The sequence below is a fragment of the Rhodopseudomonas parapalustris genome (assembly GCF_053772255.1).
Window position 1 is genome coordinate 114563 of sequence record NZ_JAMKBZ010000006.1, and the last position, 57671, is coordinate 172233.

The 57671-nt window shown below is 64.9% G+C and carries 48 protein-coding genes and 1 pseudogene (2 of these 49 running past the window's edge); 24 read left to right on the plus strand and 25 right to left on the minus strand.

Features of this window, described 5'->3' with window-relative positions:
* From goxA to M9H71_RS07955, 9 genes are all read right to left on the minus strand, one after another.
* On the minus strand, nucleotides 1–1354 hold the 5' portion of the coding sequence (goxA, locus tag M9H71_RS07915) for a CTQ-dependent glycine oxidase GoxA (protein ID WP_455404502.1). Its footprint begins 611 nt before the window's first position; 1354 of the gene's 1965 nt are visible here — the first part of the coding sequence; it begins with the start codon at nucleotides 1352–1354; its stop codon lies beyond the left edge, outside the window.
* Nucleotides 1355–1517: 163 nt separating this feature from the next.
* Complete coding sequence (sufA, locus tag M9H71_RS07920) at nucleotides 1518–1889, minus strand: Fe-S cluster assembly scaffold SufA (protein ID WP_455404503.1); 372 nt, start codon at nucleotides 1887–1889, stop codon at nucleotides 1518–1520.
* 128 nt (nucleotides 1890–2017) lie between these two features.
* Nucleotides 2018–2434 carry a VOC family protein gene (locus tag M9H71_RS07925; protein WP_455404504.1) on the minus strand — a complete coding sequence of 139 codons (417 nt, stop codon included), beginning with the start codon at nucleotides 2432–2434 and terminating at the stop codon, nucleotides 2018–2020.
* A gap of 7 nt (nucleotides 2435–2441) precedes the next feature.
* On the minus strand, nucleotides 2442–2810 hold the full coding sequence (locus tag M9H71_RS07930) for an SUF system Fe-S cluster assembly protein (RefSeq protein WP_054163221.1): 369 nt from the start codon (nucleotides 2808–2810) through the stop codon (nucleotides 2442–2444).
* A complete protein-coding gene (locus M9H71_RS07935) occupies nucleotides 2807–4054 on the minus strand; it encodes a cysteine desulfurase (RefSeq protein WP_455404505.1) in 1248 nt (415 codons plus the stop codon). Before M9H71_RS07935 ends, M9H71_RS07930 begins: the two co-directional genes overlap by 4 nt.
* A complete protein-coding gene (sufD, locus tag M9H71_RS07940) occupies nucleotides 4051–5364 on the minus strand; it encodes a Fe-S cluster assembly protein SufD (protein WP_455404506.1) in 1314 nt (437 codons plus the stop codon). The genes M9H71_RS07935 and sufD overlap by 4 nt, the downstream gene beginning before the upstream one ends.
* A gap of 23 nt (nucleotides 5365–5387) precedes the next feature.
* On the minus strand, nucleotides 5388–6146 hold the full coding sequence (sufC, locus tag M9H71_RS07945; protein ID WP_455404507.1) for a Fe-S cluster assembly ATPase SufC: 759 nt from the start codon (nucleotides 6144–6146) through the stop codon (nucleotides 5388–5390).
* A gap of 134 nt (nucleotides 6147–6280) precedes the next feature.
* Complete coding sequence (gene sufB, locus M9H71_RS07950) at nucleotides 6281–7777, minus strand: Fe-S cluster assembly protein SufB (RefSeq protein WP_455404508.1); 1497 nt, start codon at nucleotides 7775–7777, stop codon at nucleotides 6281–6283.
* 83 nt (nucleotides 7778–7860) lie between these two features.
* Nucleotides 7861–9033, minus strand: coding sequence for a cysteine desulfurase family protein (locus M9H71_RS07955; RefSeq protein WP_455404509.1), 1173 nt, complete (start codon nucleotides 9031–9033; stop codon nucleotides 7861–7863).
* A 231-nt stretch (nucleotides 9034–9264) separates the two neighbouring features.
* Here M9H71_RS07955 and M9H71_RS07960 point away from each other — a divergent pair, with 231 nt between their 5' ends.
* Nucleotides 9265–9912 (plus strand): alpha/beta hydrolase, encoded by a 648-nt coding sequence (locus M9H71_RS07960; protein ID WP_455404510.1) that lies wholly within the window; start codon nucleotides 9265–9267, stop codon nucleotides 9910–9912.
* A 10-nt stretch (nucleotides 9913–9922) separates the two neighbouring features.
* Here M9H71_RS07960 and M9H71_RS07965 read toward each other — a convergent pair whose 3' ends face one another.
* The gene (locus tag M9H71_RS07965) at nucleotides 9923–11026 is read right to left on the minus strand and encodes an anhydro-N-acetylmuramic acid kinase (protein ID WP_455404511.1); all 1104 of its coding nucleotides are present in this window, start codon (nucleotides 11024–11026) and stop codon (nucleotides 9923–9925) included.
* Between the two features lie 157 nt (nucleotides 11027–11183).
* Here M9H71_RS07965 and tyrS point away from each other — a divergent pair, with 157 nt between their 5' ends.
* The 3 genes from tyrS (at nucleotide 11184) to M9H71_RS07980 (ending at nucleotide 14527) form a co-directional block, all read left to right on the plus strand.
* On the plus strand, nucleotides 11184–12440 hold the full coding sequence (gene tyrS / locus M9H71_RS07970; RefSeq protein WP_455404512.1) for a tyrosine--tRNA ligase: 1257 nt from the start codon (nucleotides 11184–11186) through the stop codon (nucleotides 12438–12440).
* 85 nt (nucleotides 12441–12525) lie between these two features.
* The gene (locus M9H71_RS07975) at nucleotides 12526–13743 is read left to right on the plus strand and encodes an MFS transporter (RefSeq protein ID WP_455404513.1); all 1218 of its coding nucleotides are present in this window, start codon (nucleotides 12526–12528) and stop codon (nucleotides 13741–13743) included.
* A gap of 223 nt (nucleotides 13744–13966) precedes the next feature.
* Complete coding sequence (locus M9H71_RS07980) at nucleotides 13967–14527, plus strand: cytochrome b (protein WP_455404514.1); 561 nt, start codon at nucleotides 13967–13969, stop codon at nucleotides 14525–14527.
* 36 nt (nucleotides 14528–14563) lie between these two features.
* Here the strand turns inward: M9H71_RS07980 and M9H71_RS07985 are convergent.
* A pseudogene (locus tag M9H71_RS07985) lies at nucleotides 14564–18243 on the minus strand (YhdP family protein).
* Nucleotides 18244–18462: 219 nt separating this feature from the next.
* On the opposite strand from M9H71_RS07985, the gene M9H71_RS07990 reads away from it, so the two are divergent.
* Together M9H71_RS07990 and M9H71_RS07995 are read left to right on the plus strand one after the other, a co-directional pair.
* Entirely contained in the window at nucleotides 18463–19065 is a 603-nt protein-coding gene (locus tag M9H71_RS07990; RefSeq protein WP_455404515.1) for a peroxiredoxin, read from the plus strand.
* Nucleotides 19066–19158: 93 nt separating this feature from the next.
* A complete protein-coding gene (locus M9H71_RS07995; RefSeq protein ID WP_455404516.1) occupies nucleotides 19159–20529 on the plus strand; it encodes a peptidoglycan DD-metalloendopeptidase family protein in 1371 nt (456 codons plus the stop codon).
* Here M9H71_RS07995 and M9H71_RS08000 read toward each other — a convergent pair.
* The 8 genes from M9H71_RS08000 to M9H71_RS08035 form a co-directional block, all read right to left on the minus strand.
* Nucleotides 20526–21452, minus strand: a complete 927-nt coding sequence (locus M9H71_RS08000; protein ID WP_455404517.1) for a DMT family transporter — start codon at nucleotides 21450–21452, stop codon at nucleotides 20526–20528. The two genes, M9H71_RS07995 and M9H71_RS08000, sit on opposite strands and share 4 nt — an antisense overlap.
* A gap of 198 nt (nucleotides 21453–21650) precedes the next feature.
* Nucleotides 21651–22301, minus strand: coding sequence for a glutathione S-transferase family protein (locus M9H71_RS08005; protein WP_455404518.1), 651 nt, complete (start codon nucleotides 22299–22301; stop codon nucleotides 21651–21653).
* 81 nt (nucleotides 22302–22382) lie between these two features.
* Nucleotides 22383–22685 carry an NAD-binding protein gene (locus M9H71_RS08010; protein WP_455404582.1) on the minus strand — a complete coding sequence of 101 codons (303 nt, stop codon included), beginning with the start codon at nucleotides 22683–22685 and terminating at the stop codon, nucleotides 22383–22385.
* A 52-nt stretch (nucleotides 22686–22737) separates the two neighbouring features.
* The gene (locus M9H71_RS08015; protein ID WP_455404519.1) at nucleotides 22738–24114 is read right to left on the minus strand and encodes a DUF4041 domain-containing protein; all 1377 of its coding nucleotides are present in this window, start codon (nucleotides 24112–24114) and stop codon (nucleotides 22738–22740) included.
* A gap of 153 nt (nucleotides 24115–24267) precedes the next feature.
* Nucleotides 24268–25158 carry an NAD(P)-dependent oxidoreductase gene (locus tag M9H71_RS08020; RefSeq protein ID WP_455404520.1) on the minus strand — a complete coding sequence of 297 codons (891 nt, stop codon included), beginning with the start codon at nucleotides 25156–25158 and terminating at the stop codon, nucleotides 24268–24270.
* 6 nt (nucleotides 25159–25164) lie between these two features.
* Nucleotides 25165–26296, minus strand: a protein-coding gene (prfB, locus tag M9H71_RS08025; RefSeq protein ID WP_455404521.1) for a peptide chain release factor 2 whose coding sequence is annotated in 2 segments (ribosomal slippage) — nucleotides 25165–26226 and nucleotides 26228–26296 — 1131 coding nt in all. Because the reading frame shifts where the segments join, the coding sequence is not laid out codon by codon here.
* Nucleotides 26297–26421: 125 nt separating this feature from the next.
* Complete coding sequence (locus tag M9H71_RS08030; RefSeq protein ID WP_455404522.1) at nucleotides 26422–28917, minus strand: penicillin-binding protein 1A; 2496 nt, start codon at nucleotides 28915–28917, stop codon at nucleotides 26422–26424.
* 207 nt (nucleotides 28918–29124) lie between these two features.
* On the minus strand, nucleotides 29125–30435 hold the full coding sequence (locus tag M9H71_RS08035; protein ID WP_455404523.1) for an N-acetylmuramoyl-L-alanine amidase: 1311 nt from the start codon (nucleotides 30433–30435) through the stop codon (nucleotides 29125–29127).
* 701 nt (nucleotides 30436–31136) lie between these two features.
* Between M9H71_RS08035 and M9H71_RS08040 the strand changes: the two genes are divergently transcribed.
* A complete protein-coding gene (locus M9H71_RS08040; RefSeq protein WP_455404524.1) occupies nucleotides 31137–34373 on the plus strand; it encodes an Rne/Rng family ribonuclease in 3237 nt (1078 codons plus the stop codon).
* Between the two features lie 335 nt (nucleotides 34374–34708).
* On the opposite strand, the gene dctA is transcribed toward M9H71_RS08040, so the two are convergent.
* The 3 genes from dctA to M9H71_RS08055 all read right to left on the minus strand — a co-directional run bounded on the left by dctA (nucleotide 34709) and on the right by M9H71_RS08055 (nucleotide 38049).
* The gene (gene dctA, locus M9H71_RS08045) at nucleotides 34709–36046 is read right to left on the minus strand and encodes a C4-dicarboxylate transporter DctA (RefSeq protein WP_455404525.1); all 1338 of its coding nucleotides are present in this window, start codon (nucleotides 36044–36046) and stop codon (nucleotides 34709–34711) included.
* 96 nt (nucleotides 36047–36142) lie between these two features.
* Complete coding sequence (locus tag M9H71_RS08050; RefSeq protein WP_455404583.1) at nucleotides 36143–36700, minus strand: biotin transporter BioY; 558 nt, start codon at nucleotides 36698–36700, stop codon at nucleotides 36143–36145.
* Between the two features lie 158 nt (nucleotides 36701–36858).
* Entirely contained in the window at nucleotides 36859–38049 is a 1191-nt protein-coding gene (locus tag M9H71_RS08055; protein ID WP_455404526.1) for a pyridoxal phosphate-dependent aminotransferase, read from the minus strand.
* A gap of 107 nt (nucleotides 38050–38156) precedes the next feature.
* Between M9H71_RS08055 and M9H71_RS08060 the strand changes: the two genes are divergently transcribed.
* The 4 genes from M9H71_RS08060 (at nucleotide 38157) to M9H71_RS08075 (ending at nucleotide 41956) form a co-directional block, all read left to right on the plus strand.
* Nucleotides 38157–39584 (plus strand): M48 family metalloprotease, encoded by a 1428-nt coding sequence (locus tag M9H71_RS08060; protein WP_455404527.1) that lies wholly within the window; start codon nucleotides 38157–38159, stop codon nucleotides 39582–39584.
* Nucleotides 39585–39784: 200 nt separating this feature from the next.
* On the plus strand, nucleotides 39785–40174 hold the full coding sequence (locus M9H71_RS08065; RefSeq protein WP_455404528.1) for a BA14K family protein: 390 nt from the start codon (nucleotides 39785–39787) through the stop codon (nucleotides 40172–40174).
* A 193-nt stretch (nucleotides 40175–40367) separates the two neighbouring features.
* A complete protein-coding gene (locus M9H71_RS08070; protein WP_455404529.1) occupies nucleotides 40368–40997 on the plus strand; it encodes a peroxiredoxin in 630 nt (209 codons plus the stop codon).
* A 191-nt stretch (nucleotides 40998–41188) separates the two neighbouring features.
* Nucleotides 41189–41956, plus strand: coding sequence for a DsbA family protein (locus M9H71_RS08075; RefSeq protein ID WP_455404530.1), 768 nt, complete (start codon nucleotides 41189–41191; stop codon nucleotides 41954–41956).
* Between the two features lie 124 nt (nucleotides 41957–42080).
* Here the strand turns inward: M9H71_RS08075 and M9H71_RS08080 are convergent, their stop codons facing one another.
* Complete coding sequence (locus tag M9H71_RS08080; protein WP_455404531.1) at nucleotides 42081–42293, minus strand: hypothetical protein; 213 nt, start codon at nucleotides 42291–42293, stop codon at nucleotides 42081–42083.
* A 566-nt stretch (nucleotides 42294–42859) separates the two neighbouring features.
* Here M9H71_RS08080 and aroQ point away from each other — a divergent pair.
* The 11 genes from aroQ to M9H71_RS08135 all read left to right on the plus strand — a co-directional run bounded on the left by aroQ (nucleotide 42860) and on the right by M9H71_RS08135 (nucleotide 53297).
* A complete protein-coding gene (aroQ, locus tag M9H71_RS08085) occupies nucleotides 42860–43315 on the plus strand; it encodes a type II 3-dehydroquinate dehydratase (protein ID WP_455404532.1) in 456 nt (151 codons plus the stop codon).
* Between the two features lie 38 nt (nucleotides 43316–43353).
* Complete coding sequence (gene accB / locus M9H71_RS08090; protein WP_455404533.1) at nucleotides 43354–43845, plus strand: acetyl-CoA carboxylase biotin carboxyl carrier protein; 492 nt, start codon at nucleotides 43354–43356, stop codon at nucleotides 43843–43845.
* A gap of 108 nt (nucleotides 43846–43953) precedes the next feature.
* Nucleotides 43954–45306 (plus strand): acetyl-CoA carboxylase biotin carboxylase subunit, encoded by a 1353-nt coding sequence (gene accC / locus M9H71_RS08095; RefSeq protein WP_455404534.1) that lies wholly within the window; start codon nucleotides 43954–43956, stop codon nucleotides 45304–45306.
* A gap of 179 nt (nucleotides 45307–45485) precedes the next feature.
* On the plus strand, nucleotides 45486–47018 hold the full coding sequence (locus M9H71_RS08100; protein ID WP_455404535.1) for a sensor histidine kinase: 1533 nt from the start codon (nucleotides 45486–45488) through the stop codon (nucleotides 47016–47018).
* Complete coding sequence (locus M9H71_RS08105; RefSeq protein WP_455404536.1) at nucleotides 47015–47458, plus strand: response regulator; 444 nt, start codon at nucleotides 47015–47017, stop codon at nucleotides 47456–47458. The genes M9H71_RS08100 and M9H71_RS08105 overlap by 4 nt, the downstream gene beginning before the upstream one ends.
* The gene (locus M9H71_RS08110; protein WP_455404537.1) at nucleotides 47455–48555 is read left to right on the plus strand and encodes a sensor histidine kinase; all 1101 of its coding nucleotides are present in this window, start codon (nucleotides 47455–47457) and stop codon (nucleotides 48553–48555) included. The genes M9H71_RS08105 and M9H71_RS08110 overlap by 4 nt, the downstream gene beginning before the upstream one ends.
* 122 nt (nucleotides 48556–48677) lie before the next feature.
* Nucleotides 48678–49349, plus strand: a complete 672-nt coding sequence (locus M9H71_RS08115; protein ID WP_455404538.1) for a spermine/spermidine synthase domain-containing protein — start codon at nucleotides 48678–48680, stop codon at nucleotides 49347–49349.
* A 243-nt stretch (nucleotides 49350–49592) separates the two neighbouring features.
* Nucleotides 49593–50810 carry a citrate transporter gene (locus M9H71_RS08120; protein WP_455404539.1) on the plus strand — a complete coding sequence of 406 codons (1218 nt, stop codon included), beginning with the start codon at nucleotides 49593–49595 and terminating at the stop codon, nucleotides 50808–50810.
* A 57-nt stretch (nucleotides 50811–50867) separates the two neighbouring features.
* Complete coding sequence (aat, locus tag M9H71_RS08125; protein ID WP_455404540.1) at nucleotides 50868–51545, plus strand: leucyl/phenylalanyl-tRNA--protein transferase; 678 nt, start codon at nucleotides 50868–50870, stop codon at nucleotides 51543–51545.
* 123 nt (nucleotides 51546–51668) lie between these two features.
* Nucleotides 51669–51989 (plus strand): hypothetical protein, encoded by a 321-nt coding sequence (locus tag M9H71_RS08130; protein WP_455404541.1) that lies wholly within the window; start codon nucleotides 51669–51671, stop codon nucleotides 51987–51989.
* A 504-nt stretch (nucleotides 51990–52493) separates the two neighbouring features.
* The gene (locus M9H71_RS08135; protein WP_455404542.1) at nucleotides 52494–53297 is read left to right on the plus strand and encodes a S1C family serine protease; all 804 of its coding nucleotides are present in this window, start codon (nucleotides 52494–52496) and stop codon (nucleotides 53295–53297) included.
* A 429-nt stretch (nucleotides 53298–53726) separates the two neighbouring features.
* Here M9H71_RS08135 and M9H71_RS08140 read toward each other — a convergent pair whose 3' ends face one another.
* Nucleotides 53727–54650 (minus strand): DUF2155 domain-containing protein, encoded by a 924-nt coding sequence (locus tag M9H71_RS08140; protein WP_455404543.1) that lies wholly within the window; start codon nucleotides 54648–54650, stop codon nucleotides 53727–53729.
* A gap of 243 nt (nucleotides 54651–54893) precedes the next feature.
* Between M9H71_RS08140 and M9H71_RS08145 the strand changes: the two genes are divergently transcribed.
* Nucleotides 54894–55838 (plus strand): alpha/beta hydrolase, encoded by a 945-nt coding sequence (locus M9H71_RS08145; protein ID WP_455404544.1) that lies wholly within the window; start codon nucleotides 54894–54896, stop codon nucleotides 55836–55838.
* Nucleotides 55839–55945: 107 nt separating this feature from the next.
* Nucleotides 55946–57280, plus strand: a complete 1335-nt coding sequence (locus tag M9H71_RS08150; protein ID WP_455404545.1) for an agarase — start codon at nucleotides 55946–55948, stop codon at nucleotides 57278–57280.
* A 22-nt stretch (nucleotides 57281–57302) separates the two neighbouring features.
* Here the strand turns inward: M9H71_RS08150 and M9H71_RS08155 are convergent, their stop codons facing one another.
* Nucleotides 57303–57671, minus strand: the 3' end of a protein-coding gene (locus M9H71_RS08155; RefSeq protein WP_455404546.1) for a GlxA family transcriptional regulator. The gene runs 570 nt beyond the window's last position; 369 of the gene's 939 nt are visible here — the last part of the coding sequence; the start codon falls outside the window, past its right edge; the stop codon is at nucleotides 57303–57305.

Below are 57671 nucleotides of genomic sequence, written 5' to 3' on the forward strand. Positions count from 1 at the left end.
GATGAAACGCTCCGCCCGAGCAGGCATCGAGCGCGGCGCGCGTCATCGCCTCAGGACGTAGTTCGATCGGCAGATCGTCGAGGGTGCGTACCGAGTCGGCACTCTTATCGGCGTAGTCGGCTTCGAACTTGCCGTCGGCCCAGAGTTCGAGCACGCGATACTGCGTCGGAGTCAGCGCCAGCCAGGCATGCGGACTGTCCTGATAGTTGACGCCGTCGCCGAGCATGATCGGAATCGCGTAGCCGCGCTGGTCGCTACCGTCCGGCTTGCGGAATGCGTCGAACACCTTCTTGCGCTCGGCCTTGGCGTCGGCGCCGGGCTTGGCCAGCGTCTCGATGGTCGCCGGGTTGGACAAATCGCCGATATCGTTCCAGGCGGCGCCGAGGAACGACGCCGTCGCCACCCACTGCATCGCGCCGGCGCGGCGCAGGATCGGCAGTACGTCGCGGCGGAACGACACCTTGTCGGTCGGGCTCTGCATCTGGCCGAGCGCAACCATCGCCTCGCGCGCTGCGTCGTACAGCGTCACGATCGGCTCGAGCTGCGGCGCGAATTTCGGTCCGCAGCACACCACCCAGGCGGGATCGCAATCCAGCTTCCGGCCGTCGACGGTCACCGTCGCCTTGACCCAGCCGTCGGCCCAATCGTCGTGCCAGCCATCGTTGTTGGTGAAGTCACGCACCGGATTCTGCGGCAGCGCGGTGCGCGAGACGCCGTCCGCAGCGAACACCAGCAAGCGTCCCTTGTCGTCGGTGCGCAGGTGGCCGAGCGAGACGTCGAGCGTCTGCCAGAACCGCCCCTTCATCCGAAACTTGTCGTCTGCACCCTTGGCGTTGGTCGAGGCGCCGGAAATCTCCAGCTTGCCGCCATCGATGCACAGCATCGCTTCGCGCTTGTCGGCAGGGATGAACGCATTGCGCTGCGGGCCGGGAACGCCGGGTGCGGTTTCGCCACGATCCATCGCATTGACGAAGCCGTACCAGGCGGCCTTGGTATTGGCGACGTGCACGCTCCAGCTCACGCCATCAGCGCCGTCGAGCTCGCGCACCACCCGCCCCTGATCGTCGTAGCCGAACAGCCGGAACCGCTGCACCTGCTTCTTGATCCGGCCCTGCTTGTCCTTGAAGCCACCCTCGGGTTCGTCGAGCAGGCCGGGAACTTCCGGCGCCAGGAACCAATCCTCGGCATTGCCGACGCGGGAGAAACCGATCGCCGGAAAGATCGCCACCTTGGCAATCTTCGCGCCCTTCGGAGCAGCCGGCTGAGCGTGCAGCGACGAAATCGCCGCCTTCGCCAGAAATGGCCCACCTAAACCGACGGCCGCAGCCCCGAACAGAAAGTCACGGCGTTTCATGCCACCTCCCCTGCAAATGCTTCGCAGGAGAGTTATTCTGCGACCAACTCTTAATTCCCATTTAATGGAGTACGGGATTTGAGCTTTGGGGGCGTAATTCGCAAGGATCGCGCGCTGCGAGCGGAGGAGCGCGGAATGTTATCGGCTGAATCAGCCGCGCTGTTCAGCCGTCGATCGTCGCTGGTTTCAGCTCAACCGACTCGCCGCAGCCGCAGGCGGAAATCTGGTTCGGGTTGTTGAATACGAACTGCGCCTGCATCTTGTCGGCCTTGTAGTCCATCTCGGTGCCGAGCAGGAACAGCACCGCCTTCGGATCGATCATGATCTTGACGCCCTTGTCCTCGATCACTTCGTCGTTCGGCTTGATGTCGTGGGCATACTCGACCGTATAGGACTGCCCGGCGCAGCCGCCGTTCTTGATGCCGACGCGCAAGCCGAGAATTTCGCTGTCGGCGCGCCCCATCAGTTCCTTCACCCGAATGGCCGCGGCATCGGTGAGCCGCATCACTTGAGGCCGAGGACGTGCCGTAGCCATGGTGTTTCCCACTCCTGTTGCCGGGCCTGCCCGGAGACTTCGCCGCTTCACCGGCGACTAACCGGACCTTCAGATAGTGACGCGACCGCCACTTCGAAAGGTGTTACCACGTCGTCGCCGTGTGCCGCCTAATGGATCGGCCAGACACATGGCGTCACAAGTTCCAACAGGTGGCGATCGGGATCGCGGAAGTAGATACTCGACCCGCCACGGGGCCACTCCGTGCGGCCTTCGATCGCCACGTCATGCTCCGTCAAGCGCGCTTCCCATTCGCCGAGCTGGTCGCGCTCGACCGACAACCCGATGTGGATCGGTCCGCTGCCGTCATGCGGCGGGATGGTGCCGCCGGGTAGCTTGACCGTATCGAGCGTACTGCCACGCTTGAACAGGAGCAGCACGCTGCGTCCACCGACGTCATATGCACAAAACCGCGTATCCTTGGACATCGGACTCAGCATGAGGATGTCTTCGTAAAAGCGGCAGGAGCGATCGAGGTCGTCGACATACAGCGCCGTTTCGATCACGCCGTTCAAACGCAGAGCCAATCCGCCCTCACCACATATTCAGCACGAGCCGGGCTTCGTCGCTCATCCGCTCCGGCGTCCACGGCGGCTCCCAGACGATGTTGACGTTGACCACGCCAACGCCGGGCACCGAGGCCACCGCGTTCTCGACCATGGTCGGCAGCTCGGCGGCCGCCGGGCAGTTCGGCGTCGTCAGCGTCATGTCGAGATCGACGGTGCGGTCGTCCTTGATTTCGACCTTGTAGATCAGCCCGAGCTCGTAAATGTCGGCCGGAATCTCCGGATCGAACACCGTCTTGAGCGCCCCCACGATTTCGGTGCCGAGCCGCTCGGTTTCCTCCGGCGGAAGCGCCGAGACGGTCTGCATGTTGGCTTTGGCTTCGATCGTATCGGTCATGCGAACAGATCCCGCGCCTTGATCAGCGCACTGACGAGTTGGTCCACTTCCTCACGGGTATTATACATGCCGAACGATGCACGGCACGTCGCAGTGACTTGGAACCGCTCCAGCAGCGGCATCACGCAATGGGTGCCGGCGCGGACCGCGATGCCCTGGCGATCGATCACCGTCGCGATATCGTGCGGGTGAGCGCCCTTCATTTCGAAGGAAATCACCGGTCCCTTGTCCTTGGCAGCGCCGATGATGCGCAGCGAGTTGATCTCGCGCAGCCGCTCTTCGGCGTAGGTCAAAAGATCGTGTTCGTGAGCGGCGATCCGTTCCTTGCCGATCGAATTGACGTAGTCGATCGCCGCCCCGAGCCCGACCGCTTCGACAATCGCCGGCGTGCCGGCCTCGAATCGATGCGGCGGATCGCCGTAAGTCACCCAATCCTGCGCGACTTCACGGATCATCTCGCCGCCACCGCAATACGGACGCATCTTGGCGAGCAGATCGTACTTGCCGTACAGCGCGCCGATGCCGGTCGGACCATAGATCTTGTGGCCGGTCATCACGTAGAAATCGCAATCGATGTCCTGGACGTCGATGGCCAGATGCACAGCCGCCTGGCTGCCGTCGACCAGCACCGGAATGCCGCGGGCATGGGCGATCTTCACCACGTCCTTGACCGGAACGACGGTGCCGAGCGCGTTCGACATCTGGGTGATCGCGACCAGCTTGGTCTTGGCGGTCAGCAGCTTCTCGAACTCGTCGAGCAGGAAGTTGCCGTCATCGTCGACCGGCGCCCATTTCAGCACCGCGCCCTGCCGCTCGCGCAGGAAGTGCCACGGCACGATGTTGGAATGGTGCTCCATGATCGAGAGCACGATCTCGTCGCCCTCGCCGATATTCGGCGCACCCCACGACGATGCGACCAGATTGACCGCCTCGGTGGCGTTGCGGGTGAAGATGATTTCTTCGGGCCGCTTTGCGTTGAGCAGATGCTGCACGCGGGTACGGCCGCCCTCATAGGCTTCGGTCGCGGCGTTAGCGAGGTAATGCAGGCCGCGATGCACGTTGGCATATTCGCTCTCGTAGGCCTGAGTCATCCGCGTCAGCACCTGGCGCGGCTTCTGCGCCGAGGCGGCGTTGTCGAGATACACCAGCTTCTTGCCGTAGACCTCCAGCGACAGCGCCGGAAAGTCCTCGCGGACGCGGGCAACGTCGTAGCTGCCGTTGCTGACCGCCGGATGCGTACTCATCGCCTCGCCTCCAGCCAGCGCACCGCAGCCGCGGTCACCAGCTCACGCAAATTATCGTCGGCGATCGCTTCGATCGCCTCGCCGACGAACGCCTGGATCAGCATCGCCTCGGCTTCCTTCTGCGGCAGACCGCGGGCACGCAGATAGAACAGCAAGGAATCGTCGAGTGCGCCGACCGCAGCACCGTGGCCGCAGGTGACGTCGTCGGCGAAGATCTCCAGCTCCGGCTTGTTGTCGACCTCGGCGTCGTCGGACAGCAGCAAAGCCCGGGTCATCATCTTGGCGTCGGTCTGCTGCGCCGGCTGGCGAACATTGATGCGGCCCTGGAACACCGAATGGCCGCGATCATCGACGACCGCCCGAAACCCTTCACGGCTGGCACAATGCGGCACGTCGTGGTTCATCACCAGCGTGGTGTCGGCGTGCTGCTTGCCGTTCAGCAGATTGACGCCGTTGGTCTGCACGTCCGAATGCGAACCGGCCACCGTCACCACCGCCTGATAACGGCTGACCAGCCCGCCGGTGGTGATGCCGAAGGCGTTGAAATGCGCATGCGCACCGACCGAGACGGCCGCCGAAGTGATGTTGAACGCTTCCCGGGAGTCTTCGACGATCCGCACGTAGTCGAGGCGCGCGTGGTCGCCGATCGCGATCACAGCGGCGTCGTGGACCTGATAGGTCGCAGCCCCCTCGCCCGCCACGTAGCTCTCGACCACCGTCGCCACCGCAGCATTGCCGAGCGCGAACCGCGACCGGGTGAACATCGCGGCCGGTGCGCCACCGGAAGCAATGTGCAGGACGTGCAGCGGTCGCGCCACTGTGGTGCCGTCCGCGACCTCGATGACGAGGCCATCGGTCATCAGCGCGGTGTTGAGCGCCACCATCGGATCGGCGGTGTCGAGCGACAGCACGCGATCGTCACCGCTCTGCAGCGCCTCGCGCAGGCTGCGGATCGACAGCCCCGCTTCGAGACCTGCAAGGTCCGACAGATCGGGGGCCAGCACACCGTCGACGAGCACGAGACGGCGAACGCCGTCGATCGCGTGCAGCTTGGCGGCTGTCTCAGCCCGCGCCAGCGCTGCGGCCTCGGGCGCCGCCGCGAGCGGCAGCACCTCGCGCATCAGCGCGCGCAGGTCGGTGTACTTCCAGTCTTCGATCCGCCGGTGTGGCAGCCCGATACGTTGAAACATGTCGAGCGCCTGACGGCGGGTGTCGACGACCTTGCCCACACCCGGCACGCGGGCGCTGACCGCAGCGAGATTGTCGCTGGCGGTGTCGGGCTTGTCGGGTTTCGCCACTGCGATGTTCATGACCGTGTCCCGATCGGCGGCGCTCAGGCCGCCGCTTCCTGATATTGCGCGTAGCCGTTGGCTTCGAGTTCGAGCGCCAGCTCCTTGCCGCCGCTGCGCACCACCTTGCCCTTCGACATCACATGAACGAAGTCGGGCACGATGTAGTCGAGCAGCCGCTGATAGTGCGTGATGACGACCATCGAGCGGTTCGGCGCACGCAGCGCGTTGACGCCTTCGGAAGCGATCCGCAGCGCGTCGATGTCGAGACCGGAGTCCATCTCGTCGAGGATGCAGAGGCTGGGCTGGAACAGCGCCATCTGCAGCACTTCGTTGCGCTTCTTCTCGCCGCCCGAAAAGCCGACATTGACGCCGCGCTTGAGCATCTCCTGCGGAATGCCGAGCGAGCCGGAGACTTCACGCACCCGCTTAAGGAAATCCGGCGTCGACAGTTCGTCCTCGCCGCGCGCCTTGCGCTGCGAATTGAGCGCGGTGCGCAGGAAGTTCATGGTGGCGACGCCGGGGATTTCGACCGGATACTGGAAAGCCAGGAACACGCCCTTGGCGGCGCGCTCGTTCGGCTCCATCTCCAAGAGGTTCTCGCCCTTGAACAGAATCTCGCCGCCGGTCACCTCGTAGCCCGGCTTGCCGGCGATGACGTGGCTGAGCGTCGACTTGCCGGAGCCGTTCGGCCCCATGATCGCGTGCACTTCGCCTTCGTTCACGGAAAGCGTCAGGCCGTGCAGGATCTCGCGATCCGCGACGCTGACCTGGAGGTCCTTCACTTCGAGCAATGCAGGCATAACGACCTTCCTGTTTGGCTCTCATCCTGAGGATCGACCGCGGCGCGTGTCTCGAAGGATGAGTTGGTATGACGTTCTCGTTGCGGATCCTGCGAAGCGGCCGCGGCGCGGCCGCCTCGTGAAGCTCTTCGGCTTTACCCGACCGAACCTTCGAGGCTGATCGAAATCAGCTTCTGCGCTTCGACCGCGAATTCCATCGGCAATTGCTGCAGCACATCCTTGACGAAGCCATTGACGACGAGGCCGACCGCCTCTTCCTGGCTGAGACCGCGCTGGATGCAGTAGAACAGCACGTCCTCGGAGATCTTCGACGTCGTGGCCTCGTGCTCGAACAGCGCCGAGGCGTTCTTGGCTTCGATGTAGGGCACGGTGTGCGCGCCGCACTGGTCACCGATCAGCAAAGAGTCGCACGCGGTGAAGTTACGCGCGCCCTTGGCTTTGCGGTGGGCGGTGACGAGGCCGCGATAGGTGTTCTGCGACTTGCCGGCCGCGATGCCCTTGGAGATGATCCGGCTGGTGGTGTTGCTGCCAAGATGGATCATCTTGGTGCCGCTATCGACCTGCTGATAGCCGTTCGAGATCGCGATCGAGTAAAACTCGCCACGCGAGTTGTCGCCGCGCAGGATGCAGCTCGGATACTTCCAGGTGATCGCCGAACCGGTCTCGACCTGGGTCCAGGAGATCTTGGAATTGTCGCCGCGGCAATCGCCACGCTTGGTGACGAAGTTGTAGATGCCGCCCTTGCCTTCCGAGTTGCCCGGATACCAGTTCTGCACCGTCGAGTATTTGATCTCGGCATCGTCCAGAGCCACCAGTTCGACCACCGCAGCATGGAGCTGGTTCTCGTCGCGCTGCGGAGCGGTACAGCCTTCGAGGTAAGAGACGTAGGAGCCCTTGTCGGCGATGATCAGCGTGCGCTCGAACTGGCCGGTGTTGCGCTCGTTGATGCGGAAATAGGTCGACAGCTCCATCGGGCAGCGCACGCCCGGCGGCACGTAAACGAACGAGCCGTCGGAGAACACCGCCGAATTCAGCGTCGCGTAGAAGTTGTCCGAGGTCGGCACCACGCTGCCGAGATACTTCTGCACCAGCTCGGGGTGATGCTTGATCGCCTCCGAGATCGGCATGAAGATCACGCCGGCCTTCTTCAGCTCGGCCTGGAAGGTGGTCGCCACCGACACCGAGTCGAACACCGCGTCGACCGCGATCTTGCGGCTCGGCGAATCCGGCTCTCCCGGGCGCGGCTCGACGCCCTCGAGGATCGCGACTTCCCGCAGCGGGATGCCGAGCTTCTCGTAGGTCTTCAGGATCTCAGGATCGATCTCGTCGAGCGAGCCGACGGTCTTCTTCGGCTTCGGCGCGGAATAATAGTATAGATCCTGGAAATCGATCTTCGGATATTCTACCCGCGCCCAGGTCGGCTCGATCATCGTCAGCCAGCGGCGATAGGCTTCAAGCCGCCACTGCAGCATCCAATCCGGCTCGCTCTTCTTGGCCGAGATGAAGCGGACGATGTCTTCCGAAAGCCCCTTGGGAGCCTTCTCGGATTCGATCAGAGTTTCGAATCCATAGCGATATTGATCGACGTCGATCTGGCGAACCCGATCGACGGTCTCTTGGACGGCAGCCATTCAAACCTCCGCTCACGGTTTCAAGGACCGCGGTGGATCTGCGAAAGACATGCTTACACGATCCGTCACGGGATGAAACCCTCTTAGAACCGTTCAAGCACTGTTTCACGATCCCTTCTAGCTATGTTGCCGGCGAGCTTTCTCCAAGCCTCCAGACAACAATCCATGTCGGATTCGCTACTCGACCAGCCGAGGCTGATCCTGATGGCTGATCTTGCAAGTTCCGGACCGAAGCCCATCGCTTCCAGCACATGCGACGGCTGCACCTTGCCGGACGAACAGGCCGACCCCGACGACACCGCGATTCCGGCGAGATCGAAGCCGATCACGGCGGTTTCCGCCCGCAATCCAGGGACGGCGAACAGTGTGGTGTTCGGCAGCCGCGGCACGCCGGCCGACAAGATCACCCCGTCGTCCCCGGCGATATGTCGCAACCCCGCCTCGAGCCGTGTCCGCAATCCTTCGATCCGGACCATGTCGTCCGCCATCGCCGGAATCGTGACCGCCGCCGCGGCGCCAAAGCCGGCGACCCCGATCAGGTTCTCGGTGCCGGCGCGCCTGCCCAGCTCCTGACCGCCGCCGCGCAGCAACGGCTCGGGCCCAGACAGCCTGGGACTCAGAACCAGCGCTCCGACGCCTTTCGGGCCACCGATCTTGTGCGCAGACAACGACACAAGATCCGCGCCGAGTTCCTTGATTCCGAACGGAATCTTGCCGAACGCCTGGATCGCATCGACGTGCAGCACGCCGCCCGCTTCACGCACGATCTCAGCAACTTCACGAATCGGCTGAACCGCGCCGGTCTCGTTGTTGGCGAGCATCACCGACACCAGCGCGGCAGGACCGCCGGCCAGCATGGCCCGCAAATGGTCGAGATCGACCACGCCGTCCGACGTGACCCGGATGGTGTCGACGCGTTCCACGGGGAACCGGCCACCGCTCAGCACCGCGGCGTGCTCGATCGACGAAATCAACAACCGTTCAACGGGTTCCGAGCCGATCCGGAGTCCCGGCGTCAGCGCCAGCGCATCCGCCTCCGTGCCGCCTGATGTGAACACAACATCGCGCGGCACTGCCCCGACAGCTTCGGCGAGCTGGGCCCGGGCCTGTTCGAGTAGACCGCGCGCGGCGCGGCCTTCGGCATGGATCGAGGAAGGGTTGCCGACCAGATCAAGCGCCGACGTCATCGCCGCCCTCGCCTCCGGCCGCAGTGGCGTGGTCGCATTCCAGTCCAGATACACTCGATTGACCGTCACCGCGCTTCGATCCTCTCAATTCCCGTCCGTCAGCCCGCGATCGGCATCGCGCCGGCCCACCCTGTTCAATATGCTTGCATTTGGCCCTGCGCTCCATGCTAGAACGCAGCTCCCCGTTTCCTCCGGCCGCCTGCCCGATCCGCTTCGCGGCAGCCGGCGGCTGTTGCTGGCAGGACCCGCCCGTGCACGGCGCGGCAGGCCCACTCCCACCATGTCGCGCAAGGATCGCTGATGCCCGAAGTTATTTTCACCGGTCCGGCGGGCCGTCTCGAAGGCCGCTACCACCCCGCCAAGCAGAAGAACGCGCCGATCGCGATGGTGCTGCACCCGCATCCGCAGTTCCGCGGTAACATGAATCACCCGATCGTCTATCAGGTGTATTACGCCTTCGTCGCCCGTGGTTTCTCGGTGCTGCGGTTCAATTTCCGCGGCGTCGGCCGCAGCCAGGGCTCGTTCGACCACGGCACCGGTGAGCTCGCCGATGCGGCCTCGGCGCTCGACTGGGCCCAGACCATCAACCCGGAGGCACGCGCCTGCTGGGTGGCGGGGTTCTCGTTCGGCGCATGGATCGGCATGCAGCTCCTGATGCGCCGTCCCGAGGTCGAAGGCTTCATCTCGATCGCGCCGGAGCCGAACCGCTACGACTTCTCGTTCCTGGCGCCCTGCCCGTCGTCCGGCCTGATCGTCCATGGCGAGAAGGACATCGTGGCGCCGGCCAAGGACGTCAACACCCTGGTCGAGAAGCTCAAGACCCAGAAGGGCATCGTGATCGACCAGCAGATCATTCCCGGCGCCAACCACTTCTTCGAAGACCGGATGGAGCCGCTGATGGAGACGATCACGTCCTATCTGGACATGCGGCTCGCCAACGTCCGCTGAGCTTTCCCGGTCAGGGCCGCGCCAACAGCCCGCCGGTCATCGGGAACGCGACACCGGTTGTCGCGGGATAGCTCAACGGCAGGCCCTTCAGACCACGCGCGGCGAGGAAGCCAAACGCCTGCGCCTCCATCGCGTCGGCCGACCAGCCGAGTGCGTCCGCACTGTCGACGCTGGCCGGCGCGAGCACGTCGCGCAGCATCCGCATCATCGTCAGGTTGCGCGCGCCGCCGCCGGTGACGACCCAGCTCGCTGGCGGCTTTGGCAGCAGCGGCACCACCGCCGCGATCGCGCGGGCGGTGAACGCCGTCAGCGTCGCCGCGCCGTCTTCCGCCGACCAGTCGCGCAGCGCTAGCCCGGCGAAGTGGTTGCGATCGAGCGACTTCGGCGGCGGCTTGAGGAAGAACGGGTGCTGCAGCGCGTCGCCGACCCACGCCTGATCGACCGCTCCTTGCGCCGCCAGCCGCCCCTCGCCGTCGAACGGCCTGCCTTGGGTGCGGAACACGAAATCATCGAGCAGCGCGTTGCCGGGCCCGGTGTCACAGGCGATCAGGGTGTCGCTGCCGTCGATGTAGGTGATGTTGGAGACGCCGCCGATGTTCACCACGGCGACCGCACCGTCGCGGCTGAGCGACTGCGCCAGGGCGCGGTGATACACGGGTACGAACGGCGCCCCCTGGCCGCCCGACGCAACGTCGGCAGCACGGAAATCGTACACAACCGGAATACGAATGGCCCTGGCGAGCGCCGCGGCATCGCCGATCTGGATCGTGAGCTTTGCCTCCGGCCGGTGCAGCACGGTCTGGCCGTGAAAGCCGGCGACATCGATCGCCTCCGCAGACAGACGGTGCTGAGCGATGAATGCGGCGACCGCTTCGGCATGCGCGATCGTCACCGCGCGCTCCGCTTCGGCGAGCACGCCGGGACGGGCATCGCGCCGGTCGAGCTCCACCGCTTCGGCAAGGGCGTGACGCAGCAGGCCGCGTTCGGTCCCAGTGTAAGGCCGGTAGCCCGACGGCCCCAGCGCGGCGACGCGCCGTCCATCAGTCTTGATCAGCGCGACATCGACGCCATCGAGCGAGGTGCCGCTCATCAGTCCGATCGCCGTCATCATCATGGCAACGCGCCTTTCCGCCCGCTGCAGAAGGTCCAACTTGTGTCAAACACCTAGTTCTTATAATGCCACAGGGTAACGCGCCCGAAAGACTTTCCTGGGCGTCGTCGCGCGCGATCTGCGCGATGCGTGAAATAACCGTGATCAGAGACCGATACAGATGACCGCTTTTAAGTCTGATTTTATGAATGTTCTCCAGAGCCGGGGATTCATTCATCAGATTTCCGATCCCGACTCGCTCGACGCGCTCGCGGCGAAGGGCGAAGTGGTCGCGTATGTCGGTTACGATTGCACCGCGGCGTCGCTACACGTCGGCCATCTGCTGTCGATCATGATGCTGCATTGGCTGCAAGCGACCGGCAACAAGCCGATCGCGCTGATGGGCGGCGGCACCACGCGCGTCGGCGACCCGTCGGGCCGCGACGAGACCCGCAAGATCCTCACCTACGAGCAGATCGACGCCAACAAGGAGTCGATCAAGGGCACATTCTCGAAGTTCATCAAGTTCGGCGACGGCCACAGCGACGCGGTGATGGCCGACAACGCCGAGTGGCTGACCAAGCTGAACTACATCGAAATGCTGCGCGACGTCGGTCGCCACTTCTCGATCAACCGCATGCTGACGATGGATTCGGTGAAGCTGCGGCTCGACCGCGAGCAGGAGCTGTCGTTCATCGAATTCAACTACATGATCCTGCAGTCCTACGACTTCGTCGAGCTGGCGCGCCGCTACAAATGCAATCTGCAGATGGGCGGCTCGGATCAGTGGGGCAACATCGTCAACGGCGTCGACCTCGGCCGCCGCATGGGCACGCACCAACTCCATGCGCTGACCTGCCCGCTGCTGACCACCGCCTCTGGCGCCAAGATGGGCAAGACCGCCGCCGGCGCCGTCTGGCTCAACGGCGACATGCTGGCGCCCTACGATTACTGGCAGTACTGGCGCAACACCGAGGACGCCGACGTCGGTCGCTTCTTGAAGCTGTTCACGCTGCTGCCGATGGACGAGATCGAGCGACTGTCGAAGCTGCAGGGCGCCGAGATCAACGACGCAAAGAAGATCCTGGCCACCGAGGCAACTGCGCTGATGCACGGCCGCGAGGCCGCCGATAAGGCGGAGGCGACGGCGCGTACCACCTTCGAACAGGGCGGCACCGCGCAGGATCTGCCGAGCGTCGAGATCAGCCGCGGCGAACTCGACGCCGGGATCGGCGTGCTGGCGGCGTTTGCCGAGAAGACCGGCCTCGTCGCCTCCAATGGCGAAGCGCGCCGCCAGATCAAGGCCGGCGGCCTCAAGGTCAACGACGCGCCGGTGACCGACGAGAAGATGACCCTGACAGCCACCGACCTCTCGGCCGACGGCGTGATCAAGCTGTCGATGGGCAAGAAGAAGCATGTGCTGCTGCGGCTTGCATAGCCCCATTCGCTAGCTGGCTCTGCTCCTTTCCGGCAAAACCGCGTTCGATACCAAAAAACGTGGTTTCGTTCGGGAAGGATCGTCCTTGGATCACCGTGCCTCGCGCATCGGCCTGTTCATTCTCGGCCTATGCTTCGTGCTCTCGCTGCTTGGCCGCGGGCTCGGCGAGAGCTTCACCGTGTTCCTACTGCCGATCTCAGCCTCGTTCGGCTGGGACCGTGCCGAGGTGGTGTCGATCTATTCGCTGACAGCGCTGTGCACCGGCCTCGCCTCACCGCTCGTGGGCCGGCTGTTCGACCGCTCCGGTCCGCGCGTGGTCTATACCCTCGGCATGGCGTTGCTCGGCGGCGCACTCCTGATCGCCTCCTATGCCGAACGGCTGTGGCAGTTGCAGATCACCGTCGGGCTCTGCGTCGGCCTCGGCATCGCCTTCACGGGCAACGTACCGAACTCGATCCTGCTCGGCCGCTGGTTCGGCGCCAAGCTGCCGACTGCGATGGCGGTGGTGTATTCGGCGATCGGCGCCGGTGTGCTGGTGATGCTGCCGATCGCCCAGGTGCTGATCGAACGATACGGCTGGCGCGAGGCCTATCTGATCCTCGGTGGCGCGACGCTGATCCTGCTGATCCCTCTGGCGCTGCTGCCGTGGGGGCGGTTCGCCGCCGGCGCCGACGCGCACGCGCAGCGATCGTCAGACGACGCGGCGGACGATTTCTGGACGCTGGCGGGCGCGATGCGGCACCATGCTTTCTGGGCGCTGTTCGCGACGTTCTTCTTCACCGCGATCGGGATGTACTCGATCTCCGTGCAGGTGGTCGCCTATCTGGTCGACGCCGGGTTCACGCCGCTGCAGGCCGCGACCGCCTGGGGATTCTCCGGCGTGGTACTGGTGGTCGGCATGCTCGGCGTGAGTTGGCTCGACGGCGTGATCGGGCGTCGACCATCGATCCTGTTCTCCTACGCAATTTCAATCACCGGCCTTGTCCTGCTGTGGCTGCTGCAGTGGTACCCGAGCCCGCTGCTGCTCGGCGGGTTCGTGATCTGCTTCGGCTCGATGATCGGCTCGCGCGGCCCGCTGATCACCGCCACCGCAATGAGCATCTTCCGCGGCCGGCGTGTCGGCACGATCTACGGGACGATCTCGATCGGCAGCGGTCTGGGGTCGGCGTTCGGCTCCTGGTGCGGGGGTCTGCTGCACGATCTCACCCAGAGCTACAATCCGGTGCTTGGCTTCGCGCTGATCAGCGTCGTGCTCGGCATGGTCCCGTTCCTGGTCGTGCCGGCGCTGCGGGAGCGACAATAGGCGCGCGCTGATGCGTTGCAATCGCAGCTATCAGTCATGACTTCGTACTTCCTCCGTGGCATAGATCGGGCCATTGGCGGTCCTTCGTCCCTGCGATCAGCAAAATGTGTTCGACCAAATTGCGCTCGATCACATCGCTGCCGCCGCCCTGCCGGGCATCATCTTCCGGTGGGCTGCTCGCGCCGCGGGCCTCGACGTGCCGCGACTTTGCTTCGGAGACATCATGACGACCACCACCCTCGATTCTGCCGACAAACGGCCCGCCGAATACGGCGCGCTCGCTGTCCTTATTCACTGGCTGATTTTCTTCGCCGTGATCGCCCTGTTCGCCTCGATGAACTACGCACACGGGCTCGAGAAGACCGACCCGCTGCGCGGCGAGTTGTACAATTGGCACAAGGCGATCGGCACCGCGGTGCTCGGCCTAGGGGTGCTGCGCATCCTGTGGGTCAAGATCCACGGCGCGCCCGATCTGGTGCCTTCTCCGCGCATCACCGAAGTGATCGCCCGGATCAGCCATGGCCTGTTGTATCTGCTGCTGCTCGCCCTGCCGTTGACCGGCCTCGGCATGACGCTGTTCTCAGGCCGGGGCGTCGACCTGCTCGGCATTCCGCCGATCGCCAAGAACGATGCAATCGCCGGCGTGCTGCACGCGGCGCATGGACCGCTGTTCCTGGCCACCGTGATCGTGGTGTTCATCCACGTCGTCGGCGCGCTTTGGCATCAATACGGTCGGCACGACGCCACCCTCGGCCGCATGGTGCCGTGGCTGCGCCAGCGCTGAGCACGCGCGACGCCGACGTTCGAAAAGATCTGACGATTAGTTGGGCGGCGCCGGGAAATCGGCGCCGCTGTTTTGTCGGCCGGTGTTGAACTCGAAGATCTTGCGCAGCACGCCCGGTGCCATCGCCGAGATCGGATTGACCCGCAGCACTGGCTTGCCCGGCGTGCCCACCACCTCGTAGGTGACGCCGATCAGCCCCTCATTGCTGCCGCCGCCGAGGAACAGGCCGACGATCGGGATCTGCCCGAACATGTTGTTGAGCCCGTACATCGGCACGAAGGTGCCGCTCATCCGCACTTGGTTGGCGCCGTAATCGATCGAGCCCTCGATCGTGGCGCCAATGGTCGGCCCCTTCACCACACCGTCGCGGATCGTGAGCGTGCCGTTCTGGCGGCTGAATTCGGCGCGCAGACGCGAGAACCCCAGCCCCTGCGGCGGTCCCCCCGGCGCACCGGCGGCAACCCGATCGAGCGCCGCTTCACCCTTCACGGTGAAGTCGCGAACGTTGATCAGACCTTCCTTCTCGCGCGGCTCGCCGCCCGGCGGCTCGACCGCCAGCGAGAGCTGGCCACCGTACATCTTGGCGTAGCTGTCGGTGAACCGGAAGAACGCGCCGGCGTCGTTGGTCTCCAGATAGATCACCTCGCGCCCCTGATTGCGGCCGCGCAGATCAGCGGTGATCGGGGTGTCGCGGCCGAGTTTGCCGCTCATCGAGAAGCTGCGGAACAAACCATTTCGACGCGTCGCCTTCACGTCGACGCTGCGCAGCGCCTCGCCGTAGAAGCCCGCGACTGCGCCGAGCTTCAGGTCGAGATCGAAATCGATGCTCTTGCCCTTGGCGTCGCTCGAGCTGCCCGAGAGCGCCGACTTGATGAAGCCGCGGCCGTCGAACACGTCGCCGCGCATCACTGCTTTCAGCACGCCGTCGTTGCCGCGGTCCGCCTTGAGCATCGCTTTGTCGCCCTCGGAGGGCGAATACACCGGGAAGTTGGCGTTGATCAGGTCGCCGTCGCCGTCGATCTCGAGGGCGCCCTTGATCAGCGTGCCGCCGCCTTCGATGGTGACGTCTTCCAGCCGGGTCGATTGCGGCTTGCGCACCACGTTGAACGCGGCCCGGCCGGGCTTGCCGGCCGATTTGGTCCAGCCCGGCAACAGATTGTCGAGCTTCGCCGCGGTCAGATCGGCATCGATGGCGAATTTCGCGTCCTGCTCGTTGTCGCCGATCTTCCCGGTCAGTTTCACCCCGAGCGGGCCGCTGACGCCGCTCCCGAGATCGAACCCGAGCCGGGCACGGCTGGCGTCGTCGAGCGTCGCCTGCAGCTTGAGGTCGGCGTCGCCGTCGACCGGCTTGCGATAGTCCAGCGACGCCGGCTGACCGTTGATCTTGACGTCGCCTTTGACCTGATAGCCCTGATTGTTGGCGGTGACCTTCAGCGTGGTGGATTCGAGCTTCTGCCCCATCGCCAGCTTGTCGCCGGAAAAGCCACTGAGATCGGCCGCGATCGAATAGGTGGTGTCCTGCTTGGTCAGCACGCGCTGGATCGGCATGCCGAGCATCACCTGGGCCGACACCGTGCCCTTGCTGCCGTTGGGATCGATCGGCAGCGCCGCCGCGTCACTGAGCCGGCCCGAGGCCAGCACCTCGGCCACTGCGGGGACCGGCCCGTCGAGCTTGAACTTGATCTTCGCCGGTGCCGGCTTCGGCGCCAGATCCGGCACTTCGAACAGAATGTCCGACAACGCGATCTTTCGGCCGCTATCGGTATCGGCATTGGCCTGATTGATCGACACCGTCGCGGTGCGGCCGGTCACCCGAACCCGCATATCCGCGTCCTTGACGGTCGGCATCCCGTCCACCGGATGGATCGCCGCGCCACTACCGAGAATATTGACCAGCAGCCCCTCGTCCGGAATCGGCGGCCCGCTGCGCGACAGGTTCTTCAACGGTGAGTTGACGGCGATGTCGATCGTCTGGATCGAACCGGCGAGGATGCGATCGTTCACCCACTCGCGCAGCTCCGGCACGATCAGCACCGGCCACATCCGCTTCAGCGCCGAAACCGACATCGGCGTGCCGGCCAGCCCGAGCGTCAGCCGCGGCTCGCCGGAGTAATCGATGCTGCCGGAACCGGCGACGCCGATCTCGCCGTTGCTGACGTCGGCTTGGGTCAGCAGCACCCGGCGATTGGCGCTGTCGAAGCGCACCCGGACGGCGATCCGGTTGAAGATCAGCGGCGCCTCGTTCTGCGCGCCCGGCAGCACGATCGTCCCGCCGGACAGACCGAGCCGCCAATCGTCGACGCTGCCGTTCGGTGGCTCCAGCGTCGCCAGCAGCGTGACGCGGTTGGCTCCAGCGAGCACCTTGAACGGCGCGACCAGCACGCGGCGGTTGGCGTCCCACTCGAAAGTCGTTTCGATCTGGTCGATCGCCATCGGGTAGTCCGGCGTTTCCAGATCGACCAAGGTGCCGGCACCGGCCGTCAGCTTGCCGCGGAAATAGGTCGGCACGCCGTCGCGGCCGACCTCGCCTTTCAGATCGCCGGTCAGTGGAAAGTCTGCGCTGTAGGTCAGATTCTTGAGCCGCAGCGCGAGCAGCACCGTCCGGGTCGGCACCTGGTTGGCATGCAGCTCGACCGAGCGCACGCCGTCCCGGGCGGGACCGACCTGGACCCGGAGCGACCACGGCTTGGCGCCCTCCTCGCCGACGCTGAGCGCGACACCGCCGCCGCTCGGCCGCCGCAGGCTGAGGGAAATGTTCTCGAACGACCAGCGATTGCCGCGCTGCTCGTCGTCCACGACCAGGTTGCCGTTCTTCAGACCGATCTCGTTGAGGTTCTGGCCATCGAGCCCCGTCATGCTCAGGCTGTCGAGCCAGGAAAGTCCGGCCAGCACGCCTTTCATCGCGTCGGAATTGTCTCCCGCGGGCGCGGTCGGCGCAGGCGCCGCGGCATCCGGCGAAGCGCCGGGCGCATCCGGGGGCGTCGTCTGGCTGGGCAGCTTGAACTCGACCGGCCGACCGGCCCTCGCGACGCCGGTAGCGATCGGTTTCTCGGTGGATCCAGCCGATACCGTGACTTGGCCCTCGGGATCGATCCGGATCGCCAATTCGGCGCCGACCAATCTCAGGCTCTCGGCCCGCAGCTTGCCCATCAGCAGCGCCGAGCCGGACAGCCGCACTTCCGCTTTCGGCGCCGAGGCGATGACCGCATGGTCGCGGTCCCGGACCACGATGTCGCGAATCCGCACCGCGATGCGTATCCGACCGGCGCGCTCGATCTGCGTTCCGCCGATCTCCACCGTGTTGCCGTTACCGATGTTCTGTTCGATGGCGTCAGCCAGCCACGGCGTCGCCACGTCGAGGTTGATCGGGCCAGCACCGAGCCGCAGCCAAAGCCCGGCAAATCCGGCGGCGAGCACCATCCCGACCACGGCGAACGTGACGGCGATACGCTTCAGCCACGGCGCACCGACGGCGTGGCGGCGGGACCATTCGTTGATACGATGCAGACCGAGACCACGCCGCTTCAGCAGTTGGCGAGCACGATGACGGCCGTCTTCTTCATGCGCGTGGTCCCAATGACCATCGTGCCAATGCGGGTCAGATGAATCGTGGCCGGCGTGCGGGTCGGACTGGTTCGGCGTCGGATGTTTCGCCATTGCCTCTCGTTGCACGCGCCCGTCGGGAGCCTAGTTGTGGAGGAAGGAGCACGCACCATTGCGCAAATCATGCGCTCCTGTGGCGGCTTCGCAGCCCTCCTCGTATGAACCTCTACTCGCCGCCAGCCCAACGGGCCCATTAAACGAACGGGGTGGTCGGTACGCCGAATCCCTGCGACCATACCCCGAGGTCGACGGACTTGCCCAGCAGCGGCATAGTCGCATCGCGCCTGGCGATGATCGATGTTGACCTTTCGAAAGCGACGAAAGGAAGGCGCATGTCCAAGCAAACGCCCGAGAAATCCCCCAAGAAGGCTAAGACACCGGCGAAGCCGAAAGCCGGGTCGCCCGCCGCCAAGATAACTTCGAAGCCCGCCGCCAAGGCGGCCGCGAAGAAAGCCGGCTCCGCCAAATCGACCACTTTGATCGAAGGCAGCAAGGCCCCGGACTTCACGCTGCCCCGCGACGGCGGCAGCTCGGTCTCGCTCGGCGACTTTGCCGGCCGCAAGCTGGTACTGTTCTTCTATCCGCGGGCCAACACGCCGGGGTGCACCCGCGAGGCCATCGACTTCACCCGCCTTACGCCCGACTTCGAGGCCTGCGGAACCGCGGTGCTCGGGGTCTCTGCCGACTCGGTGAAGGCTCAGGACTCCTTCCGCGACAAGCATCAGCTCGCCGTGCCGCTGCTCTCGGATCCGACCCACGCGATGCTCGAAGCCTACGGCGCCTGGGGCGAAAAATCGTTGTATGGCCGCAAGTTCGAAGGGATCATTCGCTCTACGGTGCTGATCGATACCGACGGCCGCGTCGTCCAGGTCTGGCGCAACGTCAAGGTCGACGGCCACGCCGATCAGGTACTCGCCGCAGCCCGATCGAGTTAGTTCGCATTTTCTGAAAATTAACCATGCAGGGGTCAAATCGGCTCGCGCCTCGAGAGGAACAGTAACGAGTTTCCGATCGGCGCGGGAGTTCCGATGTCTTACCGTTCCGGCCATCCATCCGCAGCGCAGCACCACCACGCACACGATCAAGCCCGGGCGGCCGCGCCGCGCCCGGCTCGCCCGCCGCGGCCGGAGCATCGACCGGCGCCGGATGCTCGCAGCTACACAATTGCCCATGCCGGCCGGCAGGTTAGGATCGGCCCTGTGCTGTTCTGGATCGTGGTCGGCAGCATCGTGCTGCTCGGCGGCTGGACCGGAATCACCGCCACCTATTTCACCTTCCGCGACGACGTCCTGACCCGGCTGATCGCGCGCCAGGCCGAGATGCAATACGCCTACGAGGACCGGATCGCGGAGCTTCGCGCCAAGGTCGACCGCACCACCAGCCGGCAGTTGCTCGACCAGGAACAGTTCGACAAGAAGCTCGAACAGATCATGCGGCGGCAGTCGCTGCTCGAATCCCGCGCCGGCGCACTCGGCGCCCTGCCCGACGTCGCGATCACCGGCAGCATCAAGCCGACCCGCACGCCGTCGTTCGACAACGAACCGGCAGGCAGGCCGAAGCCGTCGCCGATCAACGACACGGTGATCTTCGTCGCCCCGCCGGACCGCGAAGCGCGGCTGCAATCGCGCACTACGCCGGCGGCACTGGAGCGACCGCCGACTCAATACGCCAAGGCGCAAGGCGTCGAGACGGTGCTGACGCGGCTGCAGAACTCGCTCGACCAGGTCGAAAAGCAGCAGATTGCGGCGCTCGGCGCCGTCGAAGACAGCTACGAATCCCGCGCCCGCCGGATGCGCGATGCGCTTAGCAGCCTCGGCCTCAACACCCGCTCGCTCGAAGCCGCGGCGCCGCGCGGCGGCGTCGGCGGCCCGTTCGTACCGGTGCGGGCACCGTCCAGCAACGCGTCGAGCTTCGACCGTCAGCTCTATCGGATCAGCGTGAGCCGCGCTCAGGTCGATCGCCTCACCCGCGTCCTGACGCTGGTTCCCTATCGCAAGCCTGTGGTCGGCGAAGTCGAACTGTCGTCGGGTTTCGGCGTGCGCACCGACCCGTTCCTGGGCCGCCCGGCGATGCACACCGGCCTCGACTTCCGCGGCTCGACCGGCGATCCGGTGCGCGCCACCGCCGCCGGAAAAGTCGTCAGCGCCGGATGGGCTGGCGGCTACGGTCAGATGGTCGAGATCGACCACGGCAACGGTCTGGCGACCCGCTACGGTCATCTGTCGAAAATCATCGCCAAGGTCGGCCAGCATGTCAGCATCGGCCAAGTGGTCGGTGAGATCGGCTCGACCGGGCGCTCCACCGGCCCGCATCTGCATTATGAGACCCGCATCGACGGCGAAGCGGTCGATCCGCAGAAGTTCCTGCGGGCGGGCGTGAAGCTGGCAGGGGCGGCTTAGAGCCGCTCGCTGCGCCACCTGCGTGCCTCGAGCCAGACGGCGGCCCGGCCGTCGATGATCAGAAGAGCGCTGGCGATCACGCCTGCGCCAATCAGTTCACGAACACCGATGTGTTCGTGCAGCACGACAGTACCCAGCAGAATGGCCGTGACCGGGATCAACAACGTCACCAGCATGACGTTCGTCGCGCCCGACCGCGCAATGATGCGGAAGAACAGGACGTAACCCAGCGCGGTCGAGAGCGTGCCGAGTGCTACCACGGCCCAAATCGTCGAGGCACTCGGGGCGGGCAGCCTCCAGGGCTGATCGACGCACGCCGCGACAACACCGGCGATGAGGCTCGCCACGACCATCTGCGCCGTCGCTGTCGTGAGCGGAGCAACGCCGGTCAAGCGCCGTCGCGCCAGCAGTGCCGACAGGCCATACGACAGCGCCGCGCACAGACACAGCGCCACGCCGATCCCCGTTTCGGCCTCCCGCAGATCCACCCCACGCAGGATGGCAACTCCGGTCACGCCGACCGCGACCCCGACGATACGCCGGGCCGTCAGCCGCTCCTCTCCGGCGGCCGCCATGACAATGACGGTGAACAAGGGGGGCGTCGCATTGAGCACCGACGCAAGGCCGGTCGAGATGAAGGTCTGCCCTATCGCGAGGCAGGAAAACGGAACCACGTAGTTGAGACAGGCCATTCCGACGAAGGGCAGCCAACCGGCAACACCGCGGGGCATCGAAATCCCGCGGAGCCAGACAATCAAGAGCAGCACCAGCGCAGCGATCGCGGCGCGAAGAAAAACGATGGTGAAAGGCGGCAGCTCTTTCAGAGCAACACCCACGCAGAAGAACGATGCTCCCCACAGGATCGACAGCGCGATCAGCAAAGCCCAGTCGCGCGGATGAATTGGATGAATGGCTGACGTCATGAGTGCACCTCGCAGCATCAGTCATCAGCCGTGCGGCGTTGCCCCGCCACCCGAATTCCGAGCGTGCGTCGCGCTCATTCGATCACAGTGCGGCGCCACTGATCCGTCGCGAGGCTGGCATCTTCATGACGTCTCTGACGTCGATGGTGACGTCGTCACCCGCAGAAGCTGGTCCGCGCTGGCGACAGCCGCAACTTGTCAGCGATAGCGCTGGAGTCGCTGTCCCGGCAGCAGATCGTATGGCGCCAGCCACCCATCCAGTTTGCGCACACGCTCCAGCCACGCTGCCACGGCCGGATGACTGCGCTCCAGGTCGTAGCCCGCCTCATCGGCCGGAAACAGCAGATAGCCGACCATCGACAGATCGGCGACCGATGGCGAGGCGCCGATGGCGAAGCAATGGGTCTCGAAATGCCGTTCGGCGACACTGAAGCAATCGTCGATGCGCTTGCGCAAGAAGCCGAGCACGTGCTCGTCGGGCGCCGGCGTAAAAGCGCGAAGATAGCGATACACCGTCATGTAGCCCGTCAGTTTGTGATTGTCCCAGAACAGCCAGCGCATGACCGCGTATCGATCATCCTCGTTCGTCGCACCGAAGCGGCTATAGGCTTCGGCCAGTCGCAACAGAATCGGCCCGGTCTGTGTCAGAGACAGGCCACGCCATTCGAGCACAGGGATTTCGCCCATCTCGTTGACGAGAGCACGCCACTCGCGCGTCCGCGTCACGCCCGAGCCGAAGTCGGTCCACACCGCCTCGAACGGCACGCCGCATAGTCGCAGCATCAGCGCGAGCTTGTAAGAGTTGCCGGATTCCGGAAAATAGTGCAGTCGGACGGTATCTGACGTCATCGGACACCTGTTTTTGAAAACAGAACATTTGTTCTGTACAAAGAGGAGTACCGGAGACGGACCGGAACGCGCCGCGGCCCGCTATATGCCGCCGCGGATGGCGTACTCCGCAATGGCCGACCAGCCGCGGTCGCCCTGTCCCGCCGCGACGGTTTCCGCCATCTGGCGATGAACGGCGCTGAGCATCGGTAATTCGCGGCCGGCCTGTTCGGCAGCCTCCGCGGCAAGGCGGAGATCCTTGAGGCGGAGCACCGCCTTGAAGCCGGGCTGATACTTCCTCTCTGCGATGATCGCCGAATACACCTGATAGGATCCGCTGCCGAACAGCGTGCCGAGGATCAGCTCGAAGAACCGCTCGCGCGGCAACCCGTTGGCCTCGGTCAGACCACGCCTTCGGCGATTACTTCGATCGCCATGGTGATCATCATATTAATAGCTAAACCGCAACTGGTAGACGAACCTCGACTTTAGTCAGAAACGAGTTCAGTACTGATGTGCGTCGCATCAACGTTTCCCGATACTCCTGCGCTTCGATGTCTCTGAAAAATATCGCGTTGGGCGCGAGGGCACGAACAGCGTTTTCGACTTGATCCAGCGTTGCGCGGAAGAACTCCTTCCTGTCATTTTCGGTGTTCACCCGGACGGCCTCAAACCTCTCGTGCAACGCGCCTTCGAGCGTCGGCGCATCATCGCTATAGATGATGGCGTGGGTATCGAACGGAAAGGGGACGCTCGCGTCGCCAAGCTCACGAATTCTATCATTTGGATCCAACCGGCGCGTCAAACCAATCTTGACGACATCAGGACCGAATGAGCCATAGTTCGAAATCACATAAACGTATCCGGATCTGGTCATCTCGGCCATGGCTTGGGCCCTATTCACCTTTGCCTGAGCGCTGCTGAGATTATTCTCCAGAAGCCTAATCTGTTCCTTCAATGCTTCCAGGCGAGGCCCCATGGCGCGCGCAGCCTCCTCCCTCGACTTATCTAGAAGCCGCTGATAGTTGTCCTGATCATCTTCAGCGCGCTCAAGGTCGCGCAGCAGTTTCTGCTCTTCACGCGCAGCTCTCGCTAGCTCCGCGCGTTTATCGCGCTCCAGCTTTAGCTTCTCGCGGTACTCGTGCGTCAGGTAAAGCTCCTTCAGCTTGAGATTGAGAAACTCCCGCGCGATTAGAACCGACACATATGAGTTGAGCTCATCGATCTTGAGCTGCGCATTCAGGATTCTCTTCTCCATCGTTTCGACGTTGTTCCAACGGACATTGGCGATGGCTGCATCGCATTCATTATTGAAAGCACGCAGAGTTAGTTTGATGGCGCGATCGGTCATGAGCTGACCTTTCGCCTCGCTGCCTTCGAGCGACCAACCTGTGGTGCAGATGACTGCAGACTTCTGCCTGACCATAGCCTTCTGCTGCGCTCGATTTTCGCGAATCGCACGCCTGAACTGCTCGCTGTCCGAAAAGTCGAAATGCGGTTCGTACATAGCAACCTGAGCCAACTCATTTTTCTCGCTCAAGCTGTCGAGCTCAGCAGTAAGCCGATCGAGGCTCTCCTTCTTGTCGCGACATGAGCGCTTCAGGTCCTCGATCGTCGAGACGCGGGCACGCACCTCTTTGTCCAGGCGATCCAACTCCGTTTGAATGTCTATTATCGGGCGCAACCGCTCCTCGAGCCCGGCCAATTGCTCGGAAAGACCTTTCAACTCGTCACGCCGGCGGCGGCGCTCTCGAACGAATTTGATGATCATCCGACCCAGAATGAAGGGAAGCAGGAACAGAGCAGTCACTAGAACGAAAACAACAATTGCCAAGGCCGCCCCCGCTAGAATCTTGAACCTGCCGACGTCGCCAATAGGCAGCGTCGGATCGTCAGATGATAAGCGCGAGCTTAGAGAGCACTCAACCTGCACGAGCAAAGACGGGCAGGATAGCATTAACGACGGGTTCTCCAAGAATGGAGAACTTTAGAACTGAGGCCGATCCGACAACAGCTCGATCAGCCGCCCCTCATCCTCGGCGGGGATGGCGGCGGCAGCTTTGGCGTAGACGTCGACCGCGGCGCGGCTGAGCGGGAGATGCGGCAGGAGCGTTTCGCCGAGCTTCACCGCATACACAGCATCCTTGTGCCGGAGCGCGGCCGTGAAGGTCGCGTTGGTGAAATCGCGCGCAATCATCCGGGGCGCATGGCGGACCACCTGCGGACTCGCAACGACGCTGCTGAGGATCGCATCGCGTACCAGCGCCATATCGAGGCCGGCCTGCTCGGCGATCGCAATGCCTTCGGCAATTGCCGCGATCTGGATCGCGCCCATCAGATTGTTGATCAGCTTGTAGACGGTCCCTGCGCCGACCGGGCCGAAATGCCGGATCGTCTGACCGAGCGGTGCCAGGAACGGCCGGGCCCGATCGAGGTCGTTCAGCTCGGCGCCGATCAGCAGCGTCAGCTCCCCGCGCGCAGCGGCATCGGGCAGCCCGGTGACCGGACAATCGATGTAGACGAGATCTCGCGCGCGTAGCGCGGCGGCCATGTCGAGGGCATGCTGGTGCGACACCGTCGAACATTCGATCGCCAGCACGCCCGGTGCGGCCGTCGTCGCTGCGCCATTTGGACCAAGCCACACGGCCTCCGAGGCGACATCGTCCGCAACCATCGTCAGGATGGCACGGGTCTCGCGCGCTGCATCGGCGGGACTATCGGCCCACCGAGCGCCGCGGCGGATCAGATCGTCCGCCTTGGCCTTGCTGCGATTCCACACGGCAACGTCGAAGCCCGCATCGAGCAGCCGCCCGGCCATGCCGTGGCCCATCTTGCCGAGGCCGAGGAAGGCGACACGGGTTCGGGGCGGATGCGCCATCGCGGCTCAGTCGACGTCCTCGATCGCGCCAGGCCCGCCGCCGAAGGCGCGTTGCGCCAGGGTCGCGGCCATGAATTCGTCGAGGTCGCCGTCGAGCACGCCAGCGGTGTCAGAGGTCTGAACGCCGGTGCGAAGGTCCTTCACCATCTGATACGGCTGCAGCACGTAGGAGCGGATCTGGTGGCCCCATCCGATTTCGGTCTTGGCGGCCTGGTCTGCGGCGGCCTGCTCTTCGCGCTTCTTCAGTTCGATCTCGTACAGCCGCGCGCGCAGCATGTCCCACGCCTGCGCGCGGTTCTTGTGCTGCGACCGGCCGGCCTGACAGACCACCGCGACGCCGGTCGGGATGTGGGTCAGGCGCACCGCGGATTCGGTCTTGTTGACGTGCTGACCGCCGGCGCCGCCGGAGCGCATCGTATCGACGCGGACGTCGGACTCGGCGATGTCGATCTTGATCGAATTGTCGATCACCGGGAAAATCTGAACCGACGAGAACGAGGTGTGCCGGCGGGCATTGGAGTCGAACGGCGAGATCCGCACCAGGCGATGCACGCCGGCTTCGGTCTTCAGCCAGCCGTAAGCGTTGTGGCCGGAAATCTGGATCGTCGCCGATTTGATCCCCGCCTCTTCGCCCTCGGATTCTTCGAGATACTCGATCTTGAAGCCGTGCTTCTCCGCCCAGCGGACGTACATCCGCAGCAGCATCGAGGCCCAGTCCTGGCTCTCGGTGCCGCCGGCACCGGCATGGACTTCGAGATAGGTATCGAAACGATCGGCTTCGCCGGACAGCAGCGCTTCCAGCTCGCGGCGCGCGACTTCCTTCTTCAGCGCTTTCAGCGCCTCCTCGGCTTCCTTGACGATGCCCTCGTCGCCCTCGGCCTCGCCGAGTTCGATCATTTCAATGTTGTCGGTCAGCTCGCGCTCGACCTTGCCGATGCCGGTCAGCGAATCCTCAAGCGAGGTCCGCTCCTGCATCAGCTTCTGAGCCTTCTGCGGATCGTTCCAGAGGTCGGGATCCTCGGCGAGCTTGTTCAGCTCCGCGAGGCGGACGGTCGACTGATCGACGTCAAAGATGCCTCCTCAGCAGCCCGACTGACTGCTTGATCTCTTCAACGAGGCGTTCAATTTCTGCGCGCATGGGATCTCTTCGGAAGCGGCGGTGCCGCGAATGTTGAGACGCGATTTAACGGGCGACGCGGCAAAGCGCAATCGCCCGTTGGGATCGAAGCCGAACCTATACAGGCCCGATCAACAAAGGCCGGATCAATAAAGCCCGCCGGTGCCGGGCCGGAAGAAGCCACGATCGTCCGGCGGCGGCGCCGCCTGCTGCGGCTGGCGACCGTCGGCATCGGCGACACCGATCACCGAATAATTGTCCGGCGGCGCCGTGCCCGGCTTGAACGCTTCGAGAATGGTGCGCGTGTCGCCCGGCCCGGCCCGCATGCCGCTCTTGGCGTCGACGCGGATCAGCTTGATGCCGGCCGGCACGCGGAACGGCACCGCCGGCTTATCGGCGAGGGCGAGCTTGAAGAAGTCCTTGGCGACCGGCGCGGCGAGATGGCCGCCGGTGGCGCCGCGGCCGAGATTGCGCGGCTTGTCGTAGCCGAAATACACGCCGACCACGAGATCCGGCGAGAAGCCGATGAACCAGGCATCCTTCTCGTCGTTGGTGGTGCCGGTCTTGCCGGCGATCGGCTTGCCGACCTCGCGCACCACCGTGGCGGTGCCGGCTTGCACCACGCCTTCCATCATCGACGTGATCTGATAGGCGGTCATCGGATCGAGCACCTGCTCGCGGCGGTCGACGAGCTGCGGTTCGGGCTGGTTGTGCCAGCCTTCCGGGGCCTCGCAGCCGCGGCATTCGCGCTGATCGTGCTTGAAGATGGTGTGGCCGTAACGATCCTGAATCCGGTCGATCAGAGTCGCCTTCACCCGCCGCCCGCCATTGGCGAACATCGAATAGGCGGTGACCATTCGCATCACCGTGGTTTCACCGGCGCCGAGCGCATAGGACAGATAGTTCGGCAGCTCGTCGTAGACGCCGAACCGCTTGGCGTATTCGCCGATCAGCGGCATGCCGATGTCCTGGGCGAGCCGCACCGTCACGGTGTTGAGCGAACGCTGCAGTGCGTTGCGCAGCGTGGTCGGGCCGTAATACTTGCCGGTCGAATAGTTCTCCGGCCGCCACACCCCGACGCCCTGCCCCTGGTCGATCTCGATCGGCGCGTCGATCACCACCGTCGACGGCGTGTAGCCGTTGTCCATCGCGGCCGAATACACCAGCGGCTTGAACGACGAGCCCGGCTGCCGATACGCCTGAGTGGCCCGGTTGAACTGGCTCTGGTCGAACGAGAAGCCGCCGACCATCGCCAGCACGCGGCCGGTCCACGGGTCCATCGCCACCATCGCGCCCGACACTTCGGGGATCTGCCGCAGCCGGTACTGGCCCTCGATCGCCTTGCCGTCTTTGTCGAGCAGTGGGTCGACATAGACGACGTCGCCTGGCGACAGCACGTCCGACACCGTTCGCGGAGTCTTGCCGCGCGACGAGCCGCTGGTCGGCTTGGCCCATTTCACGCCCTCGAGCGTGACCAGACCGGTCTCGCGCTGCTTCGAGATCGCGCCGCCGAGTTCGCGGCCGGGCTGGAAGCCGATCCGCGCCGACTGGTCGGAGGTCTCCAACACCACAGCCAGCCGCCACGGCGAGATGTCGGCGAGCGATTTGACGTCGGCGAGCTTGACGCCCCAGTCGCCGGAGATGTCCAGCTTGTGGACCGGGCCGCGCCAGCCGCGGGCCTCGTCGTAGCGGACCAGGCCCGCCACCATGGTCTTTCGCGCCTCGACCTGCAGCTTGGGATCGAGCGTGGCGCGGACCGACAGCCCGCCCTCGTAAAGCTTCTTTTCGCCGTAGCGCTCGAAGATGTCGCGGCGGACTTCCTCGGCGAAATATTCGCCGGCGAAGGTGTGCGCGAGGTTGCCGCGGTTGGTGACCGTGAGCGGCGACTTGCGCGCCTTGTCGGCGTCGGCCTGGCTGATCCAGCCGTTCTCCAGCAGGCGGTCGATCACGTAATTGCGGCGCTCGACCGCGCGGTCGTGGTTCTTCACCGGGTGCAGCGACGACGGCGCCTTCGGCAGCGCCGCCAGATAGGCAGCCTCCGAGACAGTGAGCTCGTTGACCGACTTATCGAAATACACCAGCGACGCGGCGGCGATGCCGTATGCGCCGAGGCCGAGATAGATCTCGTTGAGATACAGCTCGAGGATCTTGTCCTTCGAGTAGGCGCGCTCGATCCGCATCGCCAGCAGCGCTTCCTTGATCTTACGGGTGAACGACACCTCGTTGGTCAGAAGGAAGTTCTTGGCGACCTGCTGGGTGATGGTCGAGGCGCCCTGCGGCCGGCGGTTGGTGCCGATGTTCTGCGCGTACAGAAGCGCAGCGCGCGCCATGCCCTGATAGTCGATGCCGCCGTGCTCGTAGAAATTCTTGTCTTCGGCGGCGAGGAAGGCGTTGATCACCAGCTTCGGCACCGCCTGGATCGGCAGGTACAGCCGGCGCTCCTTGGCGTATTCGGCGAGCAGCGAGCCGTCGGACGCGTGAATCCGCGTCATCACCGGCGGTTCGTAATCCTGAAGCTGCGAGTAGTCCGGCAGGTCTTTGGAAAAATGCCAGATCAGTCCGGCAGCGGCCGCGACGCCGACCAGGAACACGATCGTGCCGGCCGCGAACAGGAAGCCGAAGAAACGCAGCAGCAAGCGCATCAGAGAGTTCCGTTTCATCCAGGGCCGCGCCTCGCGGCGGATGTCCCTTGACCGAGAATGCAGTCGTTCGCAACCCGGGCGGTGCACGCTACCGGGCGAGGCCCAATCGCAACCGACCTCACGAACCGCGCAGCACGTCTTATAGAACTTACGCTGTGGCCAAACTAGGGCCCGTCGCGCCCCGCTACCGTACCGGAAATGCCGAGATTAACCCGGCGAGCCGGCCGAAACCAGCCGCTTGCTCAGAAACGAATCAATCGCCTGGGCCACCGCTCCGACGGTCTTGCTGCGCCACTGCTCGGACATCAGGTGCTGCAGATCAGCCTTGTTGGACACATAACCCAGCTCGATCAGCACCGACGGCACGTCGGGCGCCTTGAGCACCCGGAAGCCTGCGGACTTCAGCGGCCGTTTATGCATCCGAGTCGCGGTCTTCATGTCCTTCATCAATTGCTGCGCGAATCGGTTGGAGAACGTCTTGGTCTCCCGCTGGGCAAGGTCGATCAGAATATCGGCGACGTCGGTCGGCTCTTCGGTGAGATTGACGCCGCCGATCGCGTCGGCCTTGTTTTCCGCATCGGCCAGCCGCTGCGCTTCGGCGTCGGACGCTTTGTCCGACAGGGTGTAAATCGTCGCGCCCTGCGCGTCGCCCTCGCGCCGCGGCAGCGCGTCGGCGTGGATCGACACGAACAGCGCCGCCGACTGCTCGCGCGCGACCTTCACCCGATCATTGAGCGGAATGAAAGTGTCGTCGTCGCGGGTCAGCACCACCCGGAATTTGCCTTGCTGGGTGAGCCGGTCGCGCAGCGCGACGGCGAAATCCAGCACGATGCTCTTCTCAGCGACGCCGTCGGCCGATTGGGTGCCATTGTCGATGCCGCCGTGTCCCGGATCGATCACCACCACCGGGCGCGGGTCGTCGCGCTCCACTTTCGGCAGCGGCGTGTTGCGCGGCACGGTCGCGGTGGTTTCGGCGCCCGCCACGGTCGGCCGCAATTCGGCGACGCTGTCGGCGGTGCGCAACGCCTGCATGAAAGCGGCGCGGTCGATCGATTCGAGGTCGATCACCAGCCGGGCCGGCTGGCCGTTGGCGGGATCGAGCATCTCGGCCTTGGCGATCTTCGCTGGCCCGGTCAGGTCGAGCACGATGCGGGAGCCGCCCGGCATCACCAGCCCATAGCGGAACGCCTTGATCAGGCCACGACCATCCTCGCCCGTCCCTTTCGGCAGCCGGAAATTGATCTGCGGCAGGTCGATCACCACCCGATATGGATCGGCCAGCGCGAACGCACGCAGCGGAACCTTCTCGTCCAGATCGACGATCAGGCGGCTCTGCTTATCGTCACCAGCGACTCGGGCGTCGGATGCAGTCGGGAAACTGGCCGGCGTCGCCACCGCAGCACTCGCCGCAGGCTCGGCGACGGCGGGATTGGCCGCCGCGGGCGTCAGACACAAAAATGCTGCGGCGCACGCGACAAGCGCATTGAACAAAACAAAATGATTTGCGCGGAGTGCCAAACGAATCCCAACCCTCCCGGAAGTCGTTGTACCGCAATAGGACCGCACGGTTAATTGGAGCTTAAATGACCTCGGGATGAAACCTGCGGGGTGTTGCCGGGCCGCGACGCTCACCTTGCAACCGACACCCAATCCACGTATGTATTTACTGCTGACGGTCTATACTACCGGTTGTGTCGCGTTCAGCCACTCGGTGCAGCGCCAAGTCCCCGATCCCAAACCCGGCGGATTTTGCGTTTTGCCGGCCCCTCCGAGCCAGCGCAGTGCGCGGCAGGTCAAGGAGTGCCGGCCCAGCCCGAACGGCGTCCGTCCCCGGGCCTTCTCTCGTACCAGGGACGGTTCAACACTTCATGACCGACCACATTCGGCTCACCGGCTGAATGCCCCACTCCGGCTTAGCGCCTCGGCGCGGAGCCGGCCCATCAGCGAGACGACACGGCGGCTGATCGAGCCGCCACCTGTTCAGACGGGCCGACGCTTAATGCGCCAGACTGCGATGCCGAAACCGACCCACGCAAAGGCCGCGCCGCCGCGAAGCTATCGCTTCGCTTTGCGCGTCGCCTCGGGTCCCCGACCGGCACGGCACACCGCCACGCGTTTCGGCCTTCCCCTCACCCCCGAATCAGGTGGACCGTCGCGTCTACCGGCCGCGCTGCTTGCGCGAGCCGTTTCGCGCGCGCTCCGCCGACATGAGTTGAAAAATGGCCAACAAGATGCTGATCGACGCCACCCACCCGGAAGAGACCCGGGTGGTCGTGGTCCGTGGCAACCGCGTCGAAGAGTTTGATTTCGAAACCGCCCAGCGCAAACAACTCCGCGGCAACATCTATCTCGCGAAAGTCACCCGGGTCGAACCCTCGCTGCAGGCCGCCTTCATCGAATACGGCGGCAATCGCCACGGCTTCCTCGCCTTCAGCGAAATCCATCCCGACTATTATCAAATTCCGGTCGCCGACCGGCAGGCCCTGATCGAGGCCGACGAACGCGCCCACCGCGAAGCCGAAGAAGAAAGCGAGCAGCGCTCCAGCCGCCGCCGATCGCGTCATCGCAGCCATCGCCGCCGCAGCGGTGGCGAGCGGGTGCAGAGCGAGATCGTCGACGCCGCAGCCGACGTCCCGGCCGAGCAGCCGCATGCGGTCGCCGAGCAGCCCGAGGCTCATTACGCCTCTGCCTATGACGCCTCTGCCTATGACGCCTCGCATCCGACCGAGCCCCACGAGGCGGAGGCCCTCGAGGCCGGTGCGCACGCAGCCGATGAACCGCTGATGCACGAGCTGCCGGAGGGTGCCGCCGAGCAGCAAGACGTCGCTCCCGCCGCTGCCGAGCAGGACTCCGTCCAGGCCGCCGCTGCGCCGTCCGAACCGCCTGCCCAGTCCGACAGCCCGGTGAGCGCTGAGCCTGAGCCGGCCGCTGCCGAGCCCCACGCGATTGCCGAGGCCCCTGCTCCGATCGATGCGCCGCAACTGGCTGGCTCGCATGATGACGTCGAGCCGCATGCCGACGATCAGGACACGGACGAGCACGCCGAGACCAGCGCTGGCTACGTCGAAGACGCGCCGTTCCCGATCGACGAGAATCACGAAGCCGAGGACGGCCACGAGGCGCACGACGATCATCCCGAGCACGACGCCGAGACCTTCTCCGACACCGAGGCGGAAGCCGAGGATGACGAGGAAGAAGACGACGAAGAGGATGCCGAGGAGGATCTGGTCGAATCCGTCGGCGGTGACGATGTGCTCGAGGAAGTGCCGGAACGCGCCTTCCGTCCGCGCCGGCAGTACAAGATTCAGGAAGTCATCAAGCGGCGCCAGGTGATGCTGGTGCAGGTCGTGAAGGAAGAGCGCGGCAACAAGGGCGCGGCGCTCACCACCTACCTGTCGCTGGCCGGCCGCTACGCCGTGCTGATGCCGAACACCGCGCGTGGTGGCGGCATCAGCCGCAAGATCACCTCGGCGCAGGACCGCTCGCGGCTCAAGGAAGTGGTGCAGGACCTCGACGTGCCGGAAGGCATGGGCGTGATCCTGCGCACCGCCGGCGCCTCCCGGACCAAGCCGGAGATCAAGCGCGACTTCGAATACCTGATCCGGATGTGGGAGACGGTGCGCGACGTCACGCTGAATTCGCAGGCACCGAAGCTGGTCTACGAGGAAGGATCGCTGATCAAGCGCTCGTTGCGCGACCTCTACAACAAGGAGATCGACGAGGTGCTGGTGGCCGGCGAAGCCGGCTATCGCGAGGCCCGCGACTTCATGCACATGCTGATGCCGTCGCAGGTGCGTGCGGTGAAGCTGTATCGCGACGGCCAGCCGCTGTTCTCGCGGATGGGCGTCGAGAGCCAGCTCGATGCGATGTTCTCGCCGACCGTGCAGCTTCGCTCCGGCGGCTACATCGTCATCAACCAGACCGAAGCGCTGGTCTCGATCGACGTCAACTCCGGCCGCTCGACTCGCGAGCACCACATCGAAGACACTGCGCTCAAGACCAACATGGAGGCCGCCGAGGAAGTCGCCCGGCAGCTCCGGCTGCGCGACCTCGCCGGCCTGATCGTCATCGACTTCATCGACATGGACGAGAAGCGCAACAACCGCGCGGTCGAGCGTAAGCTCAGCGACTGTCTGCGGCAGGATCGCGCTCGCATCCAGGTCGGCCGGATCTCGCATTTCGGCCTGCTCGAGATGTCGCGCCAGCGCATCCGCGCCAGCGTGCTGGAGAGCTCGACCGAGCCCTGCCCGCATTGCGGCGGCTCGGGCCACGTCCGCTCGGTGTCCTCGGTGGCGCTGCAATTGCTGCGCGGCCTCGAAGAAGTGCTGATGAAGGGCGCGACGCACAATTTGATCGTGCGGACCCGCACCGACGTGGCGCTGTATGTGCTCAATCACAAGCGCGGTCACCTGCGCGACCTCGAGACCGGCTTCAAGGTGTCGCTGTCGGTGTTGGCCGATCCCACGGTCAGCGGTCAGCAGTCGTTCGTGATCGACCGCGGCGAACAGATCCACACGCTGGAAACCGCCAAGGCACTGCTCGCGGCACAAGTCGCTGCCTCCCCGGCGCCGATCGAAGAGCCGGACGACGAGGACGGTTACGACTTCGAGGCCGAGATCGAGACCGAGGAGACTGTCGGCCTCACCGAGGATCAGGCTGGCGAAGCCGGCGACAGCGAGAGCGAAGGCCGCAAGCGCCGGCGTCGGCGTCGGCGCCGGCGCTCGGGTGAACCGCGCGAGACCGCCGAGCTCGGCGCGTCGGCGGAAGACGGCGAACAGCCGTTCGCGATTGAAAGCGCCGAATCGGCCGGTGAGGCTGACGACAGCGACGACGCCGGCGATGACGACAACGAGGGCGAAGCCCGCGCCGAGCAGGGCGAGAACGGCGAACGCCGTCCGCGCCGTCGCGGTCGTCGCGGTGGCCGTCGCCGTCGCGGTGGTCAGGAAGGTTCGGAAGCTGAGAATGGCCTGGTCGAATCGATCAGCGACGAGCTGTCGCCGACCGACGAGCCCGAGGTCGCCGAGGCCGTGGCCGACATCGACGGCGGCAGCCCATCGGTGCAGCCGAGCTTCGAACCGGCAGCCGAAACAGAACAGCCGCAGCAGGTTGCACACTCTGAGCCGCCGGCCGCTCCGGTCGCGACGTCGGACGCAGCCGAACAGGCCGCCGAGGACGACACTGCGGCGAAGAAGGCCGCGCGTCGCCGCTCCACGGTACGTGAAAAGGTGAGCTTCGGCGCACCCGCAGCCCCGTCAGAGACGCCTGCCGAAACCGCCATCGAGCCGCAGACCGAGCCCGTTGCCCAGGCGGAGCAGCCTGCGGTGTCCGAGCTCCCGGTGGAGGCACCGGCCGCCGAGGCCGCGCCGCAAGCCGCCAGCGAACCTGCGCAGCAGGCCGCCCCCGCCGCTCCCCGCCGCGTCGGCTGGTGGTCCCGCCGGTTCGGCGGCGGCAACTAATCGGCCGTCAAGTCAATCGCCTCTAAAATGCCCGCGCACGCCGCGGGCATTTTTCATTTCAGCCGCCGGTCGTCGCCACCGAACAGGACCGAAGAGCATCGAGTCGATCAGGCACTGATCGCCCGACGTTCATCCCTCACCTGTGCCAAGCCTTGAGCCCGTGCTGATCACTATCCGCGGAGTCAGCTTTGCAGGCTGCGTCTTCCAAAGAGACGACGACCACTCGTGGAGCTTTCGAGCCCTCTCGGATCTACAAGGCTCTCCCAAAAATGCCGATGCCCGCGACAAGCGCGGGCATCACACGTCGACCACGGCGATCGTCGGATCGTAAACCGTCAGCCGGTGGTGACGGCGGTCTCGACGTCGGATGGATCGATGGTGCGGTTCAGATTGGCGTGCAGCCGATCGTGATCGAGCTCACCTTCCCACCACGACACGAACACCGCGGCGACACCGTTACCGGTGATGTTGGTGAGCGCGCGGACTTCGCTCATGAACTTGTCGATCGAGAACACGATCGCCATGCCCGGCAGCAACGCCGGATTGACCGCGGCGAGCGTGCCGGCAAGCGTCACGAAGCCGGCGCCGGTGACGCCGCTAGCGCCCTTCGAGGTCAGCATCGCCACCAAGAGGATGGCGACCTGGTGGCTGAAGGTCAGTTCGATGCCGAGCGCCTGCGCGATGAACAGCGTCGCCAACGTCATGTAGATGTTGGTGCCGTCGAGGTTGAACGAATAGCCGGTCGGCACCACGAGGCCGACCACGGATTTCGAACAGCCGAGCCGCTCCAGCTTTTCCATCAGTTGCGGCAGCGCGCTTTCCGACGACGAGGTCCCGAGCACGATCAGGAGTTCGTCCTTGATGTAGGCGATGAACTTGAAGATGTTGAAGCCGACGAACCGCGCGATCAGCCCGAGCACCAGCACCACGAACAGCGCGGCGGTCGCGTAGAACAGCAGCACCAGCCCGAGCAGATTGCTGAGCGCAGCCGGGCCGTATTTGCCGATGGTGAAGGCCATCGCGCCGAACGCGCCGATCGGCGCCGCTTTCATCACGATGGCGATGACGCCGAACACCGCGTGCGCGGCATCGTCGATCACGTCGCGCAGCCGGTGGCCGCGCTCGCCGAGCGCCATCAGCGAGAAGCCGAACAGCACAGCAAACAGCAGCACCTGCAGGATGTCGCCCTTGGCGAAGGCGCCGACCACACTGTCCGGGATGATGTGCAGGACGAAGTCGACCGCCTTCATTTGGCTGGCCTGGTCGACGTATTTCGCCACAGCGGCGGCGTCGGGCTTGGCGGCGAGACCGTGCCCGACCTGAAACACGTTGCCGACGATCAGACCGAGCAGCAGCGCAAAGGACGACACCACTTCGAAATACAGCAGCGCCTTGACGCCGACGCGGCCGACCTTCCGAGCGTCCTGAATGTGGGCGATGCCCGAAACCACGGTGCAGAAGATGATCGGCGCGATCACCATCTTGATCAGCTTGACGAAGCCGTCGCCGAGCGCCTTGACCCATTCGTTGGTGGCGATATGCGGCCACAGCCAGCCCAGCAGCACGCCGAGTACGATGGCGAACAGCACCTGGACGTAAAGCACCTTGTAGAAGGGCTTCGACTTTGCGTCGCCCGGCAGCGCCGGTGCATCGATATGGGTCGTCGCCGACATGGCCATCACTCCACTCGCTTGATGCCTGTCGAACGATATGACGTTGTTGGCCGACCGCAGGCAGACCGGTCGGCCAAGTCGATTGAACAGCAACCGTCAGCGTGGGCGGTCGACGATGCGGCGCACCGCGGGAAGCAAGGCCGCACCGAGCGCGGACTTGATCAGCGAGCCGGCGAGGAACGGAACGACACCGCCCCACCAAGCCTTGGCGATGCCGAGATGTAGACCGAAGGCGAGCCAGGCGAAGCCGAATGTCAGAATGGCGAGGTGGCCTGTGAGCATCGCGGCGAACAGCTTCGCCACTGAGCGATCGAAGCCGCGTTCGGCGAACCAGCCGACCAGGAAGGCCGCAACCACGAAGCCCGCCAGATAACCGGCGGTGGGTCCAAGCAGCGGAACCAAGCCACCGACGGGACCGGCGAACACCGGCAGGCCGGCCGCGCCTTCCACCAGATAGAGGATCAGCGTTGCTGCGCCGAGCCGCGCGCCATAGGCGGCGCCGATCAGCACCACCACCAGCGTCTGCAGCGTCATCGGAACCAGCGGCAGCGGAATGTTGACCTTGGCGGAAAGCGCCAGCAGCACCGTCCCGAATACGAGCAAGACAGCCAGCCGCAACCAGGCGAAGAATCCGTCCGACCGCCGCGGCCACAAACGGGCTGCGAGCGCAACGTGGCCGCCGATGGAGGGCGGCGCGGACGAACCAAGCGGCAAGGGAATTCTCCCGGGGGGAATTAGTCGCGGGAGCCTATAGCGACGAAATGCCGCAAAGATCAAGCAGCGAAATTGCCGGATCTGTCATTCTGACGAAATTATCGACCAAGCCACGCAGTGATCCGCCGCACCGCCTCGCGCATGTCCTCGGCCGATCGGGCGTAAGAAAACCGCACGAAACTCTTGCCACGCACCGGATCGAAATCGATCCCCGGCGTCGCCGCCACCCTCGCCTCTTCCAGCATTCGCTTGGTGAAGTCGTAGCTGTCCGATGTGAAGGCCGAGACGTCGGCATACAGATAGAACGCGCCGTCGGCCGGCAGAAACTCGGTCAGCCCCGCCTGCGGCAGCCCCTGGATCAGGATGGCGCGGTTCTCTTCGTAACCGCGCTTGACCGCCTCCATCTCGTCGCGACCGTCGAACGCCGCCTCGGCGGCGATCTGCGACAACGTCGGCACCGAGATCGCGAGGTTCTGCTGCAAGCGCTCGACCGGACGCACCAAGCTCTCCGGCAGCACCATCCAGCCGACGCGCCAGCCGGTCATGCAGAAGTACTTCGAGAACGAGTTGATCACTACCGCGTCGGGCGACAGCTCCGCGGCGGTGACGGCCGGAAACGCGTAGTCGAGGCCGTGATAGATCTCGTCGGAAATGAAGCGAATGCCTTCGCTCTCGGCAACCGCGATCAGCTCAGTCAGCGCCTCGCGCGTCATCATCGTGCCGGTCGGATTGGCGGGGCTGCCGACCAGCACACCCTTCAGCGGCGCCTTGCGGTGCGCGGCGAGCAGCGCCTCGCCGGTCAGCGCGTGCCGGGTCTCGCTGTGGGTCTCGATCGGCACCGGCTCGCAACCGAGCGCGTTGAGAATGTGGCGATACGGCGGATAGCCGGGCACCGTCACCGCGACGCGATCGCCGGGCTCGAACAGCGCCAGGAACGACAGGATGAAGGCGCCCGAGGAACCGGTGGTGACGACGATCCGCTGCGGATCGATATCGCAATTGTAAGTGTCGCGGTAATGCCGCGCGATCCGCGCACGCAGCGAAGGAATGCCGAGCGCCGATGTGTAGTCGATCCGGCCATTGTCCAGCGCCGCATGTGTGGCGGCGAGCGCGGCGCGCGGCGCCGGTGCCCATGGCTGGCCGACTTCCATATGAATGACGTGACCGCCGGCCGCTTCGATTCGGTCGGCCGCCGCCATCACGTCCATCACCATGAAGGGCGGTACGTCGCTGCGGGCAGACGCGGTCAACAATCCGCGCGCACGCTGTGTCTTGGTCGCATCGAGCATCGAATTCTGCTATCCCCGCGCGGTCTGTTCGGTGAACCCGCTGCGCGCCGCGCCGCTGCCGTCTTGCTGGGCCGACCAGGAGATACCCGGAATTCGATGCACGGCCAATGCTGAAGGACATTGCAGTTTTCGCCGGACGGCTATGCCCGTCCGCACGCCAACACGCTTCGCGGCTGGTCGCGGGCGTCCTTGCGCTCGCGCTGGCGGTCCCGCCGGTTCCAGCGATGGCGCAGGCGCGGTCGCAGAAGGGCCCGCCGCTGCTGCGCGACACCGAGACCGAACAGCTGCTGCGCGACTACACGCGACCGATCCTGCGCGTGGCCGGCCTCGAGAAGCAGAACATTCAGGTGGCGATCATCAATGATCCGACCTTCAACGCCTTCGTCGCCGACGGCCACCGCATCTTCGTCAATTACGGCGCGCTGCTGCAATCGGAGACGCCGAACCAATTGATCGGCGTGCTGGCGCACGAAACCGGCCATCTTGCCGGTGGTCACCTGTCCAAGCTGCGGACGCAGATTTCGAACGCACAGACCCAGATGATCGTCGCGATGCTGCTCGGCGTGGGCGCGATGGTCGCCGGAGCCAATGCCGGCCCGAGCAGCGGTGCGAGCAACATCGGCGCCGCCGCGATCTCGGCGCCGCAGGAGATCCTTCGGCGCAACATTCTGTCCTACCAGCGCCAGCAGGAGGAAAACGCCGACCGGGCCGCCGTCAAATTCCTCAACGCGACGCAACAGTCCGCGAAGGGGATGTACGAGACCTTCCAGCGCTTCACCAAGGAAAGCCTGTTCGCGGCGCGCGGCGCCGATCCCTATGCGCAATCGCATCCGATGCCCGCCGAACGTGTCTCGGCCCTCGCCGAACTCGCCCGCTCCAGCCCGTACTGGGATAAGAAAGACGACCCGTCGCTGCAATTCCGCCACGACATGATGCGCGCCAAAGTGTCGGGTTTCATGGAGCGGCCAGATACGGTGTACCGACGCTATCCGGCGTCGAACACCAGTCTGCCGGCACGCTATGCCCGCGCCATCGCCAGCTATCTGCACGGCGATCCGCGCTCGGCACAGGCGCAGATCGACGGACTGATTCAGGCGCAGCCCAACAACCCGTATTTCTACGAGCTGCGTGGCCAGGCCTTGCTCGAAGGCGGGAAACCTGCGGAAGCGATCGCACCATTGCGCAAGGCGGTGGCGATGACCCGCGGAGCGCCGCTGATCGAGATCCTGCTCGGCCAGGCGCTGGTCGCGAGCAACAACAAGGCCTACACCGACGAGGCAATTCGCATCCTGCGCGGCGCGCTTGGCCGCGAGGGAGAAGTACCGATGGGCTATAGCCAACTCGCAATGGCCTACGGTCAGAAGGGTAACTACGCAGAAGCAGATCTCGCTTCGGCACAGGCGGCGTATTTGCGCGGCGATTCCAAAACCGCTCGGGAGCTGGCAGCCCGCGCCAAATCCCGCTTCCCGGTAGGTTCGCCGGGATGGGTCAAGGCCGACGACATCGTCGCGGCGAAGATGCCTGGACAAAAGTAGCAATTCCGCGCTCGATTGTCGCGCCGCGTCGGATTGTCCCCTGCGCAGGCCTCTGTCACACTCCCGGCGCGGGGATTTTGTCCCGCTCGCGAGTCTTGCGATCGACCCGGTATCGCTGTCGATACATTGGCGGTCGATACATTGAACGCTCCGCGCTCAACGGCAGACAAATCGCTGCACCAACATCGGGAGAGACATCCATGAGCAAGTCGACACAGCCCTCGGGCGGAAAGCCCCGTAAATTTCTCACGCGCGCTCTGGCTAGCGTCGCGCTGCTGACGATGTACGGATTGGGGATGGTCGCTACCACCGGCGCAGCGATGACGCTGGCATCGACGCCGGCCCATGCGCAGCGCGGTCGCGGTCGTGGATGGGGTCGTGGCCGCGGGCGCGGACGCGGCTGGGGCGGTCCCGGCCCGGGCGCTGCGATCGGAATCGGAATCGGTGCGGCGATCGTCGGCGGCGCGATCGCGGCGAGCCAGGCCGAAGCAGCACGTCAGCAGGACTACTGCGCGCGGCGCTTCCGCTCCTACAATCCGGCGACCGGCACCTATATCGCCAAGGGCGGGCGCGAGGTGCCCTGCCCGTAGCCGTTGCGCGATAAGACATCGATCGGGCGGTGTGTGAACATCACGCACCGCCCGATGCATTTTGCGGATGCTTTTGCGACGAGTTCCTTGATCCTGCGCTGCGGAATCCCCATTTAGAAGGCCTCAATCCTTCCGCGCGCCGGGCGCGTTCCGCGCAGACGACCGCTTCACAAACGTACAGGAGACCGCACCGATGTCCCTTCATATCGGAGACATTGCCCCCGACTTCACCGCCGACACCACCAAGGGCAAGATTTCGTTCCACGACTTCATCGGCGACTCCTGGGTCTTCTTCTTCAGCCATCCCGCCGACTTCACGCCGGTCTGCACCACCGAGATGGGCAAGACCGCCAAGCTGGCGCAGCCGTTCGCCTCGCGGAACGTCAAGCCGATCGGGTTGTCGACCGACACGGTGGACGAGCATCTGAAATGGATCGCGGACGTCAACGACACCCAGCAGACCGATCTGCAATTCCCGATCATCGCCGATCCGGAGCTGAAGGTCGCCAAGCTTTACGACATGATCCACCCGAACCAGAGCGATACCGCTGCGGTGCGCTCGGTGTTCATCATCGATCCCAACAAGAAGATCCGTCTCACCATGACCTACCCGATGAATGTCGGGCGGAACTTCGACGAGATCCTGCGCGTGATCGACGCGCTGCAGTTCGCCGACAAGCACACCGTCGCGGCGCCGGCCGACTGGCGTCCGGGCGACAAGGTGATCATCCCGCTGTCGCTGAAGGGTGAAGCTGCCACCAAGGCGTTTCCGCAGGGCTGGGAAGAACCCCGCCCCTATCTGCGCCTGACCACCATCAAGTAACGCAACGCGCGTTTCGAACGACGCCGGCGTTCGGCCCCCCCGAGCGCCGGCGTCGTTGCGTCGCCAGCAGCGCAACGCCGACCCGGCCAAACGCGTCCATAAAAACCGCGTATTTGCTGCCGAAAAGCGCTATGAAATATTCGAATCCGACCTCCTTTTCCACGACCTGACCCGCCGAAGGGATCCCACTTATGCCGTCGTTCCGCCCGTTCGCCACAGCCCTGCTCGCGCTCGCCGTCGTCGGCGCGCCGGCCGTCGCCTCGGCGCAGAAGTTCTCCGACGAGCAGCGCAGCCAGATCGAGTCGATCATCAAGGAGTATCTGGTGTCGCATCCGGAGGTACTGGAAGAAGCCTCCGAAGAGCTCGGCAAGCGGCAGGCCGCGGCACAGGCCGAGAAGCACCAATCCGCGATCACCGAAAACGCAGCAACAATCTTCGACTCGCCGCGCGGCGTGACGCTGGGCAACAAGACCGGCGACGTCACCATGGTCGAGTTCTTCGATTACAATTGCGGCTACTGCAAGCGCGCCATGGTCGACATGCTCGAACTGATGAAGGACGACCCGAAACTGAAGGTCGTGCTGAAGGAATTCCCGGTGCTCGGTCCGCCGTCGGTGGAAGCGGCGCAGGTCGCAATCGCGGTGCGGATGCAGGATCCGAGCGGCAAGAAATATCTCGACTTCCACCAGAAGCTGCTGGGCGGTCGCGGTCAGGCCGACAAGGCGCGGGCGATGGCGGCAGCCAAGGACGCCGGTCTCGACATGGCAAAACTGGAAAAGGACATGTCCGGTCCGGAAGTCCGCGCCACCATCGAGGAGAACTTCAAGCTCGCCGAAGCGATGGGCATGAACGGAACGCCGAGCTACGTGATCGGCAAGCAGGTGGTGGTCGGCGCGGTCGGTCTCGACACGCTGCGCCAGAAGATCAACACTGCGCGCTGCGGCAAGGACAAGTGCTGATCATGGGCGACGATCGCGCTTGCCGCGGTCTTTCCGCCCAACAGCACCTGAACGTCGACATCTGACTCGAACGCCTCCTGCGCCGGCCGCAATCTCGGATCGGCCGGCGGAGGAGGCCCGTGTCTCAGGACGGAAACTCGGTTTCGGCGACGTGGACGCGGTCGGCATGAAGCGACCATTCCCGCAATCGCTCCTGCTGGCAAAATTGGTATTTGGCGATCTCGATCGCATTATCGCTGCTGGCGGCGTCGACCTCGAGCACGCCCTGACAAACTTCCTCGTGACGTCCGTTCTCGCCGAGGATGTCCTTCATAAATCGCACGATGTAGCGAGCCATGACACCTCCGGTCGGAGACTAGCGGCACGGAACGTCGCCTGGGATCCGCCGCGCAGATGGATTCAAGTCGATCGTGCCGCGAACGAGATTGATCGAGCCATCGGCATCGCCACCGGACCAGGTGGTGACACGGAGCCTCACAGGTTCTCAGGTTAGTCCAATGTGACAGCTCGACAAAGCAAAAGTCGGAGAACGGCGCCGACCATGTCGCTCCGATCGAATTGAACCACCGGACCGCGGATTTGTTCCGGGTGCAGGGAGCGATCACCCTGACCACTTTGCGAACGCTTGAACTCGGTTCTCCGGGCCGTGCGCACGTCATCGCCAGCGCCCCGGACAGCGCTGGGACGCACCTATTGCGAATGAATCCCTGCTGTTGGTTATGCCACCCTCGCCCAAAGCATCAGGCAATTCATCCGTGAAGCGAGGCTGTTCAGGCTTCCCCTCAGCGCCGAGGTTACCTATAACGCCGGCAATCAGGTGAATTTCGCCGGATTTCGAGAGGCTGCGCGGTGGATTTGCGCCGCTCGGCTGGATCAGATTCGCAGATATTGCCGGAAATTTGGATGCCTCAGACGATTTACGTGCTGAACGGCCCGAACTTGAATTTGCTCGGGACCCGTGAGCCGGAAATCTACGGTCGTGCCACGTTGGCCGATGTCGAAAAACTCTGCGCCGAAACCGCAGCCGGTTTCGGGCTCGCCGTGGTGTGTCGACAATCGAACCGCGAAGGCGAGCTGATCGACTGGATTCACCAGGCCCGCAGCGACAAGGTGGCAGGCATCGTGATCAACGCCGGCGGCTATACCCACACCTCGATTGCGCTGCACGACGCCCTGGTGGGCGTGCAGATCCCAACAGTGGAAGTCCACGTCTCCAACGTGTTCGCGCGCGAGGACTTCCGTCACCACTCCTTCATCGCCAGGGCCGCCTTCGCCAGCCTGTGCGGCTTCGGCATCGACGGCTATCGGCTGGCCATCACCGGCCTCGCCGCCAAACTCGGCGCCAGCGCCACGGCCTGACCCCGCCCGTTCACTCAAGACATCTGGATCGACACATCATGGCCCGCCAGCCTGCAGAGAAAACCGCCGCCGAGCCGACCACCGCACCGGCGACCGACGACAGCAGCCTGATCCGCGAACTCGCGGTGCTGCTCGATGAGACCAATCTGACAGAGATCGAAATCGAGCGTGCCGGTCTGCGGGTTCGCGTGGCGCGTAACGTCAGCATCGCCGCAGCCGTCCCGGCGGCCTACGCGCCGGCCCCGGGGGGCAAGGCGGCGGCGGCCGAGGCGGCCGCAGGCGACCCCGCCAAGCATCCCGGCGCGGTGACATCGCCGATGGTAGGAACGGTGTATTGGGCGCCCGAGCCCGGCGCCAAGCCGTTCATCGATGTCGGCAGCCGAGTCTCGGTCGGCGAAACCCTGTTCATCATCGAAGCGATGAAGACCATGAACCAGATCCCTTCGCCGCGGGCCGGCATCGTCACCCAAATCCTCGTCGAAGACGGCCAGCCGGTCGAATTCGGCGAGCCCCTGGTCGTGATCGAGTAAGAAGCGAATGGCGAGGCGCAAATAGCGAGCGAACAAAGCCGCTTAGCTGCATCTCCTTGCATTATTCATTCGCTATTCGCCCTCTGGCCTTACAGCGCGGTTAAGCCGATGTTCGATAAAATCCTGATAGCCAATCGCGGCGAGATCGCCCTACGCGTGCTGCGCGCGTGCAAGGAGCTCGGCATCGCCACGGTGGCGGTGCACTCCACTGCCGATGCCGACGCGATGCATGTCCGCCTCGCCGATGAGAGCGTGTGCATCGGTCCGCCGCAGTCCAAGGACAGCTACCTCAACGTTCCGGCGCTGCTCGCCGCCTGCGAGATCACCGGCGCAGACGCGGTGCATCCCGGTTACGGCTTCCTGTCCGAGAACGCGCGCTTCGCCGAAATCCTCGCGGATCACAATCTGCATTTCATCGGACCTAAGGCCGAACACATCCGGCTGATGGGCGACAAGATCGAGGCCAAGAAGACCGCCAAGCGCCTGGGCATCCCGGTGGTGCCGGGCTCCGATGGCGCCGTCGGAGCCGACGATGACGCGATGGCGATCGGCAAGTCGATCGGCTTCCCCGTGCTGGTGAAGGCTGCGGCCGGCGGCGGCGGGCGCGGCATGAAGGTCGCGCACACCGCCGAGGATCTGGCGATGGCGATCTCCACCGCCGGCAACGAAGCCAAGGCGGCGTTCGGCGACGCTTCGGTCTATCTTGAGAAGTATCTGCAGAAACCGCGGCACATCGAAATCCAGGTCCTCGGCGACGGCCGCGGCGGCGCAATCCATCTCGGCGAGCGCGACTGCTCGCTGCAGCGCCGGCATCAGAAGGTGTGGGAAGAAAGCCCCTCGCCGGTGATCAGCCCCGAGGCGCGCGCCCGGATCGGCGGCATCTGCGCCAAGGCGATGCAGGAGATGCAGTATCTCGGCGTCGGCACCATCGAATTCCTCTACGAGGACGGCGAGTTCTACTTCATCGAAATGAACACCCGCATCCAGGTCGAGCATCCGGTGACCGAGATGATCACCGGCATCGACTTGGTGCTCGAGCAGATCCGGATCGCGGCCGGCGGCGACTTGCCGGTGACCCAGGACGAGATCACCCTCAACGGTCATGCCATCGAGTGCAGGGTCAATGCCGAGAATCCGGTGACCTTCCGTCCCTCGCCCGGCAAGATCTCCCGCTACCATCCGCCTGGCGGCCTCGGCATCCGGATCGATTCCGCGGTATTCCAGGGTTACACGATCCCCCCCTATTACGACTCACTGGTCGGCAAGCTGATCGTCCACGGCAAGACCCGCGGCGAATGCCTGATGCGGCTGCGCCGGGCGCTGGACGAGATGGTGGTCGACGGCGTGGAGACGACGCTGCCGCTGTTCCGGGCTCTGGTGCGGGAGCCGTCGATCATCGACGGCGACTACCACATCCATTGGCTGGAGCAGTATCTGGCCTCCGGCGTCACTGACGGTTAGCCAGGCAAATTACTGACAAAACGTCATTTTTTCGCAGTTCAGACGGAACGAAACATTCCCCCGAGCATTCGGATGCTCGGGAACCATTCCTCTTGATCGACGTTAGAATGCGTTCTGAGTCCGCTTGCGACGCGTCTGGGGGATAGCTTGCTTGATTTCGTTCGTGCTGGAGACGTGCGGTGACGCCTGAATCCGCGCGCAAGCGTTCGCTTGTCCAAGTCACCCTGCTGTCGCTGTCGTTCGCGGTGCTGGTCGCGGTCAGCCTCGCGTCCGTGTACTGGCTGCAGAAGGCACGCGAGGACAATGCCTGGGTCGCGCATACCCTCGAGGTCCAGAACCAGATCGCGCTGGTTCAGCTGCAGCTTCGCCGTGCCGAAAGCGCTGAGCGTGGTTATGTCCTCACCGGCCAGGACGATCTGGTCCAGCAGTTCAACGAGGTCGCCGCCGACGTAATGCCGCGGCTGATGCAGTTGCGCGGCTTCGTCTCCGACAACGAGGTGCAGCGTCCGCTGATCGAGCAGGCCATCGCCTCGGCCGAGACACGGCTCGACCGGTTTCGGCATGTGATTTCATTGGCGAAAGACGACCGTGCCGAAGAGGCCCGGCAGCTCTTGCGCGACGTCGAGAGCCGGCGCGCGATGAACGAGCTCACCGATGCGCTGTCGAAGATGCGCGCCGAGGAAAACCGGCTGTTCGCCGAACGGACGTCGGCGGCCGACCGCAGCCAGGCGCTGGCTACAATCATCACCACGACCGGTTCGGGACTGGTTCTGGTGCTCGCCGGTATGTCGATCTTCCTGGTCCGCCGCTCGGCGCGGGCGCGCGACGAGGCCGAGTCGCGGCTGCGCGAAAACAATCTGAACCTCGAATCCACGGTGCAAGAGCGGACCAGCGACCTGCGCGAGGCCAACGAAGAGATCCAGCGCTTCGCCTATATCGTCAGTCACGACCTCCGCTCGCCGCTCGTCAACATCATGGGCTTTACCAGCGAGCTGGAAGAGCTGCGCAGCGACATTTTCCGCCGGATCGCAACGCTCAGCCGCGAAGTCGCCGGCAAGCAGAGCGCCGCCAACGCCGACAGCGACGGCGAGCCGGAGTTGGAACCTGCCGACAGCCAGCTTTCGGAGGACTTTACCGAGGCGCTCGGCTTCATCAAATCCTCGATCGGCAAGATGGACCGGCTGATCAGCGCCATCCTGAATCTGACCCGCGAAGGCCGGCGCCAGTTCCAGCCGGTACGGATCGACACCCGCGAATTGATCGAAAACATTGCCTCCACGGTCGCCCACCAGGCGGCCGAAGCCAACGCCGAGATCCGGATCGAGCCACTGCCGGAGATCGTCAGCGACCGCCTCGCGCTTGAACAGATCTTCTCAAACCTCATCGATAACGCGCTGAAATATCTAAAAAATGGAGTTCCAGGCGACATCGTGATCCGGGGCCGGCAGAAGCTCGGCTTCGTGATCTTCGAGGTTGCCGATAATGGCCGGGGGATCGATCCGAAGGACCACCAGAGAATCTTTGATCTTTTCCGCCGCGCCGGTACACAGGATCGGCCTGGGCAAGGGATCGGACTCGCCCATGTGCGAGCCCTGGTGCGGCGCCTGGGCGGCACCATGTCGGTGTCTTCCGCGCTCGGTGAGGGCTCGACGTTTACGATCACTCTGCCGGCCAAATGGGCGGCGAACAAGAATCAGGAACAGCGCGCATGAGTAACCCTGTCACCATCATCATGATCGAGGACGACGAAGGGCATGCCCGTCTGATCGAGCGCAACATCCGTCGCTCCGGCGTGAACAACGAGATCATCCCGTTCACCTCCGGGACAGCCGCACTGAATTATCTGTTCGGCAACGACGGCACCGGCATCGAGCACCAGCATCGTGCCTTGCTGGTTCTGCTCGACCTCAACCTACCCGACGCCAGCGGTATCGATATCCTGCGGCGGATCAAAGAGAACGATCACCTCAAGACCACCCCGGTGGTCGTGTTGACCACCACCGACGATGCCCATGAGATCAAGCGCTGCTACGAGCTGGGCTGCAACGTCTACATCACCAAGCCGGTGAACTACGAGAGCTTCGCCAACGCGATCCGCCAACTCGGTCTGTTCTTCTCGGTCATTCAGGTTCCGCAACCCGACGCTCCATGACAGACGCCAAGCCGACCCTGCTCTATATCGACGACGACGAGGCGCTGGGCCGCCTCGTGTCGCGCGGCCTGCAGCGGCAGGGGTTTCGCGTCGAGCACGTCCTGAGTGGCGAGGCCGGCCTGGAGCGGCTGCGCCAGGGCGGCATCGACGTGGTCGCGCTCGACCAATATATGCCCGGTCTCGATGGGCTCGAGACGCTGGAGCAGATCCAGAACATTCCCGACCCGCCTCCGGTGGTGTTCGTCACAGCCTCGCAGGACTCCAAGATCGCGGTGACGGCGCTCAAGGCCGGCGCCGACGACTATCTGGTGAAGGACACCCAGGGCGAATTCGTGCCGCTGCTGCAGGTCGCAGCCGATCAGGCACTGAAGCAGGCGATGGTGCGGAAGGCCCGCGACGACGCCGAGGCCGAAGTGCGTGCCTCGCGCGATCGCTACGCGGCGCTGGCCGCCGAGCGCGAAATGCTGCTGCGCGAGGTCAACCACCGCGTCGGCAACTCGTTGCAGATCATCGCCTCGCTGCTGCACCTGCAGGCGACCTCGAGCAAACAGGAAGAGGTCAAGGCAGCGCTGACCAATGCGATGGGCCGGGTCGCCGCGGTGGCGCAGGTGCATCGCCGGCTCTACACCTCGCACGATCTGAAGAGCGTGATGCTCAACCAGTATCTCGAAGCCCTGCTGGAAGATCTGCGGCGTTCGGCAGAAGGCAACCGGATGTCGCGCCTGACACTATCCGCCCAGCCGGTCGAGACCGACCCGGACCAGGCGGTGGCGATCGGCATCATCGTCAACGAGCTGGTGATGAACGCGGTCAAATACGCCTATCCGGAGGGCAAGGGGCCGATCCATGTCGAGCTGAAAGCCGACGGCGACGACCTCGAACTGGCGATTTCCGACGACGGGGTCGGCCTCAACGTCAAGGTCAACCCGCAGTCGACCGGCATGGGCCAGCGCATCGTCAGCGCGATGGCCGCCAAGCTGGAAGCCGGGGTCGAACGCGACCCCAATCACCACGGAACGCGGATCGTACTGCGGTTTCGCCGCGCCACCCCGCCGGCGGCGCGGGCCCCTCAGCAGGCAGCACAAGCCGCCCACTGACCGAGCAAAGCGCGCGGGGTGACAGCGGCGCAACGACGCCGTAGTCAGGCTCCGAATTTTTTTTCAATCAAACGCCGCTTAGGCGGCGCCCGTGCTCTCCTCACCGATTGAAGGCAATTGCCGTGCTTCCCTGGACCCAGTTGGCCACCGCACAGATCCCCGGTGGCGGAGAATTGCGGCTGATGCGGCGCGGCCAGGAATTTTCGATCCGACTCGATGCCAACGAGCTGATGAACAGCCGGCTCGGCGGTTCGGAGGAAGCGCTGGCCACTCTGGCCTGCCAGAAGCTCGCCGGCCGGCCGAAACCGCGCGTACTGATCGGCGGCCTCGGCATGGGCTTTACGCTGCGCGCGGCGCTGAAAGTGTTCGAAGAGGCCGCGATCATCGAAGTCGCCGAGCTGGTGCCAGAAGTGATCGACTGGGGACGCGGCCCGATGGCCGAACTGTACGGCGACAGTCTCAGCGATCCGCGCGTCAGCATCCTGCAGCGCGACGTCGGCGAACTGATCCGCGCCGGGAGCGGACGCTACGACGCCATTCTGCTCGACGTCGACAACGGCCCCGAAGGGCTGTCACGTCCAGCCAACGACCAGTTGTACGATCCTCGCGGCCTCGCCGAGGCACGCAACGCGCTGCGCCCCGGCGGCGTGCTGGCGGTGTGGTCGTCGGGGCCGGACGAGGGCTTCACCCGGCGGCTGCGCCGCAGCGATTTCGTCGTCAACGAAGTCCCGGTCCGCGCCGTCGGCAAACGCACCGGGTCACGGCATTGGATCTGGCTGGCGGTCAAAAGCTGATCGACGCTCCCGCTTCGGCACGGATATTGGTGCGACGGCCGGTGTCTTAAGACCATTGCCGCCTTGCCATTTTGTCGCACCTCGGGCAGCTTCCGCCGCACCGCTGCCCTTGCCGGTTCGGCGGATCCGATCTCGGGAAGATACGCCTTTGAACGTTCAGGCTCTCAGCGGCGGCGTGTTGCCGCCTGCATACCGTTGGCGCGTCGGTGCGCTGCAGGCCACCCTCCCCGGCACGAGGCTGCCGTGACTCCGGTTTTGGTATTCGGCATTCCGCTCGATTTCATCCTGTTCGCCACCACGCTGGTCGGCGTGGCGATTTTCCATCGCCATACCCTACTGATCGCGCTGACCGGGCTGGCCACCGTGGTCGGCTACAAGCTGTTGTTCGCCGGCTTCAAGACCGGCACTGGTCTGACCGGGCTGGCGCTGCACATGCAGCACGAATGGGTGACGCTGGCGAACCTGTTCCTTCTGCTCATGGGGTTTGCGCTGCTTTCGGCGCATTTCGAAAAGAGCGGCATTCCCGACGAGATGCCGGCGCTGCTGCCCGACGACTGGAAAGGCCCGGTGGTGCTGCTCGGCCTGGTGTTCGTGCTGTCGAGCTTCCTCGACAACATCGCCGCCGCGCTGATCGGCGGCATGGTAGCGCGACACGTCTTCCGCGGCCGGGTGCACATCGGCTACCTGGCCGCGATGGTCGCCGCATCCAACGCCGGCGGCTCAGGCAGCGTCGTCGGCGACACCACGACAACGATGATGTGGATCCACGGCGTCAGTCCGGTCGAAGTGCTCGACGCCTATGTCGCTGCCGGAATCGCGCTGGCGCTGTTCGCGGTGCCGGCGTCGATCCAGCAGCAGAAATTCTCGCCGATCGTCAAGAACGCGCCCAAAGGCCTGCGCATCGAATGGATGCGGGTCGGCATCGTCGCCGCAATCCTGATTGCGGCGCTGGCCGCCAACGTCACCGCCAATATGAAATTCCCGGCGCTGCTCGACCATGTGCCGGTACTCGGCCTGACGGTCTGGCTGGTGCTCCTGCTCACCGCGCCGCTGCGTCGTCCCGACTGGGAGCTGATGCCCGCGACCTTCAAGGGCACGATCTTCCTGTTGGCACTGGTGACCACCGCCTCGCTGATGCCGGTCGAAGAGTTGCCGACCGCGAGCTGGCAGACCGCGCTCGGCCTCGGCTTCGTGTCGGCCGGCTTCGACAACATCCCACTCACCGCGCTGGCGCTTAAGCAGGGCGGCTACGATTGGGGCTTTCTGGCCTACGCGGTCGGCTTCGGCGGCTCGATGATGTGGTTCGGCTCATCGGCCGGTGTGGCGATCACCAACATGTTTCCCGAGGGGAAATCGGTGGTGCTGTGGCTGCGCCACGGCTGGCATGTCGGCATCGCTTATTTCGTCGCATTCTTCGCGATGCTGGCGTTGCTCGGCTGGCACCCCGATTTGCCGCACTGAGCCGGCCGTCGGCACCCGCAGAGTCGCGCGTCAGCGCCGTCGTGCTATGGTTTCGGCATGGCCTCACGCGACTCGTCCGCCGCCTCCGAGATCACCCCTGACGTGCTGCTCAGGGCCTATGCCTGCGGCATCTTTCCGATGGCCGAGAGTGTCGACGATCCGTCGCTGTTCTGGGTCGAGCCCGATATGCGCGGCATCATTCCGCTCGGCGGTTTCCGCATCGCGTCTAGGCTGGCCCGCACGGTTCGCTCCGATGTCTTCACCGTCACGGTCGATCGCGACTTCAAGGCTGTGATCGACGGCTGCGCCGAGCCGCAGCCCGGGCGTGACGACACCTGGATCAACCGCCGGATCCGCGAGCTGTACATCGGACTACACGAGATCGGCCATTGCCACAGCGTCGAGGTCTGGCAGGACGGCGATCTCGTCGGCGGTTTGTATGGTGTCAGCCTGGGACGCGCATTCTTCGGCGAGAGCATGTTCCACCGCGCCCGCGATGCTTCCAAGGTGGCGCTGGTGCATCTCGTCGCCCGTCTGCTCGCCGGCGGCTACACCCTGCTCGACACCCAGTTCGTGACGGATCATCTGAAGAGCTTCGGCGCGATCGAAGTGCCGCGGCTGCGCTACCGCAACCTGCTCGACGACGCGCTCGACGGCGAGGCCTCGTTCGCCGCACTGCCGACCGATCGGCCGGTTTCGGGCGCCGAAGCGCTGGCGATCATCGGGCGGAAGTAACGCATCCTGATACCCACAGCAAACTGTTCAATACGTGAGCGCGCGCCGCTCGCATGACGGTCATTGCTTGACCGCCGCAACCCAGTTTTCTACTAATCGAAGGCAGGGCATCTGGGGACTGTCATGCTGAAGACAACATTGGGCCAAAAGTCATTGCGTATCTCGCCGGCTCTGCTGGCTGCAGCTCTTGCGATCGCTGTCATCTCTTATCCAACCCGCTCCGTCGCGCGCGATGGCGCTGCCGTGTTCGGCGCGCTCGCCGGTGTCGCCGCTGCGGCAATCATCGCAAACGGCATCGCACAACAACAGCAGCCGCGCGTCTATCGCTCTGCGCGTCATCGGCGGCACGTTTCGCACCGATCGCGTCCGGCGCAGTCGCAGGCATCGATGTCGGACCCGTTCGCCGGGGTCGCCGCTTCGAAAACACGTCCGGCCAGAGACTAAGCGTCCGCGACCGGACAAAGGCACCTCCACAAGAGGCGCAGCCATTTTCCAGTGCGAAGGCCGATGAAGCAGACAACATACGCAGCGCGGCTCGTGGACCCGCCTCGCAAAGTTCTTCCGCGGAAGAACATGCTCTCGCGGGCGATCGCTGCAGTGACGCTGGTCGGGTCGATTGCCTACGCAACGGAGGCCCGCTGCGGCGACCTCAACATCGATAAATCGTTCGGAAAGGTCTCGGGCTGGGACGTTGGATTCAGCAAGAGCGTCGGCGGATGTCTCGCAGCGGCGACCTATCAGGATCGAACGACGGTTTGGTTCGGCTTCGCCGGCGACAAGCCTAGCGCTTACATCGCCTTCACCAATCCGCGCTGGGCGTCCGTCGAGGTCGATGGCCAGTACGATATGCAGCTCGTCATGGGTCGCACCCGGTGGAACGGCGAATTCCTCGGCTTCGAGCGAAGCAATGAAAAGGGCGTGTTCTCGGGCAACCTGAAGATCCAGTTCATGGTGGAGCTGGCCGAGTCCGGCGGCGTCGGCGTTTTTCTCAATCGGCGCCGAGTCGCATCGCTGTCTTTGGATGGCTCCCGACGCGCGCTCGAAGCGGTGTTGTCGTGCCAGAAGGCATTCATGACGGCGCAGAGCGACACCCGGGACGAGCCTTCGACGGACGCCAAACCGAAACGCCACACCAAGAGCTCAGGCACAGGCTTCTACGTCTCGGCCAGCGGCCATATCTTGACCAATCACCACGTCATCGCCGAATGCTATACCATTAATGTGCTGCCTCCAGGCGGTGCTGCCGTGAGCGCAACCCTCGTCGCCAAGGACAAAACCAACGATCTTGCGATCCTGAAGACGGCGTCGTCACCGGCGGCCATTCCGGGCCTGCGATCACAGATGCGGCTCGGCGAAGCGGTGTACGTCTTTGGCTTCCCGCTCACCGGCATCCTGTCGACCTCCGGTAATTTCACCGCCGGTGCGATCACCGCGACGACGGGAATGGAAGACGACACCCGGCTTGCTCAGATCTCCGCGCCCGTTCAGCCGGGCAACAGCGGCGGTCCGCTGCTGGACAAATACGGCAACGTCATCGGAGTCATCGTCTCGAAGCTCAATGCCTTGAACATCGCCGCCGCGACCAAGGACATTCCACAGAACGTCAACTTTGCGATCAAGACCGGTATCGCGACCAACTTCCTCGATTCCAGCGGTGTGGTCCCAACCGGCAAGGTGAGCACACGCGAGCTTGCTCCCGAGGCGATCGCCGACGTCGCGAAGACCTTCACCGTTCAGGTGCTCTGCAACTGAACGGACCTGGTCTGCCTGCCGTTCCAAACCCCGCCAATGGCGAAGCCAAGCGCAAGCGAACAGGCAAACGCGCAACCAACGCTGCTAGAACAATTCTGCTCTTTATAGAAACTGGACCGCACTTCCTAGCAGTTGTAACGGGCAGAACCTCATGGTGAGGAAGCGCGAAGCGCCGTCTCGAACCATGCGGCGCAGGCGATGTGGCTACTCATCCTTCGAGACGCCCGGCTACGCTCTTCAGAATGCGGACTTTTGGACCGTGGCAAGGGCCAAGAGCGCTTCAATCAATCGATCAAGCGCTCTAATCGCGCTCGAGCCGTTCCTGCTTGCTTGAAACGACCCAACGTCGTTCGCAGCGCCCGGCGGCCACACTGAACCGTCGAGCATAAGCCAAATCGATGGCTTCGATGTCTCGAAGCCCGAGCGCATCTACTGCTGGAAACCCGGCAGCGGCGGCGGGCGTTGCGGGCGCGGCTGCGAGGACTGCTGCGAACGGCGGCGCGGCTGGGGCTGGGCGGCCGGCTTCGGCGGATCGGGCTGCGCGCTGGCGACGTTCGGCTTCTCCGGATCCTTACAATCGGTCAGCCAGATGTCGTAGATCGGGTGCTCGACCGCGTGCAAGCCTGGGCTCGCCGCGAACATCCAGCCCGAGAAGATCCGCTTCACCTCGCCCTGCAGGGTGATCTCGTCGACCTCGACGAAAGCGTCGGTGTTGGTCGCTTCGGTCGCCGGCCGGGTGTAGCAGGCATCGGTCTTCACCCGCAGCGCGCCGAATTGCACCGTCTCGCCGATATCGGCATCGAAATTGATGGTGCGGCCGGTGATCTTGTCGAGGCCGGTGAAGCTGGCCTTCTTGTTGACGATCTTCTGCGCCGGCGGCTCGGTGACGATCTCGTCGCCCGGCTGCAGCGTCGCCGGCGACGGCGGGGGATTGGTCTGCGGCGTGCCGCGCGGCTGGCGCTGTCCCGGTGGCAGGCCTGGTAACGGATTGGCTCCGGCAGGCGCGTTGGCGACGCCGGTGTTCGGCTGGCCGGGCGCAGCGGCAGGCGGCGGGGTCTGCGGAATGATCGTCGTGCCGGGCGGCGGCGGCAGCGGCTGGGACTGCACCGGACCCGGCATCGCCGACCCCTGGATCGCACGGTTGGGCGCCGGCAGTACCCGCCCCTGCGGCGGCAGATCCGGCACCTCTTCCTCGTCGTCGTCGGCCGGCGCACCGCGAGGCACCATCCCCGGCGGCCGCGGCGGCGGATCGGAGAAGATGTTGCCGATCTGCGCCTGCGCCGGGGGCGCAAACGCGATCAAATGGGCGACGATCAACGCCGCAAGACCGACTAGGCTCAGGCTTCGGGACATTCCGCGCGGCTTCAATCGACGAATCAGGCTTGCGACATTCTACAGCTTCGGGCCGCTCGCATTGGCCTCTCGGTTAACACGGGGAATACGGCGGGGAAAGGGCGGGTCGGCGGCGCCCCGAAGCCCCCCATTGCTGGCTATTGCGAGGAACTCCTGAGATATTGCTTTCAGGTACCTCCGGGTCGCCCCCCTGGTGCCGCAAAAAACAGCCCCGGCCCGAACCGGGAAGCCCGAGGAAACCCAATGCCCGCAAAACTCGATCCCGATGCAGCTGCCGTCTATCAGGCCTTCCAGGACGCCGGCCGCCCTTCCTATGAGACGCTGAGCGCAACCGAAGCCCGCGCCTACTACTCGGCGGCGCGGCTGGTCAGCAATCCCGAGCCGCCGGAGCTGGCGTCGGTCCAGTCGATTGCCATCCCCGGCCCGGCCGGCGACATTCCGGCCCGGCTGTATACGCCGAGGACGCTGCGTCAGGACGGCGGCCTCGCCCCGGCGCTGGTGTTCTTTCACGGCGGCGGCTGGGTGATCGGTGATCTCGACACCCACGACGTGGTGTGCCGCGGAATCGCAGATGAAGGCGAACTGCTGGTGATCTCGGTCGACTATCGGCTGGCCCCCGAGCACAAATTTCCCGCTGCCGTCGATGACGCAATCGCCGCGACGCGCTGGATCGCCGACAATGCCAGAAAGCTCGGCATCGATCCCGAACAGCTCAGCGTCGGCGGCGACAGTGCCGGCGGCAACCTCGCCGCGGTGGTGGCGCTGCACGCCCGCGACCACGGCGGACCGCTGCTCGCCGGCCAGGTCCTGATCTATCCGGCGACCGACTTCTCGATGCGGCACCCTTCGCACAGCGAACCGGAGACCAGCGTGCTACTGACGCATTCGGTGATCCGCTGGTTCGGCGCGCACTATCTCAGTGGGCCCGAGGACGCCGACGATTGGCGCGCCTCACCGGCCCGCGCCGAAACGCTTGCCGGATTGCCGCCCGCCTTCGTCATGACCGCCGGTGCCGACCCATTGCGCGACGAAGGCGAAGAGTACGCCCGCCGCCTCGCCGATGCCGGCGTTCCGGTCGAGCACCGGACCTATCCGGGCCAGTTCCATGGCTTCTTCACCATGGGCAAGCTGCTGCCGCAGGCCAATGTCGCGGTCACCCAGATTGGCGATTGGCTGAAGGCGCTTTAGCCGCAGCCCGGCATTGACCGGCGTCAACGAGACGTTGGTCCCGCCGTCCGAGGATTTGCCCGGTCAACAGGGAGCTGCGGCGCGCGGGCGCCGATCGTCGCGACGGAATGTCTGAACTTGAACGCACGCGCTGGGGCGGCCTCGCCGATCGCAAGGCCGACGCCACCGGTTTCTTCCGCGTCGAAGAGATCGACGGCCGATGGTGGTTCGTCGATCCCGACGGCGGGAGGTTTCTATCCAAGGGCGTGGTCTCGGTGCAGTTCGACCACGACAACATTCAGGGCACTGATCGTCGGCCGTATCGCGAGGCTTGCACGCGCAAATACGGCAGCCGACAAGTGTGGCGGCGCGCCGCGGCGGACCGCCTCGCCTCCTGGGGCTTCAATACGCTCGGCGCATGGTCGGAGGCCGAGATCGCAAGCGCCGGCACGGTCCCCCTCGCCTCCGCCGCCGGCGTCGTCTATCTCGCCACGGCCTTCGGCGAGAAGCGTGGCGGCTGGCCGCTGTGCGACATCTTCGATCCGGAGTTCGAACAGTTTGCCCGCGCGCACGCGCGCGAGGTCTGCGCGCCGCAACGCGACGATCCGCATGTGCTCGGCTGGTTCACCGACAACGAACTACCGTGGGGGCCTGACTGGCGCGGCGAAAACGAGCTGCTGCCGACGATCCTGCGCGCGACCACGGCGCCGTTCTCGCGGCGGGCTGCGCTGGCGCTGCTGAACAGCCGCTACGACAGCATCGACCAATTCAACGCCGCATGGCAATGCGCGCTGGCATCGTGGGACGACCTAGTCGCCGCGCCGCTGCAGCCGCCCCCGTTCAGCCGCAACTTCTTCACCAACGATCGGGCGCAGGAGCAGAGTCCGACCGCGCGCGGTTACTTCGCCGATTGCGACGCTTTCGCCGGCCTGCTGGCCGAGCGCTATTTATCAGTCAGCGCCGCCGCGATCCGCGCCGCCGCGCCGCATCATCTGGTGCTCGGCGGACGTTTCGCTTACGTCCCGCCACGCGATGTGGTCGCGGCGGCCGGACGCTTCTGCGACGTCATCAGCATCAATTGTTACGATCCGTTGCCGGATGCGGTGATCGAAGGCTATGCCGCGACCGGCAGGCCGTGTCTGATCAGCGAATATTCGTTCCGGGGCGACGATGCCGGGCTGCCGAACAGCCACGGCGCCGGACCGCGGATGCCGACGCAGCGCGAGCGCGCCGCCGGTTTCACCCGCTACACGACGGCCGCGCTGCGCCATCCGACGCTAATCGGTTATCACTGGTTCGTGCATGCCGATCAGCCGGCACAAGGCCGCTGGGACGGCGAAGATTCCAACTACGGCATCGTCACCATCGACGACGAGATCTATCCCGAGCTGACGCAGGCGATGACGGCTCTGAACGCGGACGCTGAGCGCATTCATGCGGAAGCCGCGGCCGTGCAAGCCTGACGGACGACGACAGCGGCGACCGTCATGCCGCCTTGGCGGCCCGGCGCAGCGCTTGGGGCGGATGGCCGAAAGCGCGGATGAAGGCGCGGCGCATCCGCTCCGGATCGCCGAAGCCCGTCGCCTGCGCGACCAGTTCGATCGCTTCGCCGGACGCCTGCACCCGGCTGCGCGCCACTTCGAGCCGCAGCCGCTCGACCGCCTTCGACGGCGTGGTGCCGGTTTCATCCCGGAACGCTCGGGCGAAATGCCGAGTGCTCATACCCGACTGCTCGGCCAATTGCTCGACGGTCAGCGGCGTGTCGAGATGCTCGCGCATCCACGACAGCAAGGCAGCGAACCGCCCCGACGGCTCCTGCAGCTCGACCAGCGATGAAAACTGCGACTGCCCGCC

Excerpts from the sequence above, each read along its gene's own strand:
- accB (WP_455404533.1), top strand. The coding sequence starts at position 43,354 with ATGGCCCGCCAGCCTGCAGAGAAAACCGCCGCCGAGCCGACCACCGCA.
- M9H71_RS08145 (WP_455404544.1), top strand. The coding sequence starts at position 54,894 with ATGCCCGCAAAACTCGATCCCGATGCAGCTGCCGTCTATCAGGCCTTC.
- M9H71_RS08055 (WP_455404526.1), bottom strand. The coding sequence starts at position 38,049 with ATGCTCGATGCGACCAAGACACAGCGTGCGCGCGGATTGTTGACCGCG.
- M9H71_RS08110 (WP_455404537.1), top strand. The coding sequence starts at position 47,455 with ATGACAGACGCCAAGCCGACCCTGCTCTATATCGACGACGACGAGGCG.
- M9H71_RS08080 (WP_455404531.1), bottom strand. The coding sequence starts at position 42,293 with ATGGCTCGCTACATCGTGCGATTTATGAAGGACATCCTCGGCGAGAAC.
- M9H71_RS08150 (WP_455404545.1), top strand. The coding sequence starts at position 55,946 with ATGTCTGAACTTGAACGCACGCGCTGGGGCGGCCTCGCCGATCGCAAG.
- M9H71_RS07995 (WP_455404516.1), top strand. The coding sequence starts at position 19,159 with ATGTCTTACCGTTCCGGCCATCCATCCGCAGCGCAGCACCACCACGCA.
- aroQ (WP_455404532.1), top strand. The coding sequence starts at position 42,860 with ATGCCTCAGACGATTTACGTGCTGAACGGCCCGAACTTGAATTTGCTC.
- M9H71_RS07935 (WP_455404505.1), bottom strand. The coding sequence starts at position 4,054 with ATGAGTACGCATCCGGCGGTCAGCAACGGCAGCTACGACGTTGCCCGC.
- M9H71_RS08070 (WP_455404529.1), top strand. The coding sequence starts at position 40,368 with ATGTCCCTTCATATCGGAGACATTGCCCCCGACTTCACCGCCGACACC.
- sufC (WP_455404507.1), bottom strand. The coding sequence starts at position 6,146 with ATGCCTGCATTGCTCGAAGTGAAGGACCTCCAGGTCAGCGTCGCGGAT.
- M9H71_RS08105 (WP_455404536.1), top strand. The coding sequence starts at position 47,015 with ATGAGTAACCCTGTCACCATCATCATGATCGAGGACGACGAAGGGCAT.
- M9H71_RS08135 (WP_455404542.1), top strand. The coding sequence starts at position 52,494 with ATGGTGGAGCTGGCCGAGTCCGGCGGCGTCGGCGTTTTTCTCAATCGG.
- M9H71_RS08140 (WP_455404543.1), bottom strand. The coding sequence starts at position 54,650 with ATGTCCCGAAGCCTGAGCCTAGTCGGTCTTGCGGCGTTGATCGTCGCC.
- M9H71_RS07990 (WP_455404515.1), top strand. The coding sequence starts at position 18,463 with ATGTCCAAGCAAACGCCCGAGAAATCCCCCAAGAAGGCTAAGACACCG.
- M9H71_RS08075 (WP_455404530.1), top strand. The coding sequence starts at position 41,189 with ATGCCGTCGTTCCGCCCGTTCGCCACAGCCCTGCTCGCGCTCGCCGTC.
- M9H71_RS08030 (WP_455404522.1), bottom strand. The coding sequence starts at position 28,917 with ATGCGCTTGCTGCTGCGTTTCTTCGGCTTCCTGTTCGCGGCCGGCACG.
- tyrS (WP_455404512.1), top strand. The coding sequence starts at position 11,184 with ATGACCGCTTTTAAGTCTGATTTTATGAATGTTCTCCAGAGCCGGGGA.
- M9H71_RS08000 (WP_455404517.1), bottom strand. The coding sequence starts at position 21,452 with ATGACGTCAGCCATTCATCCAATTCATCCGCGCGACTGGGCTTTGCTG.
- dctA (WP_455404525.1), bottom strand. The coding sequence starts at position 36,046 with ATGTCGGCGACGACCCATATCGATGCACCGGCGCTGCCGGGCGACGCA.
- M9H71_RS07930 (WP_054163221.1), bottom strand. The coding sequence starts at position 2,810 with ATGACCGATACGATCGAAGCCAAAGCCAACATGCAGACCGTCTCGGCG.
- M9H71_RS07965 (WP_455404511.1), bottom strand. The coding sequence starts at position 11,026 with ATGATGATGACGGCGATCGGACTGATGAGCGGCACCTCGCTCGATGGC.
- M9H71_RS08040 (WP_455404524.1), top strand. The coding sequence starts at position 31,137 with ATGGCCAACAAGATGCTGATCGACGCCACCCACCCGGAAGAGACCCGG.
- sufB (WP_455404508.1), bottom strand. The coding sequence starts at position 7,777 with ATGGCTGCCGTCCAAGAGACCGTCGATCGGGTTCGCCAGATCGACGTC.
- M9H71_RS08020 (WP_455404520.1), bottom strand. The coding sequence starts at position 25,158 with ATGGCGCATCCGCCCCGAACCCGTGTCGCCTTCCTCGGCCTCGGCAAG.
- M9H71_RS08005 (WP_455404518.1), bottom strand. The coding sequence starts at position 22,301 with ATGACGTCAGATACCGTCCGACTGCACTATTTTCCGGAATCCGGCAAC.
- M9H71_RS07960 (WP_455404510.1), top strand. The coding sequence starts at position 9,265 with ATGCCCGAAGTTATTTTCACCGGTCCGGCGGGCCGTCTCGAAGGCCGC.
- sufA (WP_455404503.1), bottom strand. The coding sequence starts at position 1,889 with ATGGCTACGGCACGTCCTCGGCCTCAAGTGATGCGGCTCACCGATGCC.
- aat (WP_455404540.1), top strand. The coding sequence starts at position 50,868 with ATGGCCTCACGCGACTCGTCCGCCGCCTCCGAGATCACCCCTGACGTG.
- sufD (WP_455404506.1), bottom strand. The coding sequence starts at position 5,364 with ATGAACATCGCAGTGGCGAAACCCGACAAGCCCGACACCGCCAGCGAC.
- M9H71_RS08130 (WP_455404541.1), top strand. The coding sequence starts at position 51,669 with ATGCTGAAGACAACATTGGGCCAAAAGTCATTGCGTATCTCGCCGGCT.
- M9H71_RS08065 (WP_455404528.1), top strand. The coding sequence starts at position 39,785 with ATGAGCAAGTCGACACAGCCCTCGGGCGGAAAGCCCCGTAAATTTCTC.
- accC (WP_455404534.1), top strand. The coding sequence starts at position 43,954 with ATGTTCGATAAAATCCTGATAGCCAATCGCGGCGAGATCGCCCTACGC.
- M9H71_RS08060 (WP_455404527.1), top strand. The coding sequence starts at position 38,157 with ATGCTGAAGGACATTGCAGTTTTCGCCGGACGGCTATGCCCGTCCGCA.
- M9H71_RS07980 (WP_455404514.1), top strand. The coding sequence starts at position 13,967 with ATGACGACCACCACCCTCGATTCTGCCGACAAACGGCCCGCCGAATAC.